Annotated in this window: 54 protein-coding genes (2 of these 54 only partly in view); 35 read left to right on the top strand and 19 right to left on the bottom strand. The window is 66.1% G+C overall.

The window, feature by feature from the left end:
* Positions 1–106 carry the final stretch of a cupin domain-containing protein gene (locus H7J93_RS13030; protein WP_267306686.1) on the top strand. 236 nt of this gene lie to the left of the window's left edge, so the window shows 106 of its 342 coding nt (coding positions 237–342); its start codon lies beyond the left edge, outside the window; the stop codon is at positions 104–106.
* 20 nt (positions 107–126) lie between these two features.
* Here H7J93_RS13030 and H7J93_RS13025 read toward each other — a convergent pair whose 3' ends face one another.
* Positions 127–420, bottom strand: a complete 294-nt coding sequence (locus H7J93_RS13025) for a hypothetical protein (RefSeq protein WP_267306685.1) — start codon at positions 418–420, stop codon at positions 127–129.
* Between the two features lie 625 nt (positions 421–1,045).
* Here H7J93_RS13025 and H7J93_RS13020 point away from each other — a divergent pair.
* Together H7J93_RS13020 and H7J93_RS13015 are read left to right on the top strand one after the other, a co-directional pair.
* Positions 1,046–5,242 (top strand): nSTAND1 domain-containing NTPase, encoded by a 4,197-nt coding sequence (locus tag H7J93_RS13020; RefSeq protein ID WP_267306684.1) that lies wholly within the window; start codon positions 1,046–1,048, stop codon positions 5,240–5,242.
* A gap of 18 nt (positions 5,243–5,260) precedes the next feature.
* A complete protein-coding gene (locus tag H7J93_RS13015) occupies positions 5,261–6,412 on the top strand; it encodes a patatin-like phospholipase family protein (protein WP_267306683.1) in 1,152 nt (383 codons plus the stop codon).
* On the opposite strand, the gene H7J93_RS13010 is transcribed toward H7J93_RS13015, so the two are convergent.
* Both H7J93_RS13010 and H7J93_RS13005 read right to left on the bottom strand, forming a co-directional pair.
* Positions 6,409–8,385 carry a RyR domain-containing protein gene (locus tag H7J93_RS13010; RefSeq protein ID WP_267306682.1) on the bottom strand — a complete coding sequence of 659 codons (1,977 nt, stop codon included), beginning with the start codon at positions 8,383–8,385 and terminating at the stop codon, positions 6,409–6,411. The genes H7J93_RS13015 and H7J93_RS13010 overlap by 4 nt on opposite strands.
* 7 nt (positions 8,386–8,392) lie before the next feature.
* On the bottom strand, positions 8,393–9,574 hold the full coding sequence (locus H7J93_RS13005) for an NAD(P)/FAD-dependent oxidoreductase (protein WP_267306681.1): 1,182 nt from the start codon (positions 9,572–9,574) through the stop codon (positions 8,393–8,395).
* Positions 9,575–9,725: 151 nt separating this feature from the next.
* On the opposite strand from H7J93_RS13005, the gene H7J93_RS13000 reads away from it, so the two are divergent.
* The 4 genes from H7J93_RS13000 to nrdF all read left to right on the top strand — a co-directional run bounded on the left by H7J93_RS13000 (position 9,726) and on the right by nrdF (position 14,018).
* On the top strand, positions 9,726–10,466 hold the full coding sequence (locus H7J93_RS13000) for a TetR/AcrR family transcriptional regulator (RefSeq protein ID WP_267306680.1): 741 nt from the start codon (positions 9,726–9,728) through the stop codon (positions 10,464–10,466).
* A 75-nt stretch (positions 10,467–10,541) separates the two neighbouring features.
* Positions 10,542–11,288, top strand: a complete 747-nt coding sequence (locus H7J93_RS12995; protein WP_267306679.1) for a hypothetical protein — start codon at positions 10,542–10,544, stop codon at positions 11,286–11,288.
* A gap of 107 nt (positions 11,289–11,395) precedes the next feature.
* The gene (locus tag H7J93_RS12990) at positions 11,396–12,916 is read left to right on the top strand and encodes a flavin-containing monooxygenase (RefSeq protein WP_267306678.1); all 1,521 of its coding nucleotides are present in this window, start codon (positions 11,396–11,398) and stop codon (positions 12,914–12,916) included.
* Between the two features lie 139 nt (positions 12,917–13,055).
* Entirely contained in the window at positions 13,056–14,018 is a 963-nt protein-coding gene (gene nrdF / locus H7J93_RS12985) for a class 1b ribonucleoside-diphosphate reductase subunit beta (RefSeq protein WP_276021819.1), read from the top strand.
* Positions 14,019–14,027: 9 nt separating this feature from the next.
* On the opposite strand, the gene H7J93_RS12980 is transcribed toward nrdF, so the two are convergent.
* The 3 genes from H7J93_RS12980 to H7J93_RS12970 all read right to left on the bottom strand — a co-directional run bounded on the left by H7J93_RS12980 (position 14,028) and on the right by H7J93_RS12970 (position 17,075).
* Positions 14,028–14,672, bottom strand: a complete 645-nt coding sequence (locus H7J93_RS12980; protein ID WP_267306676.1) for a cutinase family protein — start codon at positions 14,670–14,672, stop codon at positions 14,028–14,030.
* 101 nt (positions 14,673–14,773) lie between these two features.
* Positions 14,774–16,234 (bottom strand): sugar transferase, encoded by a 1,461-nt coding sequence (locus H7J93_RS12975; protein WP_267306675.1) that lies wholly within the window; start codon positions 16,232–16,234, stop codon positions 14,774–14,776.
* 133 nt (positions 16,235–16,367) lie between these two features.
* Positions 16,368–17,075: a GAF domain-containing protein gene (locus H7J93_RS12970; protein WP_267306674.1), complete on the bottom strand. Its 708-nt coding sequence runs from the start codon at positions 17,073–17,075 to the stop codon at positions 16,368–16,370.
* Between the two features lie 145 nt (positions 17,076–17,220).
* Here H7J93_RS12970 and H7J93_RS12965 point away from each other — a divergent pair, with 145 nt between their 5' ends.
* Positions 17,221–17,664, top strand: coding sequence for a hypothetical protein (locus H7J93_RS12965; protein WP_267306673.1), 444 nt, complete (start codon positions 17,221–17,223; stop codon positions 17,662–17,664).
* Between the two features lie 6 nt (positions 17,665–17,670).
* On the opposite strand, the gene H7J93_RS12960 is transcribed toward H7J93_RS12965, so the two are convergent.
* The 3 genes from H7J93_RS12960 to H7J93_RS12950 all read right to left on the bottom strand — a co-directional run bounded on the left by H7J93_RS12960 (position 17,671) and on the right by H7J93_RS12950 (position 20,224).
* The gene (locus H7J93_RS12960; protein ID WP_267306672.1) at positions 17,671–18,720 is read right to left on the bottom strand and encodes an NAD(P)-dependent alcohol dehydrogenase; all 1,050 of its coding nucleotides are present in this window, start codon (positions 18,718–18,720) and stop codon (positions 17,671–17,673) included.
* Positions 18,721–18,834: 114 nt separating this feature from the next.
* Entirely contained in the window at positions 18,835–19,110 is a 276-nt protein-coding gene (locus tag H7J93_RS12955; RefSeq protein WP_267306671.1) for a YciI family protein, read from the bottom strand.
* A gap of 10 nt (positions 19,111–19,120) precedes the next feature.
* Positions 19,121–20,224, bottom strand: a complete 1,104-nt coding sequence (locus tag H7J93_RS12950; RefSeq protein ID WP_267306670.1) for an iron-siderophore ABC transporter substrate-binding protein — start codon at positions 20,222–20,224, stop codon at positions 19,121–19,123.
* 160 nt (positions 20,225–20,384) lie between these two features.
* On the opposite strand from H7J93_RS12950, the gene ctaD reads away from it, so the two are divergent.
* Complete coding sequence (ctaD, locus tag H7J93_RS12945; protein WP_267306995.1) at positions 20,385–22,130, top strand: aa3-type cytochrome oxidase subunit I; 1,746 nt, start codon at positions 20,385–20,387, stop codon at positions 22,128–22,130.
* A 35-nt stretch (positions 22,131–22,165) separates the two neighbouring features.
* Entirely contained in the window at positions 22,166–23,419 is a 1,254-nt protein-coding gene (serB, locus tag H7J93_RS12940; RefSeq protein ID WP_267306669.1) for a phosphoserine phosphatase SerB, read from the top strand.
* A 76-nt stretch (positions 23,420–23,495) separates the two neighbouring features.
* Here the strand turns inward: serB and yczR are convergent, their stop codons facing one another.
* Positions 23,496–24,938 (bottom strand): MocR-like transcription factor YczR, encoded by a 1,443-nt coding sequence (gene yczR, locus H7J93_RS12935; RefSeq protein ID WP_267306668.1) that lies wholly within the window; start codon positions 24,936–24,938, stop codon positions 23,496–23,498.
* A 64-nt stretch (positions 24,939–25,002) separates the two neighbouring features.
* Here yczR and H7J93_RS12930 point away from each other — a divergent pair, with 64 nt between their 5' ends.
* The 8 genes from H7J93_RS12930 to H7J93_RS12895 all read left to right on the top strand — a co-directional run bounded on the left by H7J93_RS12930 (position 25,003) and on the right by H7J93_RS12895 (position 31,071).
* A complete protein-coding gene (locus tag H7J93_RS12930) occupies positions 25,003–25,158 on the top strand; it encodes a hypothetical protein (protein ID WP_267306667.1) in 156 nt (51 codons plus the stop codon).
* A gap of 8 nt (positions 25,159–25,166) precedes the next feature.
* The gene (yczE, locus tag H7J93_RS12925; RefSeq protein WP_267306994.1) at positions 25,167–25,895 is read left to right on the top strand and encodes a membrane protein YczE; all 729 of its coding nucleotides are present in this window, start codon (positions 25,167–25,169) and stop codon (positions 25,893–25,895) included.
* Positions 25,853–26,695 (top strand): ABC transporter ATP-binding protein, encoded by an 843-nt coding sequence (locus tag H7J93_RS12920; RefSeq protein WP_267306666.1) that lies wholly within the window; start codon positions 25,853–25,855, stop codon positions 26,693–26,695. Before yczE ends, H7J93_RS12920 begins: the two co-directional genes overlap by 43 nt.
* Entirely contained in the window at positions 26,692–27,504 is an 813-nt protein-coding gene (locus tag H7J93_RS12915) for an NUDIX hydrolase (RefSeq protein WP_267306665.1), read from the top strand. The genes H7J93_RS12920 and H7J93_RS12915 overlap by 4 nt, the downstream gene beginning before the upstream one ends.
* Entirely contained in the window at positions 27,501–28,148 is a 648-nt protein-coding gene (locus H7J93_RS12910) for an enoyl-CoA hydratase (RefSeq protein WP_267306664.1), read from the top strand. Before H7J93_RS12915 ends, H7J93_RS12910 begins: the two co-directional genes overlap by 4 nt.
* 11 nt (positions 28,149–28,159) lie before the next feature.
* Positions 28,160–29,125 carry a class I SAM-dependent methyltransferase gene (locus H7J93_RS12905; protein WP_267306663.1) on the top strand — a complete coding sequence of 322 codons (966 nt, stop codon included), beginning with the start codon at positions 28,160–28,162 and terminating at the stop codon, positions 29,123–29,125.
* Positions 29,083–30,285 carry a THUMP-like domain-containing protein gene (locus H7J93_RS12900; protein WP_276021943.1) on the top strand — a complete coding sequence of 401 codons (1,203 nt, stop codon included), beginning with the start codon at positions 29,083–29,085 and terminating at the stop codon, positions 30,283–30,285. Before H7J93_RS12905 ends, H7J93_RS12900 begins: the two co-directional genes overlap by 43 nt.
* A gap of 87 nt (positions 30,286–30,372) precedes the next feature.
* Positions 30,373–31,071 (top strand): esterase, encoded by a 699-nt coding sequence (locus tag H7J93_RS12895; RefSeq protein WP_267306661.1) that lies wholly within the window; start codon positions 30,373–30,375, stop codon positions 31,069–31,071.
* Here H7J93_RS12895 and H7J93_RS12890 read toward each other — a convergent pair.
* Positions 31,068–32,354: an outer membrane protein assembly factor BamB family protein gene (locus H7J93_RS12890; RefSeq protein ID WP_267306660.1), complete on the bottom strand. Its 1,287-nt coding sequence runs from the start codon at positions 32,352–32,354 to the stop codon at positions 31,068–31,070. The genes H7J93_RS12895 and H7J93_RS12890 overlap by 4 nt on opposite strands.
* A gap of 89 nt (positions 32,355–32,443) precedes the next feature.
* Here H7J93_RS12890 and H7J93_RS12885 point away from each other — a divergent pair, with 89 nt between their 5' ends.
* Positions 32,444–33,181 carry an acyltransferase gene (locus H7J93_RS12885; protein WP_267306659.1) on the top strand — a complete coding sequence of 246 codons (738 nt, stop codon included), beginning with the start codon at positions 32,444–32,446 and terminating at the stop codon, positions 33,179–33,181.
* Between the two features lie 9 nt (positions 33,182–33,190).
* Here the strand turns inward: H7J93_RS12885 and H7J93_RS12880 are convergent, their stop codons facing one another.
* The 3 genes from H7J93_RS12880 to H7J93_RS12870 all read right to left on the bottom strand — a co-directional run bounded on the left by H7J93_RS12880 (position 33,191) and on the right by H7J93_RS12870 (position 36,850).
* Positions 33,191–34,432, bottom strand: a complete 1,242-nt coding sequence (locus tag H7J93_RS12880; RefSeq protein WP_267306658.1) for a glycosyltransferase family 4 protein — start codon at positions 34,430–34,432, stop codon at positions 33,191–33,193.
* A 106-nt stretch (positions 34,433–34,538) separates the two neighbouring features.
* Positions 34,539–36,083: a 1,4-alpha-glucan branching protein domain-containing protein gene (locus H7J93_RS12875; protein WP_267306657.1), complete on the bottom strand. Its 1,545-nt coding sequence runs from the start codon at positions 36,081–36,083 to the stop codon at positions 34,539–34,541.
* Positions 36,080–36,850: a class I SAM-dependent methyltransferase gene (locus tag H7J93_RS12870; protein ID WP_267306656.1), complete on the bottom strand. Its 771-nt coding sequence runs from the start codon at positions 36,848–36,850 to the stop codon at positions 36,080–36,082. The genes H7J93_RS12875 and H7J93_RS12870 overlap by 4 nt, the downstream gene beginning before the upstream one ends.
* A gap of 195 nt (positions 36,851–37,045) precedes the next feature.
* Between H7J93_RS12870 and H7J93_RS12865 the strand changes: the two genes are divergently transcribed.
* The 6 genes from H7J93_RS12865 (at position 37,046) to mnmA (ending at position 43,008) form a co-directional block, all read left to right on the top strand.
* Complete coding sequence (locus H7J93_RS12865) at positions 37,046–37,840, top strand: electron transfer flavoprotein subunit beta/FixA family protein (protein WP_267306655.1); 795 nt, start codon at positions 37,046–37,048, stop codon at positions 37,838–37,840.
* A 41-nt stretch (positions 37,841–37,881) separates the two neighbouring features.
* Complete coding sequence (locus H7J93_RS12860) at positions 37,882–38,838, top strand: electron transfer flavoprotein subunit alpha/FixB family protein (protein ID WP_267306654.1); 957 nt, start codon at positions 37,882–37,884, stop codon at positions 38,836–38,838.
* Positions 38,839–39,021: 183 nt separating this feature from the next.
* Positions 39,022–39,846 carry a GNAT family N-acetyltransferase gene (locus tag H7J93_RS12855; RefSeq protein ID WP_267306653.1) on the top strand — a complete coding sequence of 275 codons (825 nt, stop codon included), beginning with the start codon at positions 39,022–39,024 and terminating at the stop codon, positions 39,844–39,846.
* Positions 39,843–40,673 carry a lysophospholipid acyltransferase family protein gene (locus H7J93_RS12850; protein WP_267306652.1) on the top strand — a complete coding sequence of 277 codons (831 nt, stop codon included), beginning with the start codon at positions 39,843–39,845 and terminating at the stop codon, positions 40,671–40,673. Before H7J93_RS12855 ends, H7J93_RS12850 begins: the two co-directional genes overlap by 4 nt.
* Before the next feature lie 47 nt (positions 40,674–40,720).
* Positions 40,721–41,941: a cysteine desulfurase family protein gene (locus H7J93_RS12845; protein WP_267306651.1), complete on the top strand. Its 1,221-nt coding sequence runs from the start codon at positions 40,721–40,723 to the stop codon at positions 41,939–41,941.
* Positions 41,941–43,008 (top strand): tRNA 2-thiouridine(34) synthase MnmA, encoded by a 1,068-nt coding sequence (mnmA, locus tag H7J93_RS12840; RefSeq protein WP_267306650.1) that lies wholly within the window; start codon positions 41,941–41,943, stop codon positions 43,006–43,008. The genes H7J93_RS12845 and mnmA overlap by 1 nt, the downstream gene beginning before the upstream one ends.
* A gap of 6 nt (positions 43,009–43,014) precedes the next feature.
* On the opposite strand, the gene H7J93_RS12835 is transcribed toward mnmA, so the two are convergent.
* Positions 43,015–43,656 carry a sensor domain-containing protein gene (locus H7J93_RS12835; protein WP_267306993.1) on the bottom strand — a complete coding sequence of 214 codons (642 nt, stop codon included), beginning with the start codon at positions 43,654–43,656 and terminating at the stop codon, positions 43,015–43,017.
* Positions 43,657–43,711: 55 nt separating this feature from the next.
* Here H7J93_RS12835 and H7J93_RS12830 point away from each other — a divergent pair, with 55 nt between their 5' ends.
* The 4 genes from H7J93_RS12830 to H7J93_RS12815 all read left to right on the top strand — a co-directional run bounded on the left by H7J93_RS12830 (position 43,712) and on the right by H7J93_RS12815 (position 46,509).
* On the top strand, positions 43,712–44,722 hold the full coding sequence (locus H7J93_RS12830) for a uroporphyrinogen decarboxylase/cobalamine-independent methonine synthase family protein (RefSeq protein WP_267306649.1): 1,011 nt from the start codon (positions 43,712–43,714) through the stop codon (positions 44,720–44,722).
* An 82-nt stretch (positions 44,723–44,804) separates the two neighbouring features.
* The gene (locus H7J93_RS12825) at positions 44,805–45,299 is read left to right on the top strand and encodes an SRPBCC family protein (RefSeq protein ID WP_267306648.1); all 495 of its coding nucleotides are present in this window, start codon (positions 44,805–44,807) and stop codon (positions 45,297–45,299) included.
* A complete protein-coding gene (locus H7J93_RS12820) occupies positions 45,296–45,622 on the top strand; it encodes an ArsR/SmtB family transcription factor (protein WP_267306647.1) in 327 nt (108 codons plus the stop codon). Before H7J93_RS12825 ends, H7J93_RS12820 begins: the two co-directional genes overlap by 4 nt.
* Positions 45,623–45,816: 194 nt before the next feature.
* A complete protein-coding gene (locus H7J93_RS12815) occupies positions 45,817–46,509 on the top strand; it encodes a hypothetical protein (RefSeq protein WP_267306646.1) in 693 nt (230 codons plus the stop codon).
* A 36-nt stretch (positions 46,510–46,545) separates the two neighbouring features.
* On the opposite strand, the gene H7J93_RS12810 is transcribed toward H7J93_RS12815, so the two are convergent.
* Positions 46,546–48,153 carry a 4-coumarate--CoA ligase family protein gene (locus H7J93_RS12810; RefSeq protein WP_267306645.1) on the bottom strand — a complete coding sequence of 536 codons (1,608 nt, stop codon included), beginning with the start codon at positions 48,151–48,153 and terminating at the stop codon, positions 46,546–46,548.
* A 34-nt stretch (positions 48,154–48,187) separates the two neighbouring features.
* A complete protein-coding gene (locus H7J93_RS12805; protein WP_267306644.1) occupies positions 48,188–48,595 on the bottom strand; it encodes an MmcQ/YjbR family DNA-binding protein in 408 nt (135 codons plus the stop codon).
* Between the two features lie 92 nt (positions 48,596–48,687).
* On the opposite strand from H7J93_RS12805, the gene ligA reads away from it, so the two are divergent.
* Together ligA and H7J93_RS12795 are read left to right on the top strand one after the other, a co-directional pair.
* The gene (gene ligA, locus H7J93_RS12800; RefSeq protein WP_267306992.1) at positions 48,688–50,760 is read left to right on the top strand and encodes an NAD-dependent DNA ligase LigA; all 2,073 of its coding nucleotides are present in this window, start codon (positions 48,688–48,690) and stop codon (positions 50,758–50,760) included.
* A gap of 76 nt (positions 50,761–50,836) precedes the next feature.
* Positions 50,837–51,091 (top strand): metallothionein, encoded by a 255-nt coding sequence (locus tag H7J93_RS12795; protein WP_267306643.1) that lies wholly within the window; start codon positions 50,837–50,839, stop codon positions 51,089–51,091.
* Between the two features lies 1 nt (position 51,092).
* On the opposite strand, the gene H7J93_RS12790 is transcribed toward H7J93_RS12795, so the two are convergent.
* On the bottom strand, positions 51,093–51,749 hold the full coding sequence (locus H7J93_RS12790; protein ID WP_267306642.1) for an ACT domain-containing protein: 657 nt from the start codon (positions 51,747–51,749) through the stop codon (positions 51,093–51,095).
* Between the two features lie 112 nt (positions 51,750–51,861).
* Between H7J93_RS12790 and gatC the strand changes: the two genes are divergently transcribed.
* From gatC to gatB, 4 genes are all read left to right on the top strand, one after another.
* Positions 51,862–52,161, top strand: a complete 300-nt coding sequence (gene gatC / locus H7J93_RS12785; RefSeq protein WP_267306641.1) for an Asp-tRNA(Asn)/Glu-tRNA(Gln) amidotransferase subunit GatC — start codon at positions 51,862–51,864, stop codon at positions 52,159–52,161.
* Positions 52,158–53,642, top strand: coding sequence for an Asp-tRNA(Asn)/Glu-tRNA(Gln) amidotransferase subunit GatA (gatA, locus tag H7J93_RS12780; protein ID WP_267306640.1), 1,485 nt, complete (start codon positions 52,158–52,160; stop codon positions 53,640–53,642). Before gatC ends, gatA begins: the two co-directional genes overlap by 4 nt.
* Before the next feature lie 17 nt (positions 53,643–53,659).
* A complete protein-coding gene (locus H7J93_RS12775) occupies positions 53,660–54,691 on the top strand; it encodes an ATP-dependent 6-phosphofructokinase (RefSeq protein ID WP_267306639.1) in 1,032 nt (343 codons plus the stop codon).
* Positions 54,692–54,811: 120 nt separating this feature from the next.
* On the top strand, positions 54,812–56,314 hold the full coding sequence (gene gatB / locus H7J93_RS12770; protein WP_267306638.1) for an Asp-tRNA(Asn)/Glu-tRNA(Gln) amidotransferase subunit GatB: 1,503 nt from the start codon (positions 54,812–54,814) through the stop codon (positions 56,312–56,314).
* A gap of 100 nt (positions 56,315–56,414) precedes the next feature.
* Here the strand turns inward: gatB and H7J93_RS12765 are convergent, their stop codons facing one another.
* Positions 56,415–56,599, bottom strand: partial view of a PQQ-dependent sugar dehydrogenase gene (locus H7J93_RS12765; protein WP_267306637.1) — the 3' end only. Its footprint extends 937 nt past the window's final position; 185 of the gene's 1,122 nt are visible here — the last part of the coding sequence; its start codon lies off the right edge, out of view — the gene reads right to left on this strand; the stop codon is at positions 56,415–56,417.

Raw genomic sequence — 56,599 nt, 5'->3', positions numbered from 1 at the left:
AGTAGAGGGCGCAACGGGCGACTATCTCGTGATTCCCGAGGAACGCCACAACGTTGCGGCGCTGGAGGATTCGGTCCTCCTGCTCACCGTCGTCCCGCGGTCCTGACGGCTCACGTCACGGCGTCATCAACTCGGCTGAATCGGCCCTTCGTGCCGTCTGGTGAACTCCTCGGCGGGAACAGGCCACTGATCCCCGTGCTCACCCCGCACCACCCAGTCGCCTGCGGATGCGGTCACGCGTCCTTCCAGCGTTCCGACGACCTCGCCGTCGCGCGCGGGCCGCGCTGTAACTGTGCCGTGGCGACGCCAGTACGGGCCCTCGACATGTTCGTAACGGGCGCGGAAGATGTCGTCGCGAACCGACCATCGGTCCCCGTTGGTGACGTCCTCGACGTCCCAGTCGCCTGCGTTGGCCTGCATGGTTTGGCCGTCGCGGCTTTTCCAGGTCCATGCTTCGGCTCGCTGTTCAGCGATAACTGTGCCGGTTCGACGAAACTGTCGCCACCGGTCGCAATTCGCGTCGTCAGACGAGGTCGAGCCGGAATTGGTCACTGGTCATGACCGTAGCTCAGTTCGCGCGATCTCGACAGCATGGCCGCGAGGTCGCTCGGTACGTGTCGATGGCCCGGCTTGCACCTCTCGAGGTGTGGGTCTCGAATCCTGTGACGCGCAGGGGTTCCAGCAATTCGGATCACCAGGCTCACCATCGATAACGAATCCGGTTCAATACCAAGATGTTCCATGTTCGGAAACCCAAAAACACCCCAGTGCTGCAGAGCGATTGACAGTAGGTAGATCCGGTGTCCTACACCAGGAGTGGGGCAGCGGTCGCGGTGCGGAATTCGGCGGTCGAATGTCAGCGGGAAAGCAAGCAGGCCACCGTTTTCGGTGGACAGTGCCAATGGGCTGAGCTTTGGCATAGCGGCAGTGTCAAACTCATTCGACGAAAAGCGCCCACATGCTGCCAATTCGTGGCATACCGTGACAGCGACGTAAATTTGCCAATCTCGCCGGCATCGGGATTGCAGCAGGTGGGAGTGCCGACATGTCTCGCATCTTCCTCAGTCACGCGACTGCAGACAGCCGCGCGGCAATTGCGTTGAAGCAGTGGCTGGTCGAGCAGGATGCGTCATTGGCCAACGAGATCTTCCTTGACGTCGACCCACACACCGGATTGGAAACCGGCACACGCTGGAAGGACGCACTGCGTCGTGCGAATGCGCGCTGCGAAGCCGTTGTCTGCCTCCTGTCCGAAAATTGGGAAGCTAGCCATGAGTGCAAGGTGGAATATCGCACCGCGGAAAACCTGAACAAACAGATCTTCTGCGCTCGATTGGAACCGTCGACAGGCGACGAACTAACTTCGGAATGGCAGCGTTGCGATCTGTTCGGCGACGGTCCAGTCACCTTGATCGACACCGGAAACGGACCCGCGGTGTCCTTCGCGACAGACGGTCTCTATCGATTACGCGAAGGGATCCGCAGTGCGGGTATCGGTGCCGACTCCTTTCGGTGGCCTCCGACGGATGACCCGCAGCGCGCACCGTATCGGGGCTGGGAGCCGTTGGACGCCGCCGACGCAGCGGTGTTCTTCGGTCGCGATGCGCAGATCGTGCGGGCGCTGGATGCGATTCGCGGAATGCGGCGCTCCGGGACGAATGCGTTGTTCGTTGTGCTGGGACCGTCGGGCACGGGGAAGTCCTCGTTCTTGCGGGCTGGGTTGCTACCCCGGCTGGGGCGAGAGGATCGTCGCTTCGCGCTGCTCGACATCGTGCGACCTGAGCGCAGCGCGCTGACCGGCCAATCGGGCTTGGCGGCCGCGATATTCGCCGCCAGAAAAGCGCTCGGCCTTTCCAGGCCGAGTCTGGGCGACGTCAAGGCGGCGTGCGCGGCCGGCGATGTCGACCAGGTGACGGCCTGGCTCACCGAGATGCGGAACGAGGCCGCAGAACGCTTGTTGGACCGGGAGAATGACGACCAGGACGCGCCGGTGGCGCCCACATTGGTGCTGCCCTTGGACCAGGCCGAGGAATTGTTCTCTGCCGACGCGGGAGAGCAGGCCGACACGTTTCTGCGGCTGCTGGCCGGCGTCACGCGGCGGTTGAACGCCCTGCAAGCCGGCCTTGTGGTGGCCGCCACCATCCGCACCGACCGATACGAGCTGATGCAGACGCATCCGGCATTGACCGGCGTTGGTGCTGTGCTTTTCGATGAACTGAAACCCATGCCTCCCACCGAGTTCAAGGAGGTGATCGTCGGTCCGGCCCACCGCGCGACTGATGCCGGTCAGCCCCTGCGGGTCGCTCCGGAACTGGTGGAGCGGTTGTTGATCGACTCCGCTGAGGGCGCGGACACGCTGCCGATGCTTGCTTTGACGCTGTCGCGTCTCTACACCGATTATGGCGATTCCGGAGAACTCAGCCTTGCGCACTATGAAGCGCTGGGCGGCATGCGTCGAGTAGTGCAAACCGAGATCGATGAAGTCCTCGCCGTCGACCCTCGGCAGCGAGCAACCGAATTGGCCGCGCTCAGGGCTGCATTCATCCCATGGCTGGCCACGATCAACCCCGACAACGACCAGCCGATGCGAAGAGTCGCGCGCTGGTCCAATCTGCCTGACGCAAGCCGACCACTGATCGATGCGCTGGTGGCTAAACGCTTGATGGTCAAAGACAACCGCGACGGGCAGACCGTGGTTGAGGTGGCACTGGAAAGTCTGTTGCGCCAATGGGATCAGCTGGCCGGCTGGTTGCGCGACGAGCGCAAGGATCTCAAGGAAGCCGACGACATCGAGCACTGTGCCGATGCGTGGGAGGCGAACGACCGCAATCCGGCCTGGCTGCTGCAGGGGAGTCGGCTGGCCGAAGCGGTTGTGCTGCTGGAGAAACCCGGGTTTCACGAGCGACTTGCTCGTACCGCCGAGTTTCTCGCCGCCTCTCGGGAGAGTGAAGAAGAGCGCCGCGCGGCCGAGGAACAACAACGCCAGGCAGAACTTCGCGCAGCCCAGGAGCGGGCTAATCACGCGCAAGAGAAGCAAGCCACCGCCGAAGCTCACTCGGCCATACTGCGCAAGAGGTCGCAGGTGCTACGCCGAGTCGTGGCCGGCACCGCGGCAGTCGCCGTACTCGCGATCGTTGCCTCGCTGCTCGCCACCTCGGCGCACAGTCAGGCGCAGACTCGATTTCGGCAGGCGACGGCGGCCAGGCTGGAATCGGAGGCCCAGGGCATGCTCGACTCTGTTCGGCCAGGCGGTGATGCGCGGGCGTTGCAACAGGTGCTCGCCGCTCACCTGATCGACGGTGAGAATGACGACGCCATCTACAGCGCCGCCGTCAGCAGGCACAACCTCGTCAAGATCATCCCCGCCGAATCTCCGGTCTACGGCGTGGCATTCAGCCCGGACGGTAGCCGCGTCGCAAGTGCGAGCGAGGATCACATGGTGCGGGTCTGGGACAGGGTGACCGGCAATATCGTCGGTGAACCCTTGTCCGGCTTACCGAACGCCGCATTCAGCGTCGCCTTCAGTCCCGACGGCCGGCGGTTGGCCGCAGCGAGCGACGACTCCGTTCAGCTGTGGAGCGCCGAAGTCGGTGCTGCAAGCCGAAGCACCCTGCGGCTCAACGCGACCAAGGTGAAGCAGGTTGTCTTCAGTCCCGACGGTCGGCGACTTGCCACCGCATCCTCGGACGGGACGATTCGGCTGTGGGATGCGAACACGGGCGATCCGCTGCCGCAGAAATTTGTTGGGCACCGCGACGCCGTCAATTCGATCGCGTTCAGCCCTGACGGCCGCCGACTCGCCTCGGGGTCCAACGACAAGACGGTGCGGCTTTGGGACGCCGAGACCGCGACGCCCATCGGGGAACCGCTGAGCGGACACAAGGACGCGGTGACAGCCGTGGACTTCAGTCCCGACGGACATCGGGTGGCTTCGGGCTCGAAAGACCGAACCGTCTACCTCTGGGACCCCGACACTCAACGGCCGGTCGCAGGCCCGATGATCGGCCACAACGACATCGTGCATGAAATCGCGTTCAGCCCCGACGGACGCATGCTTGCCTCAGCGGGTGGCGACAACGTTGTGTGGCTGTGGGACACCGCGACCGGTTCGGCCATCGGTAGGCCGTTGACCGGCCACGACTTCGAGGTGTACAGCCTCGCATTCAGCCCCGACGCCCGGTACGTCGTCACGGGAAGCTACGACCAGACCGTGCGGCTGTGGGATGTCGGGGACATGATTCTCGCCGATCAGGGCGAGTTATGGACGGTGGCGTTAAGTCCCGACGGTAACCGGGTCGCCAGCGCTGGCGACGACGGGTCGGTACGCCTGTGGGACACCACAACCGGCAAGCCAGTCGGGCCGAGGCTGGTCGGCGGTCACCAAGCAATCGAGGTGGTCACCTTCAGCCCTGACGGTCGGTGGGTGGCGGCAGGCGGCGATGACAAGACCATCCGTATCTGGGACGTCGAAACCGGAAAGCCGGTGGGACGTCCGCTCACGGGCCACACCGATCTCATCTGGACGTTGGCGTTCAGCCCGGACGGCTCGCGCCTGGTGTCTGGCAGCGCGGATCGCACGATTCGGATCTGGGATACCAGCACGGGCGAGGCGATCGGTAAGCCGATCACCGGTCACACCAGCGACGTCTACGGCGTCGCGTTCAGTCCTAACGGGTCGCGCGTCGTATCAGCCAGCGTCGATCGCACAATCCGGTTGTGGGATGCAGCCACGGGTCAGGAGATCGGCAAACCGATTACCGGCCATACGAACACAGTGGACAGTGTCGCGTTCAGTCCAGACGGAAAACGAATCGTCTCGGGTGCCAGCGACGGCCTGGTGCGGCTGTGGGACGCCGACACCGGTGGACCGATCGGCAAGCCCCTCATCGGACACAACGACACGGTGGGCTCGGTCGCGTACGGGCGTGACGGCCAGATGATCGTGTCCGGCGGCTATTCGGGCGAGGTGCGGTTGTGGGACGCCGACTCGGGCCGAACGATCGGCGGACCGATGCGGGGTCACGCCGACCTTGTGGTTGGGGTCGCCATCAACTCCGACCGTCATCTCGTCGTATCAGCTGGTGATGATGGGATTCTGCGCCTGTGGTCCACCCAGGCCACCGAGGGAGACCTGTGCGCCAAGCTCACCTCAAACATGAGCCGTGCTCAGTGGAACGAGTGGATCTCGCCGGACATCGATTACATCCCGACCTGTCCAGATCTCCCGATCGCACCAGACTGATAGGGCGCAAGCAAAGCAATGGCGTACAAGACTCTGGAAGGACATCTGTTCGGCGACGGGCCAAAGCGCATGCTGTCGCTCGACGGCGGTGGTGTTCGCGGCGCGCTGAGCCTTGGTTATCTGGCCAAGATCGAAGAAATTCTCCGCGAACGTGTCGGAGGTGATCCGGATTTCCGGCTTTGCGATTACTTTGACCTGATCGGTGGGACGTCCACCGGATCGATCATCGCCACCGGCCTGGCCATGGGGATGTCCGTAGACGAACTCATTGAGGTCTACCACACAGTCGGGGTGGAGGTCTTCGAGGAGAGCTTCTTGCATTTCGGACTGCTCGGCGCGAAGTTCCCCAAAGAGCCTCTGATGCGGGCGCTTTACACATTCTTCGGAAACGAGACGCTGGGCAGCGACAAACTGCGGACCGGCTTAGTGGTCATGACCAAGCGTCTGGACACCGGGAGCCCCTGGCTGCTGCACAACAACCCGCGCGGCAAGTTCTACCGGGGACAAGATGGTGAGCACGGAATCGGTAACCGAGACCTGCTACTGCGCAACATCATTCGCGCGAGTACCGCCGCACCACATTACTTCGAACCGGAAATGTTGCAGGTGGCTCCCCATGTCACGGGCGCCTTTGTCGATGGTGGGATCAGCCCCTACAACAATCCATCGATGCAGCTGTTGATGATGAGTACCTGTAGCGGCTACGGATTGAACTGGCCGTTCGGACACGACCGGTTGCTTCTGGTTTCGGTAGGTACGGGATTTCGTCAGGTCTCGGTCCCGGCGACGACCGTGATGAAGATGCCGGCTCTGCGGCTGGCAGCGGAGTCGGTCGTCTCCATCATGGAGGATGCCAACTGGCTGGGTCAGGCTGTGTTGCAGTGGATGTCACGAAGCCCGACCGCGTGGACCATCGACGGTGAGGTCGGTGATCTGGAGGCTGATGTGCTGGGGGGTGGGCCCGCTTTGATGTCCTACCTGCGCTATGAGCTCGCCTTGGAGCCGCGGTGGCTGAAGGACACCGTGGGCCTACACGTCAGCGATGCGCAATGCGCCGCCCTCTACGCGATGGACGATGCCAAGAATCTGCCGGAGTTGACCAGATTGGGTCGATCCGCCGCAAAGGTTCAGATCCTTCCGGCGCACTTTCCGTCGAGTTTCGACGTCTAGACGGTTGACGGATCGCCCGCAGGACGGGAGATATATCCGAGTTCGCGCAGCTTCGAAAGCGTGTCCGCGAGGCTGGCCAACGCGGTGGACAGCAGATGATTATCGGCCGCAATGGCTTCCCATCCCACGAGTTTGTCGTGAACTTTGTGGGTGTCATCTCGCACCGGACCGTACTTCCATCCTGCGGCGCGGTAGTAACGGCACCACTCCTCGTGCTCGCAGCGCGCCATCGCCAGCGCGGTGTCCTCGTCGAATCCCATCACTCGCAGCCGCTCCAGAGGCGCGAGATCGTGAAGCGTCGCCGTCGACACCGAAATCGGCTCATGGCCAAAGGTGTTCCACGTGTGGCCGCCGATCTTCTCGACCATCCAGAGCGCGTTGCGGACCTGGCGTCTGTTGGAGCCGCGGTAGAACTCGCTGAGCTGATCCCACGGCAGTGTTGCGGCGGAATGGCTGTCGATCTCGGCGACGTAGCGGTCGTGAATCAGCCGGGCCGCCCGCTCCCACGCGTCGTGTGCCTTACCTGCGGGCATATGCATGCTCAGCCGGTAGGAGAACAGTTGTCCCACAACGGGAGTCCGGTCGTCGGTCTCCTGGGCGGCGGGATTCCAGGCATAGATGGGGGTCGTCGGATACCGGGCGGCCAGCCGCGTTCCGGTGTTGGCATCCACGCGTGCATCGTCGACCAGGATGACTGCGGTCTCGGCTGGAGCCGCTTCGACCAGTGAAATCAGCAGGGGCACAGAGGGCCGCTCGGCCTGCGCGGTGACCTGCGGACGGTCCGGCGGTTGGCCCATCCGTTGTCGGGCGAATTGATGGTCCTGTTTGTATTCCTCGGCGTTCTCGGCGACCAGCGTCAGGCACGGCAGCGGCTGGCGGTCCGGCGCGGCGTAGTAGTCCCACTCCAGTTGCCGCTGGGCGATTTCGGCGCACAACGCAAGCGTCAACTCCGATGCGCCGCACACCAGAATGCGTTCGACGGCGGTGTCTGAGTCGAGGATGTCGTCCAACAACCGTCGGGCGGTGACCTCGTACTTGCCTACGGTGTCGGCTGCCCAGCGGGTCTCTGCTCCGCCGAAGTGCTGCGCCCGCCACGCCGCGGCCTGCCAGGGGTCGTCGATTCGCACGATCAGTGGCAGGCGTTGCCTGCCCGCGTCTTTCGGCAGCCGCTCTGTGATGAGTGCCAGCCGCTGCAAGTTCGCGGCGGCATCCGGTGAGAGCAGGTAGAGCCGATCCAGCTTGCGCCACAAGGGCAATGCCGTCCACGCCGGCTTGGCGAAGTCAGCAGCCACCACGCGCGCACCCACACTGCGTGCGTCGCGTACGCATTGCCGATCGGGGGAGGCGGCGATCACGACCAGGGCGCTCCGGCGGCCCAGCGTGGCCGCGATCGCGCCGACCATCGACGCCGCATCGTCGTCGATATCCACCACCGCCGTCACCGAAGGCGCCAGCGAGATCCTGAGCCGGTCGAGGTGGGATTGGAAGAGCGCCATCGCGACACCGATCACGCTGAGAAATATCGCGGCGATGGCCGTCAGCCGGGCTATGTCAAGGGCGACGGGGATGGGCAGCGGGCATACCTCGCCGTCCTCGAGCTCGTGGTCGCCGGTGCCGCCCTTCACCAAGTTGGCCGTCCAGATCACCGGGGTGAAGATCTTCGGGTTGTCCTCATCGAAGCATCGCCAGTACGAGGCCAGGCCCAGCGTGATGGTGATCAGCACCAGACCCACCACGGCGGTCACCGGTGAGCTCGTTCGCCCGACGCTCCGCGAGTTGAAGACGACCGCGCCCAGCATCAGGAGCAGCACCGTCACGATGGCCAACGTCTGCCAGGATCCCGGACTTCCGAACCACTGCCACGCCGGGGACAGCCCTTCGCGAAGCTGGGGGACCGCGGCAATCACCGCCAGATAGCCGAGGAGCAGCAACACGATCGCCGTGAGTGATACACGAGCGACCGCGCCGCGCATGGATACCTCAGTAGCTGTGTTGGGGCCCCTGGGCCTTCTTGTATAGCGCCTTGAGCATACGGTCGCGGAACGCCGCATTGTCCAAAAGCTTCAGGCCGGCATTCGCCAGCCGCGGATAGCCCAACAGTTTGTGGAAGTAGCGGCCACGCTTGTACTCCCGGCCCCACGCCGCTTCCATCCGCTGCGCGTAGTTCGTGAAGTCGTCGGGGCCGCCGTTCTGCAACGCCGCGACCGCGCATTCGCCTGCGGTGAGACCAGACTCCAAAGCCTTGGAGATGCCCGCCCCGGACGCCGGCTTGCCCGCACCCAGCGAGTCGCCGGCGAACAGCACACCCGGCCGCCACGGCGGCCACGCAGTGAAGCCCATCGGCAGTCGCCACGCGCGCACACTCTTGTTCTTCTTCAGCTCTTCGATCGACGGCAGCTCCCAGTCGGCGGGCAATGTGCGCAGGAACTCGCCGAGGAACTGGGTGGCATTGATCGCCTGCCAGTTCTTGTAGCTGTTCACGTAGCCGAGGCCGATGTTGAACACCCCGTTGCCCATCGGGAACACCCAGCCGTAGCCGGGCAGCTGATCGCCCTGGAACATCAGCTTGAGGTAGATGTCCAGGCTGTCGGAGTCGGGCCGGTTCGCGTGCATCTCGGAGCGGATCGCGATCGCCGAGTAACCGTTGTACTCCGAATCGATCTTCAGGGCGCGCTTGATTGGGGAGTAGGCGCCGTCGGCCGCGATGACCGCGTCGCCGTAGACCTTCTCGCCGCTCTTCAGCGTCACCCCGATCACTCGGCCGCTCGGATCGAGTTCGGGGCCCGCCACCTCGGCACCCTGGCGAACTTCGGCGCCGGCGGACTCCGCGTGCTTGAGCAGCAGCGTGTCGAGATGCTCGCGACTCACCGTGTGGCCGTGATCGGGCATCCCGGGGCGCTTGGGAAACGACAGCTCCCACGCGCTGGGGCTGAAGGCCGTCACCCGGTTGACCCGGTGGAAGGTGGCGACCTCGTCGGCCAGCCCCATCTTCTGCAGGTAGCTCACGGCCCGTGCGGTGAGCCCGTCACCGCAGGGTTTCGCGCGGGGGAACTGGGCTTTGTCCAGGACCACTACCTTGGCGCCGGTCTGCGCGGCCTGCCACGCGGCCGCCGAGCCCGAGGGCCCGCCACCTGCGATGACCAGGTCGTATCGCTGCGTCATGAATCTCGTCTCGTCGATCGGCTGTCGTAGAAATAGTACCCAAGGCGGCGCAACCCATCTCTGCGAGAGAAACGGATTGCTACGCCGATGGTCTTTGCGGGCGTGGGCAGGTCTGAGCAGGTCAGCGGTGTCTGGGCGGTACAGTGATCGGGTGCGACGAGGGTCCAGGCCACGTTCCAGTGGTGAACCGGGTGTCAAGGTGGACGCCCGCAGCGAGCGCTGGCGTGAGCACCGCAAGAAGGTGCGCTCGGAGATCGTCGACGCGGCCTTCCGTGCGATCGACCGCCTCGGTCCAAACGTCAGCGTGCGCGAGATCGCCGAGGAGGCGGGTACCGCCAAGCCCAAGATCTACCGGCACTTCACCGACAAGTCCGACATGTTCGCCGAGATCGGCCAGCGGATGCGCGACATGTTGTGGGCGGCGATCATCCCGTCGATCAACGTCGAGACCGATTCCACCCGCGAGATCGTGGCGCGTGGGGTCGAGCACTATGTGCAACTCGTCGATCAACACCCGAACGTGGTGCGGTTCCTGCTGCAGGGCCGGTTCGCCGATCAGTCGGCGGCTGCGATGACGACGGTCAACAAGGGCAGCGAAATCACTCTCGCCATCGCGGACATGATCAGCACCGAGCTCGAGGAACTCGCGCCGGAACCAGAGGCGTTCGAACTGGCGGCGTTCGCGATCTTCGGCACCGCCGCGTCGGCGACGGACTGGTGGCTGGGCGTTGACGACGACACCCCCCGGCGGATGCCGGCCGACAAGTTCATCGCGCATATGACGACGATCATGGTGGGCGCCATCAACGGCACCGCCGAACTGCTGGGCATCAAGATCGACCCCGACCAGCCGATCCACACCGCCGTCCGGCGACAACAACCGGTCGCCTGATATTTGATTTCGAGGCACCGTTTTTGAGGCAGTCGCCTCAGGTGCTGAGGTCGTGTTTCGCACGACCATCGGCGTATGACAAAACAACACACCCCCCAAGAAACTGTTGCGGCCGTGCTGGCCAACCCGACCCTGCCTTCCGGTGACGACGAGCGATTCGTCGGATTCGGAATCATGGGACTGCCCTTCGCCAACGGGCACTATCTGGCGATGCGGCATTTCCCCGCAACGACATTCGCGCCGCCGTACGTCTCGGTGTGGCACCGCGACCCATCGTGCAACTGGACGTTCTACGCGACGACTCCCGGACAGCAGAGCTGCGCACGGTATTTCAGCTCGGCCACTCCGAATGACGCGGTGCAGTGCGACATCCGCATCTCCTGGACCGGGCCCTGGTCGCTGGCCGTCGAGATTCCCGACGTGCTGCACTGGAGTCTCGAGCTGGAGTCCACTCGGGCCACCCGGACGATGAACAGGATCGGTGGCCGGGTGTCCGAGTCGGCGTGGAACGAGCCCGCGATGCTGAAGCGGCTGGGCTGGGTGGCGCGGCGCACGCTCGGTGTCGGCGACGTGCGGCTCACCGGGCGGGCGCCCAACGGGCAGTGCTACTCGATGGCCCCGAAGCAGATGTGGTTCGTTGCTGATTCGCGTGCTGTGCTGCACGGGCGGGACCTGGGCCCGAGCGGGCCGTTGCTGCGGCAGGCTCGGCTCGGCGACTTCCGGATGCCTCAGCGCGGCATCGGCATGGTCGGATCGGGTCACTTCGAGACCTTCGATCCGGATCGGCATCTGAGCAGCCAGCGGGCCCTTTCCTTCGCCTGAGCTGCGACTCGGCACCGTCATGCACGATGTACCCTGGGCGTGGAAAGTATCCGGTACCGGCGTTCCCAGGATGGGGGCGCGGGGCCGGCTCCCAGGGAGGTCCGAACATGACGGTTGCCGAGTACTCGGGCGAGGCTACGGCTGCAACGCCGGTGCACACACGCGCGCTGATCATCGGTTCGGGCTTCTCCGGTCTGGGAATGGCGATCGCGCTGCAGAAGCAGAACGTCGACTTCGTGATCTTGGAGAAGGCCGATGACATCGGCGGCACGTGGCGCGACAACACCTATCCCGGCTGTGCGTGCGACATCCCGTCGCACATGTACTCGTTCTCGTTCGAGCCCAAGCCCGACTGGACACACATGTGGTCGTTTCAGCCGGAGATCCAGGAGTACCTGCAGGGCGTGACGAACAAGTACGGGTTGCGGCGCTACATCCAATTCAACTCGCACGTCGACCGGGCGCACTGGGATGACGACGAAATGCGTTGGCACGCCTTCACTAAGGACGGTCGCGAGTTCGTCGCGCAGTTCCTGATTTCCGGCGCCGGGGGGCTGCACATCCCGCTGATCCCGGACTTCGAGGGGCTCGACGACTTCGAGGGCGCGCTCTTCCACTCCGCGCAGTGGGACCACAGCGTCGATCTGACCGGCAAGCGCGTCGCGGTGATCGGCACCGGGGCCAGCGCCATTCAGATCGTGCCCGAGATCGTCAAGGACGTTGCGGCGCTTCATCTTTACCAGCGCACCCCGGCTTGGGTGATGCCGCGGCCCAACAACCCGATCCCGCGGTGGATGCGGCAGGTGTTCACCTACGTCCCTGGCACCCGCGCGGCGATGCGGGCGGGGATCTATTGGATTCACGAAGCCGTCGGCTTCGCGATGACCAAGCAACCGCGGCTGCTCAAGATCGGTGAACTGATGGGCAAGGCCAACATTCGCCGCGCCATCAAGGATCCGGAGGTGCGTAGGAAGCTGACCCCGAACTACCGGGCCGGTTGCAAGCGAATCCTCAACTCCGACACGTACTACCAGGGCATCGCGAACCCGAAGACGGAAGTCATCACCGACGGCATCGCACGGTTCACCAAGACCGGCATCGTCGCGGCCGACGGGACCGAACGTGAGGTCGACGTCGTGGTGGCCGCCACCGGCTTCCACGTCACCGACTCCTACACCTATGTCGACATCAAGGGTCCCGGCGGCGAGGACCTCGTCGACCGGTGGAACCGCGAGGGCATCACCGCACTGCGCGGTATCACGGTCGCTGACATGCCCAACCTGTTCTTCCTGCTCGGCCCCAACACCGCGCTGGGGCACAACTCGGTGGTGTTCATGATCGAGTCTCAGATCCGCTACGTCGCCGACGCGATCGCGGCCGTCGACAAGGCGGGCGCCCAGGCGCTGGCGCCGACACGGGCCGCCCAGGATGCCTATAACGCCGAGCTGCAGCACGACCTGGCCGGCACGGTCTGGAGCACCGGCGGCTGCCGCAGCTGGTACCTCGACGAGCACGGCGTCAACCGCACACTGTGGAGCGGGATGACGTGGCAGTACTGGCTTGCGACCCGCAGATTCGACCCGTCGGAGTACGAATTCCTGACCGCTGAGAGGCGCATCGCGGCCTAGTTCGTGCGACACGCCCAGACACAACATCTCGTATAGCGGCGGTTCGTCAGACCCCAGTTGTAGTGTTGAAGGCGCTATAGCTGCCCTATAGCTTCCACCAACAAAGACCAGGTGAAACGGGGTACTCGTGAGTGATGGCATGAAACTGATCGACCGTGTCTCGGCCATCAACTGGAACCGTGTGCAGGACGAGAAAGACGCCGAGGTCTGGGATCGGCTGACCGGCAATTTCTGGCTGCCGGAGAAGGTCCCGGTGTCCAACGACATCCCTTCTTGGGGCACGTTGAACGAGCACGAGAAGCAGCTGACGATGCGGGTCTTCACCGGCTTGACGCTGCTTGACACGATCCAGGGGACCGTCGGTGCGGTCAGCCTGATTCCCGACGCGCTGACGCCGCACGAAGAAGCGGTCTACACCAACATCGCGTTCATGGAGTCGGTGCACGCACGCAGCTACAGCAACATTTTCTCGACGCTGTGCTCGACGGCCGAGATCGACGACGCGTTTCGCTGGTCGGAGGAGAACCCGAACCTGCAGCGCAAGGCTGAGATCGTCATGCAGTACTACAAGGGTGACGAGCCGCTGAAGCGCAAGGTCGCATCCACTCTGCTGGAGAGCTTCCTGTTCTATTCAGGCTTCTATCTTCCGATGTACTGGAGCAGCCGGGCCAAGCTGACCAACACCGCCGACATGATCCGGCTGATCATCCGCGACGAGGCCGTGCACGGCTACTACATCGGCTACAAGTACCAGAAGGGGTTGGCGCAGCAGGACGCCGCCGTGCAGGCCGAGCTCAAGGACTACACGTACGAGCTGCTGTTCGAGCTCTACGACAATGAGGTCGAGTACACCCAGGATCTGTACGACGAGGTCGGGCTGACCGAGGACGTCAAGAAGTTCCTGCGCTACAACGCCAACAAGGCGCTGATGAACCTCGGCTACGAAGCGCTGTTCCCGCGCGACGAGACCGACGTCAACCCGGCGATCCTCTCGGCGTTGAGCCCCAACGCCGACGAGAACCACGACTTCTTCTCCGGGTCGGGGTCGAGTTACGTCATCGGCAAGGCCGTCGTCACCGAAGACGAGGACTGGGACTTCTAAGGCGTAGGGCTACAGCTTGCCGGCGACGATGCTGGCGGCTTGATCAACCAGTCCCGAGCCGAGGTATGAGGGCTGCAGGTGCGAATCCCAATTGAGGCCTCGGCCGCAAATGGGGTCGCCGTCAGCGCACTGGTCGATCGTCCTGCCGGCATAGGCCGGGGCCGGGCCGAGCCGCCTGGTGCCGTTGCCGAACAACACGATCGCTGCGACGTGCCGGTTGATATCCGGCGGAAGTGAATTCGCCCTCGCGAACAGATCGGCGGCCGTTGCTCCGATGGAATAGCCGCCGACCACCATTCGGGTGTTCGGGCAGTCTCTCGCCATCGATCGGATGTGGGAGCCGATATCCCTGGCACCGTTGGCGGCGTCGAGGTCGGCGACGTAATTGACCCCGTAGACACCGACCGACCTCGCCGTCTTGGAGCGCAACGCGTTGACGAACGCATCACCGATGGCGCCGACCCCGGGTGGTTCGAACCGGCCGCGGGCGAAAACCACCTCGGCATCCGGGCACGCCGCCGACGCCACGGGAATCAGGGAAACGGGGACCGTCGCCGAGGCGATCATCAATATCGCGGCAATGGCGGCGCCGACCGCCAAATTGGAAACTAGTGGGGTTCGTGAGACGCGTGTGATCGAGAAAAGAGACCTCATGAATGATTGTCGGTCCAGCGGCGGAGTGTGTTACGTCGCCCACGAATCTCTGAACGTCGCCGCATCGCCGCGACGAGAACCAAATCGCCTGTGGCGGCTCGCTATTCGGCGTGCTTGAACACCGCGATGACCGTCAGCAGCAGGATCTTGATGTCCAGCCAGAACGACCTGTTCTCGATGTAGTAGTTGTCCCATTCCGCCCGGTCGGCGATCGACGTCTGCCCTCGCAGACCGTGCACCTGCGCCCAGCCGGTCAGCCCCGCCTTGACCCGGTGTCGTTGACCGTAGCGGTGGATCTGCATTTCGAAGAGCTCGACGAATTCCGGTCGTTCGGGCCGCGGGCCCACGAGGCTCATGTCGCCGCGTAGAACGTTGATCAGCTGTGGCAGTTCGTCCAGCGACAACCTGCGCATCACCTTCCCCACGAGGGTGCGCCGGTCGTCGCCCTCCACGCCACCAGGGGCCGCACCGGGCGTCAGCTCGAACGGGGTGTCGGAGTCGCTGGGATCGCGCATCGAGCGGAATTTCAGGCAGTCGAACGGGACGCCGTCGCGCCCTACTCGCTTCTGGCGGTAAAAGATCGGACCGGGCGAACTCAGCTTCACGAGTAGTGCCAACGTCAGGAACAGGGGCGAGATGAGCAGCAGTGCCAGTGCGGCACCGATGCGGTCCGTCGCGTACTTGATTGCGAACTGCCACCCTGAGGGATTGACCGGGGGCAGAACCAACAGGGGTATCCCGCCGAGATGATCGATCCGAGCCCGTTTGCCTACGGCGTCATGCAGCCGCGGCACCACCCACACGCGGATGTCGTGCCGATGGGCCTTGCCGATCAGCTCGACCAGTTCGTCGTCGGAGGTAGCGCCCTTGGAGATGACGACCTCTTCGACGCCCATGGACGTCGCGATCTCACCGAACAGTGCGGGCGGGCCGAGGTAGGGGACCGGCGGGTCAGCCGTCGTTAGCTCGGACAGCTTCGGCGCCTCGGATGCCAGAATGCCGACCGGGCGCAGCCCGTACTCGGGCAGAGCGCACATGTGCTTGACCAGCCGGCCGACCATCACGGTGTCCCCGACCAGCAGTGTGGGCGCGGCCGATTTGCGCGATCGCCGAAAATGGCGTTGAAGGGTATTGCGGGTCAGTCGGACCAGCAGAATCAGGATGGCGGCGCATAGCCCGGTCCAGGCCACGTGGTAGCCCGGGTGCACGTGGCCGACCAAGAGAAGTATGCCCAGCACGACGAAGGACGCGATCGCGATGGAATTCACGATCGGGTTCACCTCGTCGAGGAAATTGCGTGTCAGGTTGCGTCGATACAACCCGTCGTGCGTAAACGCGATGAGCACCACCGGAATGAACAGCCAGATCAGCCGGTCGTCGTGCCCGGGGTCAGCCGTGTCCCACGATTCCGGTAAGACCACCGCGACGGCGACGGCTACTACATCGAGAAAGACGGTGAGCGTGATACTCCCGACCCTGCTGCGGGTGACGTCGAAAAAGGTAAGGCGCCGTGGCGTCGCCGGCGCCTCAATTCCTCGACGGGGGTCAGCGTCAACGCTCATGAATGCAGATCGTCTTTCCACACAGGTCCATCGCGATACGAACCGATTCTGGCGGTTACGATCGGCCCCCCGGCCGCCGTTTTGACGACCACGTTAGCGCAGGTCGTGCCGACTTTGCTGTCCGGACATCTGCTCAGTCCGGCGCGATGCCGAATATACGCGCGCGGATCATCATGACGAAATCTTCCATCAGCTGGATGTGTCCAGGCGACCAGCGCCGCGGTCGGGTGTCCCAGGCGCCCAGTGTGCCGATGGTGTGATCCTGACCGTCTTTGAGCGGGAAGCCCGCGTAGGCCACGATGTAGCCGTTTCGCACCGCGAAATAATCGATCAAATGCGGTTCCTTGCGTACGTCCTCGAGGATCAGAGGTTTGCCGGAGGCGACGATCTCGCGGCCTAGTGAACCCTCGGACGGTCCCTGGCGGGTGCGCACGACTTCTCCGCGGAGGCCGATCGCGCTGCACATGTACTGGGTGTCACGGTCGACCAGCGACACGGCGGCACTCGGCACGCCCAGCGCCCCCACCACCATGCCGACCACCCGGTCGAGGCTGCGGGCCCGTTCGGCGTTGAGCAGTCCACTGTCGTACAGCGCGCGGAGTCGGTCCGGATTGGACACGACGGAATCGCCGGTGATCGGACCGGGCACGTCCAGATTGGCCGCGCGGACGCGCGCCAGCAGTTCCTGTATGTCGGCGTCAACGCGGCGGGCCCGCTCGATGACCATCCTCCCGGCGGCAGCACGGGCGATGTACGTTTCGACGGTTTCGCCGGCCATGGCCGCTTCCTCGACCAGAGCGTTGTTCAACCACTCGTCGAATTCGGGCAACATGGGCGTCATCGCTGTCACGCTAGCCCGTCGCGACGCGCGGCGCGGCACGTCTGCGCAGCAAGTCTGAGGGGTTACGGACTAAACCACGCCCCGTCGTGAGAGCATCACCCCTGGCAAGGATTCCGCGCGCGTTGGGACAGAGATGATTCGGAAAGTGATCGCCGTGTCCGTGGCGATGTTCGCCGCCATTGCGTTGCCCCTGGCGCCACCCGCGGCGGCCGACGACGGCACGATGGTCGTCACCCCGGACGGAAAGATCCGCTGCTTGGTCAGCGCCGACAACGTGCCCCAGGGCGGTGGCCCGATGGTGATATGCCAACAGACGGACGGCCAGCCGTTCGCGCTGTCACCGTGGGCCTCGACGAAGTTCTTCCAGCGGCTGAACCTCGCGGTGAAGCGGGGCGCAGGGCAGTTCTACTGGGCCAAGGTTCCCATCCTGGGCGCCGGCCCGGGAACACAGAACGTCTCCCTGAGCCTTGGCCAGACCTACCACATCAACGGCTGGACCATCGAACCCTTAGAGACCCAGACCAAGTTCACCAACGACGCCTCCGGCACAGGCATGTTTCTGGGCGTGGCCACCCTGCGCCATTTCTGACCCCTTCTACTGGCGCAACGTCGCGGTATCGATCACAAACCGGTAGCGCACGTCGCTGGCAAGCACCCGCTGATACGCCTCGTTGATGTAATCCGGTGTGATGACCTCGATTTCGGGACGGACGTCGTGCGCGGCGCAGAAGTCGAGCATCTCCTGCGTCTCTGCGATGCCGCCGATCAACGAGCCAGCCAAGCTGCGCCGTCCGGACACCAGTACCGGGGCCCCAACGGTCATGGGGTGTTCGGGCATCCCGAGCTCAACCAGCGTGCCGTCGAGCTTCAACAGCCTCAGATAAGCATTCAGGTCCAGGTTGGCCGACACCGTGTTCAGAATGAGATCGAATGAGTTGGAGAGGGTTTCGAACGTCGCCGGGTCGGAGGTGGCGTAGTACTCGTCGGCGCCCAACCGCAGGCCGTCCTCCATCTTCTTCAGTGACTGGCTCAGCACGGTGACCGTCGCACCCATCGCATGGGCGAGCTTGACCGCCATGTGTCCCAGTCCGCCGAGTCCGATCACCGCCACCTGTGTGCCCGGGCCCGCATTCCAGTGGCGCAGAGGCGAATACATGGTGATGCCCGCGCACAGCAGAGGTGCAGCGGCATCGAGCGGAATGCTGTCGGGGATGTGCAACACATAGTTCTCGTCGACGACGATCGCGCCGCTGTAGCCGCCCTGAGTGCGCTCGCCGTCGCGGCCGATGCCGTTGTAGGTGCCGACCATTCCCGGATTGGTGCAGTACTGCTCCTCGCCGGCTCGGCACTGAGCGCACTCCCGACAGCTGTCGACGAAGCAGCCGACGCCGACCCGATCGCCCACCTTGAACTTGGTGACCTCGGAGCCGATTTCGGTGACGACGCCGGCGATCTCGTGGCCCGGCACCAACGGATAGACGACATCGCCCCACTCGCCCTTGACGGTGTGGATATCGGAGTGACAGATGCCTGCGAAATGGATGTCGAACGCCACGTCATGGGGGCCGACCTCGCGACGGGTGATGGTGGTCTCAGTCAGCGGTTCGGTCGCCGACGTGGCGGCATACGCGGAAACGGTGGTCATAGCGGCCTTCTACCTCGGGTATTCACTAAAAGGAAATTCGCCGCGACAACGCGGCTACTCAAGTAAAACGACTGAGGCTGCCGCGCGCTTCCCCGCGAAGCTGTGAGTTAGCCCCTAAAGTCCCGGCGCGCGGAAGGCGCCGTTGAACGACAGTCGCTCGTAACGGGCCACCTCGGCAGCGGTGTAGGGGTCGTTGTCGACGATGGCCTGCGCCTCATCTGCGCTGATGTCGCCGGTCAACAGAATTGCGCCCGACTCGTCCTCCAGGCGGCCCGCCAGCACGATTCGACCGGCGGCGACCTCGCCCTTCAGCCACTCCAGATGAGCGGGCCGGGTCTCGTTCACGACGTCGGGTGGCTGCAGGTAGGTGGATTTCAAGACGTGGAACATCTACGCCAGGCTAGTTGATCGGCGCGTTGATCCATGGAAGGTCGGCGAGTATGCCGCGTGCCGCGACGATGCCTTCGCCGGTCTGCCACACCTCGTCGTTCACCGCGAACACTCGGTTGTCGCGATTGGCGGACAGCTTCTTCCACGCGTCGCTTTCCAGCACACGGGGTGCACGGTCTTTGGCCGCGGGCGAGTCGAACGAGATGTAGACGATGTCGCCGTCGGCGGCGGAGAAGTCAGGCGAGTCATCCAGATCCGCGTCGGAGATACCGATCTCGATATACGGCTTGTCGGTAAACCGTTGCGACGCAGGACGATCGACGCCCGCTGCGGCCAATACGCTGCCGGGGAAGTTGTCGAGCCCATAGACCCGCATCACGCTGTCGGTGAACTGCACGATCGACGCCTGAAAGTGAGTGGCGTCGTTTTCGGCGCCGGTCTTGTCGGCGGCCCGCTCGAACCCGTCGATCATTTCGTTGGCCGCATCGAGCCGACCGGTCGCCGCGCCGACGGTTCGCATGTTGTCCTGCCACTTGGCGCCGGGAGGGCCGGTGAACACCGTCGGCGCGATCGCCGAGAGCTCACCGAAACCGCCGGGCGTCAGTGCCTCCGACCCCAGGATCAGGTCGGGGGTCGCGGCCTTGATCGCCTCGATATCGGGTGCGGTGCGGGTACCGGCCGGCGGCACATCGTGGATGACCTGGCCGAGGTAGGAGGGTTGGCTCGTGGAGCCGTCGGGCAGAGCGGCGGCCACCACGCGGGATTGCAGACCGAGCGCACACAGCGTGTCGAGCTGATCGCCGGAGAGCACCACGATGCGTTGCGGATCCGCACGCACCTCGGTTTCGCCCGCGGCATGTTGGACCAGCCGATCGGGCGGACCGGGGTCGACCGGGGCCGGTTCGGAGGCGCAGGACTCGTCTGGCCTGCGCTGATTGCCCAGGACGCCGGCACTGGCGATCTTCGTGGTGCTGGTGATGACGGACGACTCGCCGGCGGTGGCAGGCTCATCGCCGCCCAGCGATCCGCAGCCGCTGACGATCGTGATGGCCAGCGCTGCCGCGATCGCAGCCGACGAGGCCAGCAGGCCGGCACGAGGTCCGCTGATCAGCACGTCGCTGACGTTAACATCCAGCCAGGTTGCAGCAGGTCAGCCCGCGTCGTGAATCATTTACGACAGTTTGTAGGACCACCACGACTTCCGGGTACACCGGGAGTTAGGATTCATCAGTGAAGACCGCCGGGATTTCCCGACTGGATGTTTGGAGGATCTGTTGGTAGCCGAAGCGCCCCCAATCGGAGAACTCGAGGCTCGCCGTCCGTTCCCGGCCCGGCTCGGCCCGAAGGGCAACCTGGTCTACAAGCTGATCACCACGACCGATCACAAGATGATCGGCATCATGTACTGCGTCGCCTGCTTCATCTTCTTCTTCATCGGCGGGCTGATGGCGTTGTTCATGCGCACCGAGTTGGCGATGCCAGGGCTGCAGTTCCTGTCGAACGAGCAGTTCAACCAGCTGTTCACCATGCACGGCACGGTGATGCTGCTGTTCTACGCGACGCCGATCGTGTTCGGGTTCGCCAACCTGGTCCTTCCGTTGCAGATCGGGGCGCCCGACGTGGCGTTCCCGCGGCTCAACGCGTTCTCCTTCTGGCTGTTCCTGTTCGGCGCGCTGATCGCGACCGCCGGCTTCATCACCCCCGGTGGTGCCGCCGACTTCGGCTGGACCGCGTACTCGCCGCTGACCGACGCGATTCACTCGCCCGGCGCCGGCGGTGACCTGTGGATCATGGGCCTGGCCGTCGGTGGTCTCGGCACCATCCTCGGTGGCGTCAACATGATCACCACGGTGGTCTGCATGCGCGCCCCGGGCATGACCATGTTCCGCATGCCGGTCTTCACCTGGAACATCATGGTCACGTCGATCCTGGTGCTGATCGCATTCCCGATCCTGACCGCCGCACTGTTCGGTCTGGCCGCCGACCGCCACCTCGGTGCACACATCTACGACCCGGCCAACGGCGGCGTGCTGTTGTGGCAGCACCTGTTCTGGTTCTTCGGCCACCCCGAGGTGTACATCATCGCGTTGCCGTTCTTCGGCATCGTGTCGGAGATCTTCCCGGTGTTCAGCCGCAAGCCGATCTTCGGTTACACCACCCTGATCTACGCGACGCTGTCGATCGCCGCGCTGTCCGTGGCGGTGTGGGCGCACCACATGTACGCGACGGGCGCGGTCCTGCTGCCGTTCTTCAGCTTCATGACGTTCCTGATCGCCGTGCCGACCGGTATCAAGTTCTTCAACTGGATCGGCACGATGTGGAAGGGCCAGTTGACGTTCGAAACACCGATGTTGTTCTCGGTGGGCTTCCTCGTCACGTTCCTGCTCGGTGGTCTCTCGGGTGTGCTGCTGGCCAGCCCGCCGCTGGACTTCCACGTCACGGATTCCTACTTCGTGATCGCGCACTTCCACTACGTGCTCTTCGGCACCATCGTGTTCGCGACCTACGCGGGCATCTACTTCTGGTTCCCGAAGATGACGGGCCGCCTGCTCGACGAACGGCTCGGCAAGCTGCACTTCTGGCTGACGTTCATCGGCTTCCACACCACCTTCCTGGTGCAGCATTGGCTCGGTGACGAAGGCATGCCGCGTCGCTACGCCGACTATCTGCCCAGCGACGGCTTCACCACGCTGAACGTCGTCTCGACGATCGGTGCCTTCATCCTGGGCATCTCGACGATTCCGTTCGTGTGGAACGTCTTCAAGAGCTGGCGCTACGGCGAGCCGGTCACCGTCGACGATCCGTGGGGTTACGGCAACTCGCTGGAGTGGGCCACCAGTTGCCCGCCGCCGCGGCACAACTTCACCGAGCTGCCCCGAATCCGTTCGGAACGGCCCGCATTCGAGCTGCACTACCCGCACATGGTGGATCGGATGCGTGCCGAGGCGCACGTCGGCCGGGCGCACGGGCCTGACGATGGCGACGTGACGCGGCTGGACAACGAGAACGTCCGCACCTAACGGGCCGAAAGGCTAGTTGGGCACATGGTCGCAAGGTGACTTCACCTACCGGCTCTTCGCGCAAGCGCTCGTCGCTGCTGATCACAGTCACCGGCCCCGACCAACCGGGCGTCACCTCGGCTCTTTTCGAGGTGCTGTCCCGGCACAAGGTCGAGCTCCTCAACGTCGAACAGGTCGTCATCCGGCGTCAACTGACGCTGGGCGTCCTGGTCGCGGGCAGCGACGAGGTCACCGCAGGGGCTGGACTGCGTGACGAGGTGCGCGCCGCCATCGAGGGCTTCGGATTGGACGTCTCGATCGAGCCCAGCGACGACCTGCCCGTACTCCGCGAGCCGTCCACCCACACCATCGTCGTGCTGGGCCGTCCGATCAGCGCGGAAGCTTTTGGCGTCGTGGCCCGCGAGGTCGCTGCGCTCGGCGTCAACATCGATTTCATCCGCGGCGTCTCCGACTACCCGGTGACCGGGCTCGAACTGCGGGTGTCGGTGCCGGAGGACGGAACGTACGGCCCGCTGCAGGCGGCGTTGGCACGCGTCGCCGTCGAGGAGGGCATCGACATCGCCCTCGAGGACTACAGCCTTTCCCGACGGGCCAAGCGGCTCATCGTCTTTGACGTCGACTCGACGTTGATCCAGGGCGAGGTCATCGAGATGCTCGCCGACCGCGTCGGGGCGCACGCGGCGGTCGCCGAAATCACCGAAGCAGCGATGCGCGGCGAGTTGGACTTCGCGGAGTCGCTGAACCGCCGCGTCGCGACGTTGGCGGGCCTGCCCGCCAACGTGCTCGAGGAGGTCGGCGAGCAGATCGAGCTGACACCTGGTGCGCGGACGACGATACGGACGTTGCGGCGCTTGGGTTTTTACTGCGGCATCGTGTCCGGTGGCTTCCGTCAGGTCATCGAACCGCTGGCGCACGAGCTCGAGATGGACTTCGTCGCGGCCAACGAACTCGAGATCGTCGACGGGAAACTGACGGGCCGCGTGGTGGGCCAGATCGTCGACCGGCCAGGAAAAGCCAAGGCGCTGCGCGACTTTGCGAACCAGGCCGGGGTGCCGATGGAGCAGACGGTCGCCGTCGGCGACGGCGCCAACGATATCGACATGCTCAGCGCCGCCGGTCTGGGTGTGGCTTTCAACGCCAAGCCGGCATTGCGTGAAGTCGCCGACGCCTCGCTCAGCCACCCGTATCTCGACACCGTGTTGTTCATCCTGGGTATCACGCGTGCGGAGATCGAGGCCGCCGACGCGCGTGACGGCGTGGTGCGTCGCGTCGACATCCCCGACGACTAGCCACTGTTGCGCGAGCAGACACAAACGGCACCGACACGCCGCGAGTTCGGTGCACTTTGCGACTGCTCAGGCTGGATTAGACGACGACGGTCGTCGGCTCCGGCGCCGTCGCGCCCGTGATGCTGTGCCACGCGCGAGCGAGCAGCTCGATGGCCTCGGTGAGTTGTTCTTCGGGTAGCGCGTAGGGGATGCGCACAAACCGCTCCAGCGTCCCGTCGACACCGAATCGCGGTCCGGCGGGCAGGTCGAGTCCGAGGCGCGAGGCCGCCGCCGACAGCGCGGTGCTCATCGGCGCCGGCAGCCGCACCCACAGCGACATCCCCCCGACTCCCGGTCCCGGTTCCCAATCGGGCAGCTGGCGACTCAACAACGACTGCAACAGGGCGCGACGGGTCCGCAGGATTTCGCGGCGTTCGGGCAGTACCTCGTCGCGGCGGCCGAGAAGCCTTGCGGCGGCGAATTGTTCGAGCACCGGGGTGCCCATGTCAATCGACGGCCGCAGCGCGGCGATGGTCGCGATCGTGGCGCGCTCGGCCCGGATCCAGCCGATGCGCAGTCCACCCCAGAACGACTTGGACATCGAACCCACGGTGAGAAGCAGATCGCGAGGTGTCATCATCGCGGCCGCCAGGGGAGCGGGTATCGGCCCGTCCAGCCACATGTCGAGGATTGTCTCATCGATGATCGTGCGGGTGCGTGACTCGGCGATGATGCGCGCCAAGCGCTTTCGGTCGCCCTCGGGCATCGTGAGCCCCGTGGGGTTCTGGTTGTCGGGAATGAAGTAGGCAAGGTTAGGGGCCAGCTGGTTGATCGCGGCCTGTACCGCGTCGAGTTCCCAGCCCGCCTCGGTCATCGCGACGGGGACCGGACGTGCACCTGTGGTGTTGATGGCCGACAGCGCCCCGTGATAAGTGGGTTGTTCCACAAGCACGCGGTCGCCGGGCTGCACATACGTCGTCAGGATCAATGAGATCGCGTGGAGTGCACCGGTAGTCACCAACACTTCATCGGGATCGGTGGGAAGTCCACGCTCACAGTATCTTTCGGCGATGGCCTCGCGCAGTGCGCTCACACCGACGAGTTCGTGGCCGGGCTCGTGCAGATACGGCGTGACGTCACGCGTGGCGTCGACGAACGACTCCATCACCGCCGCGGCCGGAGCCGACAGCGCGGCGGCGGCCAGGCTCACCGTCGCCGGCAGCGCATCGGTCCGCACGGGAGGCGTCACTGGCAGCGCGGTGGTGCTGCGCGCCCCGCGCCGTGCGTGGAGGTAGCCGTCCTCGCGCAGCTGGTTGAAGGCGGCGGTGACTGTCGTGCGCGATACGCGCAGCGCGTCGGCGAGCGTGCGCTCGCTCGGCAGCCGCGAGCCGACCGGGAGACGGCCGTCGATGATCAGCAGGCGGATCGCGTCGGCCAGCCCCTGATACGCCGGTCCACTTTGACTGGACGTGCGCCAGTTGCCCAATTCGCGGGCCAATAGGTCCACGTCGAGGGCTCGACCCGCCAGTTCTACCGTCATTTGCAAGCCAGTATGCGCTAACTGGCTATTGATGAGCAAGCCAGATCACCTCAATTATCGGGTTATGAGTACGAAGTGGATATCGAAACTGGGTCGCGGACTGGCGCGGGCCTTCAGCTGGGAGGTGCCGGTCGGTTGCGTGGATTATCAAGATCGCGACGCCGAGCGCATGGCCCGCGAAGTGGAGCTCATCCGGATGCGCTTCCCTCATCACGCGTGAGGGGGATGATGCGAGGGTCCCTGCGTGGCACGGCGCTGCTCGTCGGGTTGACCGGTTACGGCCTCTCGATGGCGATGATGGTGCGCGCCGGGCTGGGCCTCGATCCGTGGGACGTTTTTCACCAGGGTCTGGCCCGGCATACACCGATGACGATCGGTATCGCGTCGGCAGTGGTCGGCGCCGTCGTGCTGCTCGCGTGGATTCCGCTGCGCAACCGGCCCGGCATCGGCACCGTCGCCAACGTCGTCGTCATCGCGATCACCGTCGACGTCGGAATGCTGCTGATGGAGCAACCGTCGTCGATGGCCGCCCGCGTCGCGATGATGGTCGGTGCGGTGGTGCTCAACGCGTTCAGCACCGTGCTCTACGTCGGTGCCGGACTCGGTCCAGGTCCCCGCGACGGTCTTATGACGGGACTTGTGGTGCGCACGGGGCTGTCGGTGCGGCTGGTCCGCACGTCGATCGAGGCGACTGTGCTGGCCCTTGGATGGCTGCTCGGCGGGACCGTCGGCGTCGGCACCGTGCTCTACGCGTTCGGCATCGGCCCGCTGGTTCAGTTCTTCGTCCGGATCACCCCGAAGCGCGTCCTCGCCGTCAGCGGCTGGGCCTCGGTCGCCGACGCCAGCGATTTGGGCGTGCGCAGTCATGCTGAGCGCGACCGAGCACGCCGAAATCGCTTCATTACGATGGGCGGGTGCCAGTCGACGAAGGAGATACAGCCGACCCCGACCTGCTGATCGACTTCGCCAAGGTGTCGCTGCGCCGCGGCGGCCAGGTTCTCGTCGGTCCGATCACGTGGTCGGTCGAACTCGACGAACGCTGGGTGGTCATCGGACCCAACGGCGCAGGCAAGACCTCATTGCTTCGCATCGCGGCAGCGATGGAGTATCCGTCGACCGGAACGGCGTACGTCCTGGGTGAGCGCCTGGGTCGCACCGACATGTCCGAGCTGCGCGCACGCGTCGGCCTGAGCAGTTCGGCGCTGTCGCAGCGCGTCCCCGACGATGAAGTGGTTCGCGACCTGGTGGTGTCGGCCGGCTACTCGGTGCTGGGCCGCTGGCGGGAGCGCTACGACGACGTCGACTACGAGCAGGCGATCGACATGCTCGAAAGCGTGGGTGCCGAACACCTCGCCGAACGCGCCTACGGAACCCTCTCGGAAGGCGAGCGCAAGCGCGTGCTCATCGCGCGGTCGATGATGACCGACCCCGAGTTGCTGCTGCTCGACGAGCCCGCCGCCGGCCTCGATCTCGGCGGACGCGAGGACCTCCTGGCGCGGCTCGAGGATCTGGCGCTGGATCCGGATTCCCCCGCACTGGTGTTGGTCACCCACCACGTCGAGGAGATTCCGCGTGGCTTCTCCCACGGTCTGATCCTGTCCGAGGGCAAGGTCATAGACTCCGGCCTACTTCCCGACGTACTGACCGCCGAGAACCTGTCGAAGGCGTTCGGGCAGTCGATCGTCCTCGAATACTCCGACGGTCGTTACTTCGCGCGCCGGGCCAGGAGCCGGGCTGCGCACAGGAGGCGAGCATGACTGAAGACCCAGTGGTAGACCCATTGACCCCGAGACCGGCCGCGACGGTGATGCTGATCCGCGACAAGACGCCCGGCCAGATCGAAGTGTTCCTGATGCGACGGCACCGCAAGATGGACTTCGTCGGTGGCGTGATGGTCTTCCCGGGCGGCGGCGTCGACGACCGCGACCGCAACGCCGACATCGACTGGCACGGCCCCGACAAGCACTGGTGGGCTGACCGGCTCAACACCGACGCCGACCTCGCCGAGGCGTTGGTGTGCGCGGCGGCGCGGGAGACCTTCGAAGAGTGCGGCGTACTTTTCGCAGGCGCCGCCGACGACCCGGACCTGCTCGTCGACGATGCGTCGAGCTACCGCGACGCCCGCGCCGCACTGGTCAGCAAGGAGCTGTCGTTCGGCGAGTTCCTGAGCACCGAGAAGCTGATGCTGCGCGCCGATCTCCTTCGGCCATGGGCGAATTGGGTGACCCCGAAAGAGGAGCGCACCCGCCGCTACGACACCTACTTCTTCGTCGGCGCGCTTCCGGACGGCCAGCGTGCCGACGGCGACAACACTGAATCCGACAAAGCCGACTGGACCACACCCGAAGCGGCGCTCGACGATTTCGCCGCGCACCGCACCTTCCTGCTGCCGCCGACGTGGACGCAGCTCGATGCGCTGGCGGGCCACACCGTCGCCGAAATCCTCGCCGTCGAACGAAAGATCGAGCCGATCTCGCCGAACATGAACATGACCGACGGGAACCTGGAGTTCGAGTTCTTCGACGGCGAGCGCTACAACCAGGCGCTCGGGGGACGCACCCCGTGAGGGAGTTCGTCTCCATCCACACCAGCGACGACCAGCCCGGCGTCGCCACCCTGCTGCTGTCGCGGCCACCCACCAACGCGCTGACCCGTCAGGTGTACCGCGAGCTGGGGATCGCGGCGGCGGAGATCGGCGGGCGTGACGACGTGCGCGCCGTCATCCTCTTCGGCGGCCACGAGATCTTCTCCGCCGGTGACGACGTGCGGGAGCGGTCGCTGCTCAACAACGCCGAAGCCGCGACGGCCGCACAGGTCTGCCGGCAGGCCGTCGACGCGCTGGCCGCGATCCCCAAACCCACCGTCGCCGCGATCACGGGATACGCGCTCGGTGGCGGGCTCAACCTGTCGCTGGCCGCGGACTGGCGCGTCGCCGGCGACAACGTCAGGTTCGGCGTGACCGAGATCCTGGCCGGGCTGGTGCCTGCGGGCGGCACCTCGCGGCTGGCGAGCACCGTCGGCCTCTCAAAGGCCAAGGACATGGTGTTCAGCGGCCGCTTCCTCGATGCCAAGGAGGCGCTCGCGCTGGGCCTGATCGACGAGATGGTCGCCCCCGACAGCGTCTATGACGCGGCGCTGGCCTGGGCGCGGCGGTTCGTCGAACATCCTGCTCAGGTACTGGCTGCCGCCAAGGCGTCGTTCGACCTTTAGGCTGCCCTGTTATGACCGTTGACCCGAAACCTAATCCGCACGCCACCGCGGAGCAGGTCGAGGCGGCCCGCCACGACTCCAAGCTCGCCCAGGTGCTCTACCACGACTGGGAGGCCGAGTCGTACGACGACAAGTGGTCGATCTCCTACGACAAGCGCTGTGTCGACTACGCCCGCGACCTGTTCGACGCGACGGTGCCGGAGGACGAACTGCGCAATCTGCCCTACGATCGCGCCCTCGAGCTCGGCTGCGGTAGCGGGTTCTTCCTGCTCAACCTGATCCAGGCCGGGGTGGCGCGTCGCGGGTCGGTGACGGACCTGTCGCCAGGGATGGTCAAGGTGGCCGTGCGCAACGGCGAGAACCTGGGCCTCGAGATCGACGGCCGCGTCGCCGACGCCGAAGGCATCCCGTACGACGACAACACCTTCGACCTCGTCGTCGGGCACGCCGTCCTGCATCACATCCCCGATGTCGAGTTGTCGCTGCGCGAGGTCGTGCGCGTCCTCAAGCCCGGCGGCCGATTCGTGTTCGCCGGCGAACCGAGCAACGCCGGGGAGAACTACGCGCGACCGTTGTCGACCTTGACATGGCGCGTCGTGACGAACCTGACCAAGCTGCCGGGGCTGACCAGCTGGCGTCGCCCGCAGTCCGAACTCGACGAGTCGTCACGCGCGGCCGCGCTGGAGGCGATCGTCGACCTGCACACGTTCTCGCCCGGCGATCTGGAGCGCATGGCACGCAGCGCCGGCGCGGTCGACATCTCGACCAGCACCACGGAGTTCACCGCGGCGATGCTCGGGTGGCCGCTGCGCACCCTGGAGGCTGCGGTACCGCCCGGCCGATTGGGTTGGGGCTACGCGAAATTCGCGTTCAACAGCTGGATCACCCTGAGCTGGGTCGACGACAATCTGTGGCGTCGCGTCGTGCCGAAGGGCTGGTTCTACAACGTGATGGTCACCGGGGTCAAGCCGTCGTAGCTTTCCGCCTCGACGACGTCGCCTATCTACGCAGCGACGCCGGCAGGCAGGCGCTCGGCGAAGTCGGCGGCCTGCGCCTGGAGCCGGCCACTCTGGTCGCCGACATCGCTTCGGTCCGTGAGCGTTTCGGCGAGCGAGCGGCCGTCCTGGTGGAGACGACGGTGTTGCGCCGCAGGGCCGCGACGAAGTTCGACGACGCCGCGGACTGGCTGTTCACCGACGAGGCGCTCCAGCAGGCGACGACGCAGGCGGTCGCCGCGCATCGAGCCCGGCGGCTGACGGGTGCGGTCGTGCACGACGCCACCTGTTCGATCGGCACCGAGCTTGCCGCGCTACGGAATTCGACGACCACTCTCGTCGGCAGCGACGTGGACCCGGTTCGGCTGGCGATGGCACGGCACAACGTCGCCGACGTGGACCTGTGCCGGGCCGACGCGCTGCGGCCGATCACCCGTTCGGCCGTCGTCCTGCTCGACCCTGCGCGCCGACGCGGTGGTCGGCGGCGCTTCGATCCGCGTGATTACACCCCGGGCCTCGACCTCCTGCTCGAGGTGTACGGGGGTCGCGACATCGTCGTAAAGTGCGCGCCCGGAATCGATTTCGATGCTTTGACCGGCTTGGGCTTCAGCGGCGAAGTCGAGGTGACCTCAGCCGCCGGTGGCGTACGTGAGGCGTGTCTGTGGTCGGCGGGGCTGGCCACGCCGGGCGTGACTCGGCGCGCCAGCATGCTCGACACGGGGGAGGAGATCACGGACGCCGAACCCGACGAGTGCGCCGTGGCGCCGGTCGGCCGATGGATCGTCGACCCCGACGGCGCGGTCGTCCGCGCGGGACTGGTGCGCCACTACGCGGCCAGGCACGGCCTGTGGCAACTCGACCCCGACATCGCCTACCTGTCCGGCGATCGCGTGCCTTCCGGGGTGCGTGGTTTCGAGGTGCTCGAGGAGCTCGCCTACAGCGAACGCCGACTGCGCCAGGCGCTTTCGGGCCGCAACGTCGGTGCGGCCGAGATCCTGGTGCGCGGTGTGGACGTCGATCCCGACGCGCTGCGGCACCGGCTGCGGCTACGCGGAACGCAGTCGGTCTCGGTGGTCATCACCCGGATCGGGACCGGGGCGTCAAGCCAGGCAAGGGCGTTCATCTGCCGTCCGTCGCGCTGAGCTTCCGCGCCCCCTCTGAAACGACACGTACCCTGGCAGTGATGCGTCGGCGGCGGAGCCGACGCCCCGCTTCGAGGACGTCCAACGATGCGCATTCTGAAGACGGCAGCCGCTGTGCTGGGTGCCTGTGTCATCGCCGGCACGATCGGCGCTCCGGTGGCGTCGGCGCAGTCGGCGTGCGCCGAGTTGGGCGGCACGGTGGACGCCGACCAGATCTGTCGGGTGCACGCCCAGAACGACACGTATCTCCTTGACTTCGCCTTTCCCGCGCAATATCCCGATCAGCAGGCGGTGGTCGACTACCTGACCCAGACCCGCGACGGGTTCGTCAACGTCTCGGATATGCCCGGCTCGCGCGGGCTGCCCTACGTGCTCGACGCCAAGGGCACCGGCTACCGCTCGGGTCTGCCGCTGCTCGGCACCGAGAGTCTGGTGTTCGAGGTGTATCAGAACGTGGGCGGTGCGCACCCGGTGACCTGGTATCAGGCGTTCAACTGGAATCATGCCAACCGCTCACCCATCACCTTCGGGTCGTTGTTCAAGCAGGGCACCAAACCGCTAGACGTGATCTACCCCGAGGTGAACAACTACCTGTCGAGAGAGCAGGGTCTGGCAGACGCGATCCCTGCAAGCGCGGGCCTGGATCCGGCCAACTACCAGAACTTCGCGCTGACCGACGATTCGTTGATCTTCTTCTTCAGCCAGGGCGAGATGTTCCCGGAGTCGGCAGGTCCGGTCCAGGCGTCGGTGCCGCGCGCCTCCGTCGCACCGATGCTGGCGCTTTAAGCCGGCGCGAACCCGTAGACCCGGCCCTCGCTCGTCGCCGTGACGACGCGGCGGTCTTGGCCGATCGAGACGCCGACCGGCCACCCTCCCGCATTGGGCAGGGGATAGCTGTTCACGGTGCGGCCGTCGGCGGGATCGAAGACCACCAACGCCTGAGCGTCCTCACCGTCGCGCGCCACCGCGTACGCGACGTGAGTACCGGACTGACTCGACGTGGTCAGCGGTTCGACATCGTCACGGGTCCAGGTCACCTCGCCCTTGTCGCCGGCGTCCTTGATGCCGACGAGCTTGGCCCCTGGGCCGCCGCCGGCCACGATCAGGCCGTCAGGCGACACCGACGGCGGCGTCTGCGCCAGATAGTCCAGCGGGACCGACCATTTCGGTGTGCCGTCGGCGGTGTCGATCGCCCACAGATGCTCGTCGCGCCCGTTGACGTAGGCGGTCGAACCGTCCGCCGACAGCACCGGACTGGCCAGGGGTCCGCCGCTGACGGCATCGCTGGTCCACTCGCGGGTCAGCACCGGGTTCTGACCCGGGCGGTAGCGCAACCCGACGAGCACCGGAGCGTCGGTGTCCGGTTCCCACAGACTGAGCACGATGATCCCCGTCTGCTCGGCGAATGCCGGCGCCGCCGCCACGGGGCAGCGGGCATGTGCGGGCTGGCAGTCCGCGAGGCCGCGCTCGGGGTCTTTGGGATCGACGCCGTCGATCAGGTCGAGCGGGGATCCGTCGACGACGCCCTTGTGCGCGTCGAACACCAGGACCTGCCCCAGGTGAGTGACCACCAACAGGTGGCCGGGCGTCAGAATTCGCGGCGTGGTCGGCATCCCGATCACCGGTTGACGCCAGCGGATCCACTGCGTGGGCGGAAACGAGATGATGGCCCCGGGTTGGCCGACGTAGAGGTTGTCGAATCCATCGAAAAGTGGACTGGAGAAGCCGCCGCCCTGTACCAGGCGGGTGCACCAGCGTTGCCGGGCGCGGTTGTCGGCCTCCCACACCATCAGCGAGCAGCCGGCCGGGGTCTGCGCGTTGACGGCCAGATAGCTGCCGGAGCCCAGCGCCACCTGCGCCGCGAGCTCACCCTTGACCGAGCGGACCCACTCCAGACGCAGCGAGTCGGCGCCGTCGTTCGGCTGGTAGCTGCTGTTGCGGGCGTCGCCGTACTGGGCGGCCCACCCCGAGGACGCATGCGCCTCGACCCAGGAGTCGGTGTTTCCGCAACCGGCCAGCGCGGCCGTGATCAGCGCTGTTGCCGCCAGCACGATCGATCGCCGGAACACTGCGCCCTTTCTTTCGTGTTCTGCCCGCCTTGGAAGTCCCAGTGAGGGTAACCGTTCGGCACCCGATGGCTCGCGTAGGCTTTCCGGCCATGACAACGATGTGGGGCGCGCCGCTGCACAAGCGGTGGCGAGGTTCGCGTCTGCGCGATCCGCGCCAAGCCAAGTTCCTCACCATGGCCTCGTTGAGGTGGGTCATCGCGAATCGGGCCTACACCCCGTGGTACCTCGTGCGTTACTGGCGGTTGCTGAAGTTCAAGCTCGCCAACCCGCACATCATCACCCGCGGCATGGTCTTCCTCGGCAAGGGCGTGGAAATCCAGGCAACGCCGGAGTTGTCCACGATGGAGATCGGTCGCTGGGTGCACATCGGCGACAAGAACACGATCCGCTGTCACGAGGGGTCGTTGCGCTTCGGCGACAAGGTGGTCCTCGGGCGGGACAACGTGATCAACACGTATCTCGACATCGAGTTGGGCGATTCCGTGCTGATGGCGGACTGGGTGTACGTGTGCGACTTCGACCACCGGATGGACAGCATCGAGCTGCCGATCAAGGACCAGGGCATCGTGAAGGGCCCGGTGCGGATCGGTCCCGACACCTGGATCGCCACCAAGGTGACGATTCTGCGCAACACGACGATCGGCCGTGGCTGCGTGCTCGGCTCGCACGCGGTGGTCAAAGGTGAGATCCCGGACTTCTCGATCGCCGTCGGCGCACCGGCGAAGGTCGTCAAGAACCGCAAGCTGTCGTGGGAGACGTCGGCGGCTCAGCGTGCCGAGCTCGCCGCGGCGCTGGCGGACATCGAACGCAAGAAGGCCGCGCGCTAAACCTGGTGGTCAGCGATCGGGCAGCGCATGCTCGACGATGGGGCGCCGCCGATGCGGTTCGCGCTCACGCCGTTTGGCGGCCAGGTAGACCTGCGCGGTCTCGCCTGCGATGGTGTGCCATTCGAAATCGGAGTTGAGGCGCTCGCGGGCGGCGATCGCGCGCTGTTGTGACGCGTCGGGGTCGTCGAGGACTTTGCGGACGGCAGCCGCGATCCCGGCGATGTCGCGCGGGGGGAAGGAGACGCCGGTCTGCCCGTCGATCACCGCCTCGCCGAGGCCACCGACATTCGAGGTAGCCAACGGGATTCCGGTGGCGGCGGCTTCGAGTGCGACGATGCCGAACGGCTCGTAGTGGCTGGGTAGGACGGCGACGTCCGCGGTGTGCAGCATGCTCACGAGTTCCTCGTGGTGCAGATGCCCCGCGAACGTGACGGCCTTGAGCACCTTGTGCTTACGCGCCTGTTCGATCAGAAACTGCTGCTGGGTGCCGGTTCCGGCGATCGTCAACGTCGTGCCGGGATGGGTACGACGAATCCGGGGGAGCGCGGCGATGAGATCGTGGACGCCTTTCTCGTACTCCAGGCGACCCAGATACATCAGCTGGGCGGGCCCCGTGCGCGGACGACGCTTCGCGAACGGCCAACGCGCGGTCTCGATTCCGTTGCGGATCACCCGGGTCTCCGCCAGCCCCGGCCCGAAGAGCTCGACGATCTCGTCGCTCATCGACGCCGAACATGTGATCAGCGAATCGGATTCGTGAACCAGCCACGACTCGATCGCGTGCACCTGCCTGCTGATGGCACCCGACACCCAGCCTGAGTGTCGGCCCGCTTCGCTCGCATGGATCGTGGAAACCAGTGGCACATCGAAGTATTCGGCGAGTGCGATCGCCGGGTGCGCGACCAGCCAGTCATGGGCGTGCACGACGTCCGGTTGCCACGGTTTGCCGCGGCGGCCCTTGATGGCGAGTCCGGCGCGGATCATCGAATGACCCATCGCCAGCGTCCACGCCATCATGTCGCTGCCGAAGTCGAACTCGTGCGGGTCCTGGGCGGCGGCGACGACGCGCACACCTTCGACGATCTCGTCGGTCGACGGATGCGTGCTGGGATCGGTACCGCTGGGCCGACGGCTCAGTACCACCACTTCGTGGCCCGCATCGGCCAGCGCCGTCGCGAGGTGATGAACGTGCCGCCCGAGCCCGCCGATCACAACCGGCGGGTACTCCCACGACACCATGAGGATCTTCACGATCGTGCTCCAGGCATGCGCCGAAACTGCTGACAGATCGCCAATTTGCCCGGATCGGGCGATCTGTGCGCAGTCTCGGCGGAGGAGGGGGCGGGGGTGTGGGGTTTCACGGTCGGGGGAGTCTCCGTGCGTCGAGCGCGCCGAACAGGCCGTCGGCGCGATTCCAGCCCTCGGCGAGGCGCTGTGCGTGGTCGTGGCGACCCGACGCCATCGCTCCGGCGATCTCGCGGGTGGCGTGGGCGTGCAGGTGTGCGCGATACCGCGCATAGTCCGCTGCCGAATCCTTGCTGACCATGAACGGCCAGTCGCTGGACACCGTCAACAGGGTTTCCCGCAGGATCTGGTCGGCGACGAAGTTTCTGGCCGGTGCCGTGTCGGTCTCACCCAGTGTCTTGTCGACGGTCGTGAGTGCGGTGTCGACGACTTCACTGTTCAACTGGACCAGGTCGGCAACCTGCTCGCCCGCCCACACCTGCCAGTCCTTACCGGAACCCCAAGAGCTGGGCGGCAATTCGACGGGTGAGCCGACAAACCCCTCCGTGATCGCATCGGACAGGGTGCCGACGCGAATCCCGGCCTCCGGCAGCGCGCGCAACACGCGTTCCAACCAGACCGGACCTTCGTACCACCAATGCCCGAACAGTTCGGTGTCGAAGGCCGCGATCACGTGCGCGGGCCGACCGATTCGTGCGCTCTCGTCGATGAGGCGCTGACGCACATGGGAGACGAAATCAGTGACGTGGCCGTCGATCGCGGCGTCGGCGCGCTGGGGGTCATACGGCGCCTTGTCGTCAGAGGCGACGTTGCGGCCGGTCACTCTCGCCGGCTTGAGGCCCGTCGTGTGGTCGTAGGTGTGGAAGTCGCGGTAGGCGGCGTGGCCGGGATAGCCGGATTTCGGTGACCACACCCGGTAGCTGACCTGCAGATCACGCCCGAACGCGATGACATCCGACGCTGCGACGGGCCGCCCGAGCGCGGTGTCGCCGTGAAGCGACGGACCGTCGACCATGAAGTGGCCGATACCCGCTGCGGCGTAATCGATTTCCATGCCCGGGGCGTATGCGCACTCGGGCGCCCAGATCCCGGTGGGTGTGTGCGCGAACCGAAGTTGCGCGTCGGCCAGTCCTTCCCGCAGAGCGAACTCGCGCAACCGCGGATTGAGCAGCGGCTGGAAGGGATGCGAAAGCGGTCCGCCGAGCAGTTCGATCGCCTCGGCGTCGATCAGCTGACGCAGCAGTGGGCTGCCCCCGTGCGCCCACAAGGTCGCGAAATCCTCGAGGGCCCGCTCGGCTTCGGCGTGTTCGCGAATGCCGAACTCTCGCAACGGATCACCGAGCGTCGTCGCTTCCAGGGCACGCAACCCCCAGTTGGCGAGCCAGTGGTGCATCCCGGTCAGGCAGTACGGGTCGTCGAGTTGGGCGGTGACCACCGGCGTCATGCCCAACGTCAGGAGATGACTGCGGTTCTCGGCAGCCAGCGTGCGCAGGACGCGCATCAGCGGGATGTAGGCCGCCGACCACGACTGGTAGAGCCACTCCTCGCCGACCGGCCAGCGTCCATGATGCGCCAGCCAAGGGAGGTGGGTGTGGAGGACGAGTGTGAACATGCCCGGAGTGCCGGCGGCATCGGAGCGGGGAGTCGGCTGCGTCATGGCCGCACCGCGATCGCGACAAGGTCGAGGCTTTCGTCGATGTTTCGCTCGGCGGCGTCCAGTAGGTCGAAGTCATCGGTGGTCACCGATGCGACATCGTCGAGCAGATCGGTGGGCCATGGCTTATCGGCCAAGGCGCGCGCGATCTGTGCGTCGATGATGGAGCCCCCATGGCGCGCGTCGAGCTCGGCCAACCGCGCACCGTGGAATACGCCCAGCATCGATTCCACTGAAAAGCCCTCCCCGGACAGCAGTTCGGACAGCTCGGCGGCGTTCAGTTCCCGGGTGTGGAACGGGTTGATCGGGGTGTCGCGACCGGGGCTGAAGGTGATCCGGTTCGGTGTCGACATCAGCAGCAGACCGCTGGGGCGCAGCACGCGAAGACACTCGGCGACGAATTGCCCTTGATCCCACAGGTGTTCGATCACCTGGAAGTTCACCACGACATCGACGGAGCCGTCGGCGAGCGGAAGCTCGGCCAGGTTGCCCTGACGCATGTCGACCCGCGGGTAGCGGGCGCGCACGTGGGCGACCGCGGAGTCGTCGTAATCCAGCCCGATGACACTGTTGGCCACGTCGGCGATCAGGTCCGCTCCGTACCCCTCGCCGCACCCTGCTTCGAGCACGTCGCGATCCGCACAGAGAGCGGCCAGCCGCTCGTAGACAACCTCATGGCGACGGAACCAGTAGTTCTCCTCCGCAAGGCCGGGAACCGTGCGTTCTCCGGTCAAAGGCAGGTCCGGACCGTCGGTAACGAATGCGCTCATTGCAAGGCAGGCTAACGTGAAACAGCTCACTGGCGAACAGTTCACCGCCTACGTGCTGCTAGAACGCAAACTTCGACCAGCTATGGTGTTCCTGCGATCCATCTTAAGTTACCCGCGAGTAACATGATGGTGGTTGCTTGAAACGTGGTATTGCGGGCCGGTCATCGGCCCCTTCGAGGAGGACGAACCAGACTCATGACGAACATCGTGGTCCTGATCAAACAGGTCCCTGACACCTGGTCGGAGCGCAAGCTGTCCGACGGCGATTTCACCCTCGACCGGGAGGCCGCCGACGCCGTGCTCGACGAAATCAACGAGCGCGCCGTCGAAGAGGCACTCCTGATCAAGGAGCGCGAGGGCGACGCCGCCGGCACTGTGACAGTGCTCACAGCCGGACCGGAGCGTGCGACCGAGGCCATCCGCAAGGCGCTCTCGATGGGCGCCGACAAGGCGGTGCACCTCGTCGACGAGGGCGTGCACGGGTCGGACATGGTCCAGACGGGTTGGGCGCTGGCCCGCGCGCTGGGCACCATCGAGGGCACGGAGCTGGTCATCGCCGGTAACGAGGCCACCGACGGCGTCGGCGGCGCGGTCCCCGCGATCGTGGCCGAGTACCTGGGCCTGCCCCAGCTCACGCACCTGCGCAAGGTGACGGTCGAGGGCGGCAAGGTCGTCGGCGAGCGCGAGACCGACGAGGGTGTGTTCACCGTCGAGGCGTCGCTGCCCGCCGTGATCAGCGTCAACGAGAAGATCAACGAGCCGCGCTTCCCCTCCTTCAAGGGCATCATGGCCGCGAAGAAGAAGGAAGTCACGACGCTGACGCTGGCTGAGATCGGTGTCGAGGCCGATGAGGTGGGTGTCGCGAACGCCGGTACGAAGGTGACCGCGTCGACCCCGAAGCCGCCCAAGACCGCGGGCGAGAAGGTCACCGATGAAGGTGACGGTGGCACCAAGGTTGCCGAGTACCTCGTGGCCCAGAAGATCATCTAGCCCCAGACGCTGAACAGAACCCAGAAAGATAACGAAGACACATGGCTGAAGTACTTGTGCTCGTTGAGCACGCAGAAGGTGCCCCTAAGAAGGTCACCGCCGAACTCATCACTGCCGCACGCAAATTGGGTGAGCCCTCCGCCGTCGTGGTGGGCAAGCCGGGCACGTCCGAAGGACTGATCGACGGGCTCAAGGCGGCCGGTGCCGCCAAGATCTACGTGGCCGAGTCCGACGACGCCGAGAACTATCTCATCACTCCGTTTGTGGACGTGCTTGCCTCGCTGGTCGAGTCCGCAAGCCCCGCCGGTGTGGTGCTGGCCGCGTCGGCGGACGGCAAGGAGATCGCCGGCCGGCTGGCCGCGCGTATCGGCTCCGGTGTGCTGACCGACGTGGTCGAGGTCAAGGATGGCGGCAAGGCCGTTCACTCCATCTTCGGTGGCGCGTTCACCGTCGAGGCCGAGGCGACCACCGAGGTGCCCGTGATCACCGTGCGTCCCGGCGCCGTGGAGGCCGAACCCGCCGACGGTGCAGGCGAAGTGGTCACCGTCGAGGTGCCCGCGCAGGCCGAGAACGCGACCAAGATCACCAAGCGTGAGCCCGCGGTTGCCGGTGACCGTCCCGAGCTCACCGAGGCCACCGTTGTGGTGTCGGGCGGCCGTGGTGTCGGCAGCGCTGAGAACTTCAGCGTCGTCGAGGAATTGGCCGACTCGCTCGGAGCCGCTGTCGGTGCGTCGCGCGCGGCCGTCGACTCCGGCTACTACCCGGGCCAGTTCCAGGTGGGCCAGACCGGCAAGACCGTGTCGCCGCAGCTGTACATCGCGCTGGGCATCTCGGGTGCGATCCAGCACCGCGCCGGTATGCAGACGTCCAAGACGATCATCGCGGTGAACAAGGACGAAGAGGCGCCGATCTTCGAGATCGCCGACCTCGGTATCGTCGGCGACCTGTTCAAGGTCGCGCCGCAGCTCACCGAGGCGATCAAGGCTCGCAAGGGCTAGTTCGCAGGACTCGCAAAGTCGCACGTTCCGCTCGGCGGAACGTGCGATTTTGCATTCCGGGCCTGATGCGCGTGTGAATTTGCACACGTGAGCAGGTAAAAAAGGCCAACTCGTCACCCAGCGCTCACGGACACGTCACACTCCCGACGCCATCCGGAGATGCTGCTGGGCGACCGTGCAGCCATGAGCACTGCTTCTGTCCTCATCGCCCCCGACAGGTCCGCCCAAGCATCGAAGACCCCGCGCTACACCCTGCTGCTGTCCACCGACCCAGCGCTCATCGACGCGGCGCAGCGGCTTCGCCACGACGTGTTCACCTCGGAACCGGGCTTCGCGCTGCCCCCAGCCGCCGACGGCAGGGACGCCGACCGCTTCGACGAGTACTGCGATCATTTGCTCGTCCGAGAGGACAACTCGGGTGAACTCGTCGGCTGCTATCGGATGCTGCCGCCGCCCGGCGCCATCGCCGCCGGAGGCCTTTACACCGCAACAGAATTCGACGTTCGAGGACTCGACGCATTGCGGCCTTCGCTCGTCGAAATGGGCCGTGCGGTAGTTCGTCAGGATCACCGCAACGGTGGTGTGGTGCTGCTGGTGTGGGCCGGCATCCTGGCCTACCTGGACCGCTGCGGCTACGAGTACGCGACCGGTTGTGTGTCGGTGCCTGTCGCTGGTGCTGACGGCGCCGCACCCGGCAGCCAGATCCGAGGTGTGCGTGACTTCGTCCGCCGCCGCCACGCGGCCCCCGCCGAGCACACGGTGTATCCGTACCAGCCGGTGACGGTCGACGGGAGGGGCCTCGACGCCATCGCCGCGCCGGCACGGGTGACTGTGCCGCCGCTGATGCGGGGCTACCTGCGACTCGGCGCGCGGGTATGCGGCGATCCGGCCCATGATCCCGAGTTCGGGGTGGGTGATTTCCCCGCGCTGCTGGATAAAAGACAGGCCGACATGCGGTACCTCAACCGGCTGAGGTCGGTGGGCGCGGTGAGCGCGATGGCGTCATGACCGTCGACAGTCCCTGGCTTCCACGCGCCACATGCGACACCAGTTGCGTCAGTGCGACCGAGGAGCCGGCCGGTCAGCGGGTGGTCGTCGCGTGGCGCGTCGCGATTCGTGCCACATTCGCCTTCCTGTTGCTCTCTGCGGTGCCCCTGTTGGCGATTCCCGTGCCGGGCCGCTCTCACGTGCAGCGCCGCTATTGCCGCCTGATGCTGCGATGCCTCGGTGTGCGAATCACGGTGTCCGGAGGGCCGATTCGCAACCTGCGGGGCGTCCTGGTGGTGAGTGGCCACGTGTCGTGGGTGGACGTCTTCGCGATCGGTTCCGTCCTGCCGGGTCGGTTCGTCGCCAAGTCCGAGATGGTCAACTGGCCGGGCCTGGGGCTCCTGGCGCGGCTGATGAAGGTCATCCCGATCGAGCGAGGCGATCTGCGGAGGCTGCCCGACGTGGTGTCCCTGATCGCGGGTCGGCTGCGGGCGGGCCAGACGGTTGTGGCCTTCCCCGAGGGCACGACGTGGTGTGGCCTGGCGTACGGGCAGTTCCGGCCCGCGATGTTCCAGGCCGCGGTGGACGCCGGCAGGCCGGTGCAACCGCTGCAGCTGAGCTACCACGGGCGCGACGGCCGCCCGTCGACCATCGCCGCCTATGTCGGAACGGACACGCTGCTCGCGTCGATCCGGCGGCTGATCACCGCCCAGCGCACGATCGTGCGCGTGCACGTCGAGTCGCTGCAGCTGCCGGGCACCGACCGCCGTGACCTCGCCGCCCGCTGCGAATCCGCGGTACGCGGGGACGGGTCGCGCCGAGGACACGGTCACGCGCTGGTGGCCTGACCACGGGATCTGGGCGGCCGGTCCGGGGCGGCTACCATGGAACGGCTATGACCTCGTCAGATGTTCTGCGTGTTAGCGGCTCCTCGCCGGTCTATCTGGATCACGCCGCCACCACCCCGATGCACCCTGCTGCCATCGAGGCGATGACGTCTGTCCTGGCGACGGTCGGCAACGCGTCCTCACTGCACGGCACCGGGCGCGCTGCGCGCCGCCGCATGGAGGAAGCGCGCGAGACGCTTGCCCAGCTGCTCGGCGCGCGGCCGTCCGAGGTGGTGTTCACCGCCGGCGGAACCGAGAGTGACAACCTCGCGGTCAAGGGCATCTACTGGGCGCGCCGCGACGGCGATCCACGCCGCAGGCGCATCGTCACCACCGGCGTCGAGCACCACGCGGTGCTCGATGCCGTCGAGTGGCTGGTCGAGCACGAAGGCGCCGAGGTGACCTGGTTGCCTGTCGACTCAGAGGGTTCGGTCTCACCGGCGGCACTCCGCGATGCACTGCAGGACCCCGACGACGTCGCATTGGTGACGGTCATGTGGGCCAACAACGAGGTCGGCACCATCATGCCGATCGCGGAACTCGCCGCCATCGCAGCCGAATTCGACATCCCGATGCACAGTGACGCCGTACAGGCTGTAGGTCAGATTCCCATCGACTTCGGCGCGAGCGGACTCTCGGCGATGAGCATCACCGCGCACAAGTTCGGCGGACCCACCGGTGTCGGCGCCTTGCTGTTGCGTCGCGATACGGCGTGTGTGCCGTTGCTGCACGGAGGCGGTCAGGAACGCGACGTCCGTTCGGGCACACCGGATGTCGCGGGCGCCGTCGCGATGGCCACCGCCGCGAAGATCGCGGTCGAAGGTCTGGAAGCCAACAGTGCGCGCGTCGCCGAACTGCGCGACCGCCTGATCGACGGTGTGATGTCGAGCATCGACGATGTGCGTCTCAACGGCGCGGCCGGTGCGGATCGACTTCCCGGCAACACCCACTTCACGTTCCGCGGCTGCGAGGGCGACTCGCTGCTGATGCTGCTGGACGCCAAGGGTGTCGAGTGCTCGACGGGTTCGGCGTGCACCGCAGGCGTGGCGCAGCCCTCCCACGTGTTGATCGCGATGGGCGCCGATCCGGCGAGTGCGCGCGGCTCGCTGCGACTTTCTTTGGGGCACACCAGCACCGAGGCCGACGTCGACGCGGCGCTGGCCGTCCTGCCTGCTGCGGTCGAGCGGGCGCGCCAGGCGGCGCTGGCCAGTTCGGGAGTGGTCGACTAGTGCGCGTACTCGTAGCGATGAGCGGCGGGGTGGACTCGTCGGTGGCAGCGGCCCGCATGGTCGACGCCGGTCATGACGTGGTCGGCGTGCACCTGGCGCTCTCGTCTGCACCCGGCACACTGCGCACCGGATCACGGGGGTGCTGCTCGAAGGAAGATGCCGGAGATGCCCGCCGCGTCGCCGATGTGCTCGACATCCCCTTCTATGTCTGGGATTTCGCGGACCGGTTCGCTGAGGACGTGGTGGACGACTTCGTATCGTCCTACGCCCGCGGTGAGACCCCGAACCCGTGCGTCCGATGCAATGAGCGAATCAAGTTCTCCGCGTTGGCGGCTCGCGCGCTGGCGCTCGGATTCGACGCGGTGGCAACCGGACACTATGCCCGGCTGTCGGACGGGCGGCTACGTCGCGCTGTCGATGCCGACAAGGACCAGTCCTACGTCCTCGGTGTACTCACCGCCGAGCAGTTGCGCCACGCCGTGTTTCCCGTCGGCGACACCCCCAAGCCCCAGATCCGCGAGGAAGCGGCCCGGCGGGGGCTTGCGGTCGCCGAAAAGCCGGACAGCCACGACATCTGCTTCATCCCCTCGGGTGACACGCGTGCGTTTCTCGGCGCCCGGATCGGTGTGCGCCGTGGTGCCGTGGTCGATGCGGGCGGAACGGTGCTCGCCGAGCACGAGGGCGTGCACGGATTCACCATCGGCCAGCGCAAGGGCCTCGGCATCGCCGGACCGGGACCGGACGGTCAGCCGCGATACGTCACCGGCATCGACGCCGACACCGGCACGGTGCACGTCGGGACCGCCGCGGATCTCGACGTGTGGACGCTGACCGGCGAACGACCGGTGTTCACTTCTGGTGTCGCGCCCGCAGGCCCGACCGAATGCCATGTGCAGGTGCGTGCGCACGGCGGGATCGGCGATGGTGTCGCCGAGGTGCGGGACGGTCGCATCGTCGTCGAACTGCGTGCCCCGATCCGCGGGGTGGCCGCGGGGCAGACCATGGTGCTCTACCGTCCCGATCCCGACGGCGACGAGGTGCTGGGCAGCGCGACGATCACGCGCTAACGGCGATCACTCCGGCACATTCGCGAGGATGTTCGTCATGACGATGTCGGGCACCGATCCGGGGAAGCGGCAGAACGTGACCTCAACCAGCACCACCGATTTCACGCGATAGTCGCGACCGCAGGCGCCAGGACGCGTCCGCACCATGTCGTCCGCGACCGTCCATTGGCCGACGAGATCCGGCCCCAAAGTGCTTGAGCCACAGCCGTCGACCAGTCCCGCGAGACTGTCGAACGCGGCACGGGCGACCTCGGGGGAGCGGTAGGCGGCGACGGCTTCCGAGATGAGTCCGCCGTCGGGAGGATTCTGAAACGTGGTCTTGCGGAATTCCTCGACCTCGCGGCCGAACGTCTGCGTCTCGGCGAACAGCCATTCGCATTGCGGGGGAGCCCCTTTGACGAGCGGTTCGATGTCGACCGGAAACTTTCCGTCCATGCTCGGGATGATCGAGAGGTCCTCGCCCGCCCCGGTGATCGCCCGCATCTGTGACTGATCCAGCACGACGGTCTCGACGTCGACCGGCGACAGTGAGTCGTCGTCGATGCCAGGGATCGCCCGCACCGCCGTACCCGTGATGGATTGCGTACACCCCACAGCCAGTAGCGCCGCGGCACCCCAGACAGTCATCAGTCTGGCCGCTGCGGGCATGGCCACCTCCCAACCCTTTGGGTCGAGCCTAGTCCCATCGAATACTGTTCAACGAGTGAGTGTTTTCGCCGCCGCCACCGGCATCGGATCGTGGCCGGGTACCTCGCCTCGTGAGGCAGCGGAGATCGTCGTCGGCGAATTGCATACGCTGCCGCATCTGGTCGAGTTGCCGGCCCGTGGCGTCGGCGCGGACATGATCGGCCGTGGCGGCGCCCTGCTCGTCGACATCGGGATCGACACGGTGCCCCGCGGGTACCGGATCGGCTCGGGCCGCAGCGCGGTGCTGCGGCGGGCCGTCAGTCTGCTCAACGAGGATCTCGACGCGCTCGAGGAGGCGTGGGAGAACGCCGGGCTGCGTGGCGCGACCCGCACGGTCAAGGTGCAAAGCCCGGGCCCGATCACCCTGGCCGCGCAGTTGGAGCTGCCCGGCGGGCATCGCGCCATCACCGATGCAGGCGCCGTGCGGGATCTGGCCGCCTCGCTCGCCGAGGGGGTGGCGGTGCACCGGGCGGAGGTCGCCAGGAGGCTGGACACCACAGTCGTGGTGCAGTTCGACGAGCCGCTGTTGGCTGCCGCACTCGAAGGCCGGCTGTCGGGAGTCACCAGTCTCACGCCGGTGCACCCGGTGGACGAGCCGGTGGCGATCGGACTGATCGACGACTGCATCGCGACGGTGGGCGCCGATGTGGTGCTGCACAGCTGCGCCGCCGCCCTGCCATGGAACATGTTGCAGCGCAGTTCGATTCATGCGTTGTCCGTCGATGCGTCGACGCTCGTCGCCGCTGATCTGGACGGCATCGGCGAGTTCGTCGAAACCGGGCGGACCGTACTGCTCGGGGTTGTCCCAACGTCTGCTCCTGCCGCACGCCCCTCGTTCGAGGAGATCGCGACGTCGGCGGCGGCCGTGACCGATCGTCTCGGCTTTCCGCGAGCGGTCCTGCGTGAGCGGATCGGCGTCACCCCCGCCTGCGGGCTCGCGGGGGCCACCCCTGAGTGGGCCCGCATTGCCGTCGAACTGGCGCAGAAGGCCGCCGACGTGTTCGCCGACGATCCCGACGCGGTGTAGCGTCCGCACGAACAAAGCGCAACTAAAAGGTTGCGCATTACCTGCATCGGGGCTAGCGTGAAAAGCAACCAGGAGGTTGCATATGAATTCAGATCGGATCGAGAAGGAAGTCGTTTTGAAGGCGCCGCTGGACCGTGTCTGGCGGGCGATCAGCGATAGCGAGGAGTTCGGCCGGTGGTTCGGAGTGCGCTTCGACGGGCCGTTCGTCGCGGGGAAGTCAGTCACCGGCACCATGGCGCCAACGGAGGTGGATGACGACGTCGCAGCGACCCAGCAGCCTTATGAAGGTCAGGCCGATGCGTGGCACATCGTCGCGGTGGAGCCGCAGCGGCGGCTGGCGTTCCGCTGGCATCCATACGGAGTGGAGGCCGGCGTGGACGTCTCGCAGGAGCCCACGACGCTGGTGGAGTTCACTCTCGAAGACACCTCCGACGGCGTGCTGCTGCGCATTGTCGAATCCGGTTTCGACGCCATCCCGGCAAACCGTCGACGGACGGCGTTCGAGGCCAACAGCGAAGGCTGGGCCGCCCAGACCGAGCTAATCCGGAAGTATCTGGCCCTCAGCGAGAAGGTGTGAGCACGTCCGTCGTTGCCAGGGCGCCGCTGTTCGACGCTCTGGGCGATCCGAATCGCCTGCGCATCATCACGCGTCTGTGCGACGGCGGACCCTGCTCGACAACCAAGATCACCGAGGTCGTATCGGTTAGCCGACAGGCGGCGACCAAACACCTGTTGCTGTTGGAGGCGGTGGGGTTGGTGAGCAGTCAGCGCAATGGCAGGGAACGGATCTGGCGGGTGCGGCCGGAACCGCTGAATGAGGCGAGCGAATACCTCGACGCGCTGTCACGTCGGTGGGACAATGCAATTGGCCGACTGCGTACTTACGTTGAGGACAATTAAACCGCTCGACGATGACCTTTCCGCGCTCGTGGGACGGGTCGGCCAGGGGTCAGCGCCGCGTGCAACAATGCATCGACGACACCGTCGAATCAGCTTTGCCACCCGCAGGAGAAACTGTGGCCCGATTCAGTCCGCGCCTCATGGCAGGTGTGGGGGTTCTGTCGGTGTTTCTCCTGCTAGGCGGACCGGCTGCGATGGCAGTCGCTGATCCGGGTGGTTCGCATTCAAATCGGGGAAGCGGTTTCGACCGCGGCAGCGGCGGTGGCAACGGCCGAGGGGGGTCGGAGCGCCACGATCGCGACCGCGTCGGCAACATTGACGGCGGCAAACGTGGCGAAGTCGAAGACGGCCCGGGCATCGTCGAGAGCCCGACGGTTCGAGTCGGATCGGGCCGCGCCGACGTCGCAGAGGCGGCGCCGCGCACCGCGGCCGACTCGGGGGAAACGGTTTCGAGCGGCACAGGGCCGGGACTGTTCAACGGATCCGGGCCGACCCTGTCCAGCGGCGGCGGGTCCGGCTCAGCTCGCGCCGGCGTTCCCAGCGTCCGAGTCGGCCCTCCGCCTGTCACAGTGGGCAACGGGCGGGAGCCGGGCATCAAGAAGGGCACACCGGAACCGCAATGGCGGGCTCCTGCGCTACCAGAACCGGTGCCCGTCGCACCGCCGCCTCCGCCTCCGGCCGCGCCCGCTCCGCCGCCGCCCGCCGAAGTCAAGATGAACCCGATCCAGCCGGTGCAGACGCAGCGACTGGACGTCGCAGAGGTCGACGATTGGCAGAATCCGTGGTGGGGTCTCGCAGGTCTGCTGCTGATCCCTTGCGCGGGTGCGGCTCTCGGGTACCGGCAGGCACGCGCCGCCCATGCGGCGGAACGGCTGCGTCGTTTCTAAGGCACCGTCGTTTCTAACGCACCGTCGTTTGTAGTTCTACGCGGTTCGTAGATCCTTGCGCAGGATCTTGCCTGACGCCGACTTCGGGATCGCCTCGATGAACTGGACCTGGCGCACCTTCTTGTACGGCGCGACCTGTCCCGCGACGAAGTCCATCACCTCGTCTGCCGTTAGGTCGGCCTCGGATTGCTTGACCACGAACGCTTTTGGCACCTCTTCACCGTCGGCATCGACGACGCCGATGACCGCGGCGTCGGCAATCGCGGGATGGCTCAGCAGCACCGCCTCGAGTTCGGCGGGCGGCACCTGGTAGCCCTTGTACTTGATCAGCTCCTTGAGCCGGTCGACGATGTAGACGCAGCCGTTCGCGTCGACCTGAGCGAGATCGCCGGTGTGCAGCCACCCGTCGTCATCGATGGTTTCCCTGGTGGCTTCGTCGTTGTTCAGATAGCCCGCCATCACGTTGGGGCCCTTGTACCAGAGTTCGCCGGTTTCGCTGAGACCCACTGTCGGAACTTCGATCTCGACGCCGGTCTCAGGGTTGACGATCTTGGACGCGGCGTTGGAAACCGTCCAACCGACCGAGCTCAGCGGCGCGGCCGACTTCATGTCATGCGCACCCGCGTCGAACGGAGTGATGTGGCTGACCGGGCTCAGCTCGCTCATACCGTAGCCCTGCACAACGCGACACCCCAGTCGGTCGGCGACGGCCTGACCGAGGTCGGCGTCCAGCGGTGCGGCGCCGGACATGACGACTTTCAGCGACGTCAGGTCGTACTCGTCGATCAGTGGATGCTTGGCCAGCGCCACGGCGACGGGCGGCGCGATGAAGGCGATTGTGCACTTGTGGTCGGCGATGTTTGCGAGAAACTTGGTCAGATCGAAACCGCCCATGATCACCAGCCGCGCCCTGGCATGCAGGGCGGCGTTGAGCAGCACGGTCATTCCGTAGATGTGGAAGAAGGGCAGCACGGCGACGATCACGTCGTCGGCGACCATCCCGTGCAGCGGCCGGATCTGCGCGACGTTGGCCACCAGATTGCGGTGGGTCAGCATGACGCCCTTGGGGTTTCCGGTCGTGCCGGAGCTGTACGGCAACACCGCAAGATGTGACGACGGGGCGAAGCTGACATCTGGTGCGGGCAGCCCCGGCGCCATCAGGTCGGCGGCGTTGGGATGGCCGGCGATCTCATGGCCCTCGCCGTCGAGCACGACGAGGTCGCTGTCGGCGAGCCCGACAGCCGCGGCAGCCTCCTTGGCCTGCGCCAGCAGCGGCGCCACCGTCACCAGCATCTTGGCGTTGGAATCCGTCAGCTGCTTGGCGATGTCCTTCGCCGTGAACAACGCGTTGATGGTGGTGGCGGTCGCGCCCGAGCGCAGGATGCCGTGAAAGGCGACCGCGAAGCGCGAGCTGTTCGGCGCCAACAGTCCGACGACGTCGCCGACGCCGATGCCGCGACCGGTCAGCGCCCCGGCGAACGCGTCGACTCGGTCGACCATCTCGCGGTAGGTGGTCTCCCTGCCCGAATCTGCATCGACGAGCGCGACCCGGTCGAGATCGGCCTCGTCGATGTCGGCGAACAAATAGTCGTAGACGCTCGCCGATGGGATATCGACTTCGGGGAAGGGGCTCGCGAAGCTCATGGCCCTGATCGAACCATGGGCTGCCGACCGTCCGTCAAGCTTCGTTTAGCCGCGCGACGAGCTTCTTGGGTGCGACCAAGCGGTACGAGGCGTCGATCAGCTCGGTGACCTCTGTCCAGTCGACTTTCTTCGTCGCCGCGAGATCCAGCCCGAGCCAGCCCGATGGGCCCAGGTAGGCCGGGAAGAAGAACCTGCGATCCTGCTCGAGGGCCCGACGGTCGCTCTCGTCCACCTTGACCATGATCGACTGCGGGTAGTGGCGATATTCGGCGCCCTTGGTCTGCGGCTTCACGCTGCCGCCGTACATCACGAACATCTTCGTGACGAAGAAGGCCGGTCGGCCGTGGGAGACCTTTTCGAACGCCTCGGGAAACCCGAGGGCAATCGTGCGCACCCTGGCCAGCACCGGGTCGTCGTCACGGAACATGATCGGGTGCGGCATGCGGTCAGGCTATCTGCTCGTGACGACGTGTCCGGGGCCTCGGTTAGCCTGCGAGAGTGAGCCCGAAGGCGACCCCCGATCCGAAGACCGCGCTGGCCGAACAATCTGAAGACGACCTCGACGCCGACCTGCGCCGCCGGTGGCAGGAGCTGGCGGACGAGGTGCGGGATCACCAGTTCCGCTATTACGTCAGGGACTCGCCGATCATCTCCGATGCGGAGTTCGACAAGCTGCTGCGTGAACTGCAGGCACTCGAGGACGCTCACCCGGAGTTGCGCACGCCGGATTCGCCGACGCAGTTGGTCGGCGGCGCCGGCTTCGCCACCGATTTCACATCGGCCGAACACCTCGAGCGCATGCTGTCGCTCGACAACGTGTTCAACCCCGACGAGCTGGCGGCCTGGGCGGCACGCACGAAGGGTGAGATCGGAGACAACGCGCACTACCTCTGCGAGCTGAAGATCGACGGGGTCGCACTGTCGCTGGTCTATCGCGACGGACGGCTGGAGCGTGCGGCCACCCGCGGCGACGGCCGCACCGGCGAGGACGTCACGCTGAACGCGCGGACCATCGGCGACATCCCCGAAAAGCTGACTGGCACAAAGGAATTCCCGGTGCCGAAAGTTCTCGAGGTCCGTGGCGAGGTGTTCTTCCGCATCGCCGACTTCGAGGATCTCAACGCCGGTCTCGTCGCCGAGGGCAAGCCGCCGTTCGCCAATCCCCGCAACAGCGCGGCCGGGTCGCTGCGCCAGAAGAATCCGGCTGTCACCGCACGCCGCAAGCTGCGGATGATCTGCCACGGCATCGGACATACCGAGGGGTTCAAGCCGAAGACCCTGCATGACGCATATCGCGCACTTCACGCGTGGGGGCTGCCGGTATCCGACCACACCGCGAGGGTCCAGGGCATCGACGCCGTCACCGAGCACATCGCGTACTGGGGCGAGCACCGACACGATGTCGATCACGAAATCGACGGTGTGGTGGTCAAAGTCGACGAGATCGCGCTGCAGCGCCGTCTCGGCGCCACGTCGCGTGCCCCGCGATGGGCGATCGCCTACAAGTATCCGCCGGAAGAGGCGACCACCAAACTCCTCGACATCAAGGTCAACGTGGGCCGCACCGGCCGCGTCACCCCGTTCGCGTTCATGGAGCCCGTCAAGGTCGCGGGTTCGACCGTCAGCCAGGCGACGCTGCACAACGCCTCGGAGGTCAAACGCAAGGGCGTGCTGATCGGCGACACCGTGGTGATCCGCAAGGCAGGCGACGTGATTCCCGAGGTGCTCGGACCCGTCGTCGACCTGCGTGACGGCACCGAACGCGAATTCGTCATGTCCACAGAGTGTCCCGAGTGCGGCACGACGCTCGCCCCGGCCAAGGAGGGCGACGCCGACATCCGTTGTCCCAATTCGCGCTCATGCCCCGCGCAGTTGCGCGAGCGGGTGTTCCACGTCGCGGGGCGTGGAGCGTTCGACATCGAGGGCCTCGGGTACGAGGCGGCTGTTGCGCTCCTGCAAGCGGGTGTCATCACCGACGAGGGTGACCTGTTCACGATCGGCAGCGCCGACCTGCTGCGGACCGATCTGTTCAGGACCAAGGACGGCAACCTGTCGGCCAACGGCAAGCGGCTACTGGTGAACCTTCACGAGGCGAAGTCGAAACCGCTGTGGCGGGTGCTGGTCGCGTTGTCGATCCGGCATGTCGGTCCGACGGCGGCCCGCGCGCTGGCCACCGAGTACGGCTCGCTGGACGCGATCATGGCCGCATCGGAGGAGGAGCTTGCGGTCGTCGAAGGCGTGGGTCCGACGATCGCCGCGGCGGTCACCGAGTGGTTCACCGTCGACTGGCACCGCGCGATCGTCGACAAATGGCGGGCTGCCGGCGTGCGGATGGCAGACGAACGCGACACCAGCATCGAGCGGACGCTCGAGGGACTGTCGATCGTGGTGACCGGATCGCTGACGGGATATTCGCGCGACGACGCGAAGGAGGCCATTGTCGTGCGCGGCGGTAAGGCCGCCAGCTCCGTGTCGAAGAAGACGGCCTACGTCGTCGCGGGGGATGCCCCCGGCTCGAAATACGACAAGGCCGTCGAACTCGGCGTGCCGATCCTCGACGAGGACGCCTTCACCCGGCTGCTGGAGAACGGCCCCGACGCCGTCTAGGCAGCCCGCGTTTGTCGCCGCAGGGCACCGGGCACCCGTTCGGTGACGAACTTTCGGTGGCAAACGAGGAGCAAAGATGGCGATCTGCGATACCTGCGGAAACGACTACGACAAGGCGTTCACCGTGAGCTGGGGCGACGGCAAGACCGCGACGTTCGACAGCATCGAGTGCGCGGCAGCCCAGTTGGCGCCGGAGTGCGCGCACTGCGGGTGCCGGATCCTGGGCCACGGTATCGAGACACCCGACGCGATCTTCTGTTGCGCCCACTGCGCGCGGAAGGACAGCAACGCCGACGTCAACGACCGCTACCCGGTGCCCGCGGGAGCCTGAGTCAGCGCAGGATCGTCGCGACGATGCCGGCTAGGTAACCCAGCCGCGCGACCTCAGACGGCCGGAACAACGGACCACCGGGTCGGCCCAGCACCACAGCGGTGCGCGGGTCTCCCAGGGGTGCGGCGGCCAGCGTGGTGTTCATATCGCGCCACAGTTGCGGCACCCAATCCGCCTCGCCGTCAAGCGCTTCGGCGTGCTCCAGCGGAAGCCAGGGCGTCTCGGCGGCCTGCGTCTCGGGCGCACCGTGGCTCCCGACTATGCGCTCGGGACCGGCTTCGGTGAGGCGGACCACGGTGCACCAGCCGACGCGCAAAACACGCGGCGACTCCTCAGCGAGCACCTGCAGCTTGTCCTGTGCCGGCGCCGCGGCGATGTGATCGATGAGCTCGAGTTCGCGGTGCGCCTCCAGCAGGCCCATGTGCGGCCGGATGGTGTCGACGTAGACGCCCTTGATCTGTTCGGCCGCCGTGATGAGCATGTCGGGCATCGCGCCGGGAGGCAGATCGACGACCAGATCGTCGACGGCGAAGCCGGCGCCGCGTTCGACGACGTCGAGCGACAGGATGTCGGCGCCCACGGAGCCGAGCGCCACGGCCAAGGAGCCGAGGCTGCCCGGTCGGTCCTCGAGCTGGACCCGCAGCAGATACGAAGGCACGCGCAACACTGTTTCACAGCGCCTGAGGCTCAGCATTTCCGGCAACGGGCGCCGACGGGGTCCGGAGACGGCAGATTCAGCGCCGCAACAGCGGTGACTAGGCTTTGCAGTCGTGTCGCAGATCTCCCGAGACGAGGTAGCCCATCTGGCGCGCCTGGCCCGGCTCGCCCTGACCGAGGACGAGCTGGACAGCTTCGCAGGACAGCTGGACGCCATCCTCAGTCACGTCAGCCAGATTCAGGCCGTCGACGTCGCCGGAGTCGACCCGACCGGCAATCCCCTCAAGGACGTCAACGTGTTCCGGCCCGACCGCATCGAGCCGTGCCTGACCCAGGAGGAAGCGCTGGCCCAGGCGCCCAAGGCGGTCGACGGCCGGTTCGCCGTCCCGCGGATCCTGGGGGAGGCCGAATGAGCTCCGACCTGACCCGGCTCGACGCCGCCACGCTGGGCACCAAGATCGCGGCCAAGGAGGTGTCGGCGACCGAGGCGACCCGCGCCTGCCTGGATCAGATCGCTGCTACCGACGGCGAGTACCACGCGTTCCTGCACGTCGCGGACGAAAAGGCACTGGCCGCGGCGGCGCAGGTGGATGCGCTGATCGCCGCCGGTGAGACGCTGCCGTCACCGCTGGCCGGTGTGCCGCTGGCGCTCAAGGACGTGTTCACCACCACCGATATGCCCACCACCTGCGGTTCGAAGATTCTCGAGGGCTGGACGTCGCCGTACGACGCGACGGTGACGGCGCGGCTGCGGGCGGCGGGCATCCCGATTCTGGGCAAGACGAACATGGACGAGTTCGCGATGGGTTCGTCCACCGAGAACTCCGCGTACGGGCCGACCCGCAATCCCTGGGACACCGACCGCGTGCCCGGTGGCTCCGGCGGCGGCAGTGCCGCGGCGCTGGCGGCGTTCCAGGCGCCGCTGGCCATCGGCACCGACACCGGCGGTTCGATCCGGCAGCCGGCCGCGCTGACCTCGACAGTCGGGGTGAAACCGACCTACGGCACGGTGTCGCGCTACGGGCTGGTGGCCTGCGCCTCCTCACTGGACCAGGGCGGGCCGTGCGCGCGGACGGTGCTCGACACCGCGCTGCTGCACCAGGTGATCGCCGGACACGACCCGAAGGACTCGACCTCGGTCGACGCCGAGGTGCCCGACGTGGTGGGCGCAGCGCGCGCCGGTGCTGCGGGTGACCTGAAGGGTGTGCGGATCGGCGTGGTGAAGCAGTTGCGCGGCGACGGATACCAGGACGGCGTGCTGGCGTCGTTCAACGCCGCCGTCGAGCAGCTCACCGCGCTGGGCGCAGAGGTCAGCGAGGTCGACTGCCCGCACTTTGACTACTCGCTGCCTGCGTACTACCTGATCCTCCCGTCGGAGGTGTCGTCGAACCTCGCCCGGTTTGACGCCATGCGGTATGGGCTGCGGGTAGGCGACGACGGCACCCGCAGCGCCGAGGAGGTGATGGCGTTGACCCGCGCGGCGGGATTCGGTCCAGAAGTGAAGCGCCGCATCATGATCGGTACGTATGCGCTCTCGGCGGGCTATTACGACGCCTATTACAACCAGGCGCAGAAGGTCCGGACGCTGATCGCTCGCGATCTCGACGAGGCCTACCAGAAGGTCGATGTGCTGATCTCGCCGGCGACGCCGACCACGGCGTTCCCGCTGGGGGAGAAGGTCGACGATCCGCTGGCGATGTATCTGTTCGACCTGTGCACGCTGCCGCTGAACCTGGCCGGGCACTGCGGGATGTCGGTGCCGTCGGGACTGTCGGCCGACGACAACCTGCCGGTGGGGCTGCAGATCATGGCCCCTGCGCTGGCCGATGACCGGCTCTACCGGGTGGGTGCCGCCTATGAAGTTGCCCGAGGTCCGCTGCCAACAGCGCTCTGACGGGGGAGGATGGAGCTATGCGGATCGGAATACTGACCGGTGGGGGCGACTGTCCTGGGCTGAACGCGGTGATCCGGGCGGTCGTGCGGACATGTGACGTGCGCTATGGCTCGTCGGTCGTGGGTTTTCAGGACGGTTGGCGCGGGCTGCTGGAGAACCGCCGCATCCAACTGGCCAACGACGACCGTAACGACCGGTTGCTGGCCAAGGGCGGAACGATGTTGGGCACCGCGCGGGTGCATCCCGAGAAGCTGCGCGCCGGGCTCGATCAGATCAAGCAGACCCTCGACGACAACGGCATCGATGTGCTGATTCCTATCGGCGGCGAGGGCACGCTGACCGCCGCGCACTGGCTGTCGGAAGAGAACGTTCCTGTGGTCGGCGTACCCAAGACGATCGACAACGACATCGACTGCACCGATGTGACGTTCGGCCACGACACCGCGCTCGGCGTCGCCAGCGAGGCGATCGACCGGTTGCACAGCACCGCCGAGTCGCACCAGCGGGTGATGCTCGTCGAGGTGATGGGCCGGCACGCCGGCTGGATCGCGCTGAATGCCGGACTGGCGTCCGGGGCGCACATGACGTTGATTCCCGAGCAGCCCTTCGATGTCGAAGAGGTATGCCGACTGATCAAGGCGCGGTTTGTGCGCGGCGATGCCCACTTCATCTGTGTGGTCGCCGAAGGCGCAAAGCCCGCCGAGGGCTCAATGCAGTTGCGCGAGGGCGGAATCGACGAGTTCGGTCACGAGAGATTCACCGGTATCGCTCAGCAGCTCGCCGTCGAGGTCGAGAAGCGGATCAACAAAGAGGTGCGGGTCACCGTGCTCGGGCATGTGCAACGTGGTGGGACGCCGACACCGTATGACCGAATACTGGCCACCCGCTTCGGGGTGAACGCCGCCGACGCCGCGCATGCGGGGGAGTACGGCATGATGGTGTCGCTTCGCGGCCAGGAGATCGGTCGGGTGCCCCTCGCCGACGCCGTGCGGCAGCTCAAGCTGGTGCCGCAGAGCCGGTACGACGACGCGGCCGAGTTCTTCGGCTGAGTTCTTCTCGCGAACAGGGCCCACGCGAAGCTGGGGAACGCAAAAGGGCGTGTCGCATCGGCGCGTCGTGGCCGTTTGCGTCTGGTCGGCAGGAAAACGTGACCCACTAGGATCGGAATCATGACTGTCGCGGCTGCTGAGCTTCTCGACTACGACGAGGTTATCGCCAAATACGAACCGGTGATGGGCATGGAAGTCCACGTCGAGCTCTCCACTGCCACCAAGATGTTCTGCGGGTGCGCTAACGAATTCGGCGGCGAGCCCAACACGCAGGTGTGCCCCGTCTGCCTGGGTCTGCCCGGCTCGTTGCCGGTGCTCAACCAGTCCGCCGTCGAGTCGGCGATCCGGATCGGGCTGGCGCTGAACTGCGACATCGCGCCGTGGGGCAGGTTCGCGCGGAAGAACTACTTCTATCCGGACCAGCCGAAGAACTACCAGATCAGCCAGTACGACGAGCCGATCGCGGTCAACGGCTACCTCGATGTGCCGCTGGAAGACGGCACCACATGGCGTGTGGAGATCGAACGCGCGCACATGGAGGAGGACACCGGCAAGCTGACGCACCTCGGCAGCGAGACGGGCCGCATCGAGGGCGCGACGACGTCGCTGCTCGACTACAACCGGGCGGGTGTACCGCTGATCGAGATCGTCACCAAGCCGATCGAGGGCACCGGGGAGAGGGCGCCCGAGATCGCACGGGCATATGTGACCGCGCTGCGGGATCTGTTGCGAGCCTTGGGAGTTTCGGACGTCCGAATGGATCAGGGCTCGATGCGGTGCGACTCCAACCTCTCCCTGAAACCCAAGGGCGCCACTGAATTCGGTACACGCACCGAGACCAAGAACGTGAACTCGCTCAAGAGCGTCGAGGTCGCGGTGCGATACGAGATGCGCCGCCAGGCAGCCATTCTCGAGGCGGGCGGCACGATCACGCAGGAGACCCGGCACTTCCACGAGGACGGGTACACGACGGCGGGCCGCAGCAAGGAGACCGCACAGGACTACCGGTATTTCCCGGAGCCCGACCTCGAACCGGTGGCGCCGAGCAAGGAACTCATCGAGCAGCTGCGCGCCACCATCCCCGAGCTACCGTGGTTGACCCGCAAGCGGATTCAGCAGGAGTGGGGTATCTCCGACGAGGTGATGCGCGATCTGGTCAACAATGGCGCCACCGATCTGGTCGCCGCGACGGTCGAACACGGCGCATCAAGCGAGGCGGCTCGGGCCTGGTGGGGAAACTTCCTGGTGCAGAAGGCCAACGAGGCCGGCGTCGAACTCGACGCGCTTCCCATCACGCCGGCGCAGGTTGCCGCGGTGGTGAAGCTGATCGACGAGGGCAAGCTGTCGAACAAGCTGGCGCGTCAGGTCGTCGAGGGTGTGCTCGCCGGAGAAGGTGAGCCCGAACAGGTGATGACCGACCGCGGCCTTGCCGTCGTGCGCGACGACTCGCTGATTCAGTCCGCCGTCGACGAAGCACTTGCCGCCAACCCCGATGTCGCGGAGAAGATTCGCGGCGGCAAGGTGCAGGCGGCAGGCGCGATCGTCGGCGCCGTCATGAAGGCCACCAAGGGACAGGCCGACGCGGCACGCGTGCGCGAACTGGTACTGGCCGCCTGCAGCTAGGCGCCGACTTGGCGGTGTGCGTCGAACGTGCGCGTACTGCGAAGTGAGGCAGGATTTTTCGCAGTGGACGCACATTGGATCGGCCCGTGCCCACTGCGCGTCAGGTGTTGTCGGCGTTGCTGCGCGGGAAGCCGCCGCCCTGCGGGAACAGCGGGAAGACGACGTCGTCCAACTTCTCGGCGTCGCCGGCCGTCTTGTTGACGGTGGCGGCCCAGACGTTGCCGTCGGACGACACCTGCATCGCCCACGCGTGCCCGTGCAGGTCCTGGCGGACCACCTCGGGAT

The organism is Mycobacterium barrassiae, assembly GCF_025822765.1.
Taxonomy (GTDB): domain Bacteria; phylum Actinomycetota; class Actinomycetes; order Mycobacteriales; family Mycobacteriaceae; genus Mycobacterium; species Mycobacterium barrassiae.
The sequence above is the reverse complement of the archived record's forward strand: the minus strand, read 5'-3'. Positions and strand labels throughout refer to the sequence as shown.

What these genes read in the sequence shown, in the direction of transcription:
- H7J93_RS13025 (WP_267306685.1), bottom strand. Translation starts at nt 420, where the DNA reads ATGCAGGCCAACGCAGGCGACTGGGACGTCGAGGACGTCACCAACGGG.
- H7J93_RS13020 (WP_267306684.1), top strand. Translation starts at nt 1,046, where the DNA reads ATGTCTCGCATCTTCCTCAGTCACGCGACTGCAGACAGCCGCGCGGCA.
- H7J93_RS13015 (WP_267306683.1), top strand. Translation starts at nt 5,261, where the DNA reads ATGGCGTACAAGACTCTGGAAGGACATCTGTTCGGCGACGGGCCAAAG.
- H7J93_RS13010 (WP_267306682.1), bottom strand. Translation starts at nt 8,385, where the DNA reads ATGCGCGGCGCGGTCGCTCGTGTATCACTCACGGCGATCGTGTTGCTG.
- H7J93_RS13005 (WP_267306681.1), bottom strand. Translation starts at nt 9,574, where the DNA reads ATGACGCAGCGATACGACCTGGTCATCGCAGGTGGCGGGCCCTCGGGC.
- H7J93_RS12995 (WP_267306679.1), top strand. Translation starts at nt 10,542, where the DNA reads ATGACAAAACAACACACCCCCCAAGAAACTGTTGCGGCCGTGCTGGCC.
- H7J93_RS12990 (WP_267306678.1), top strand. Translation starts at nt 11,396, where the DNA reads ATGACGGTTGCCGAGTACTCGGGCGAGGCTACGGCTGCAACGCCGGTG.
- nrdF (WP_276021819.1), top strand. Translation starts at nt 13,056, where the DNA reads ATGAAACTGATCGACCGTGTCTCGGCCATCAACTGGAACCGTGTGCAG.
- H7J93_RS12980 (WP_267306676.1), bottom strand. Translation starts at nt 14,672, where the DNA reads ATGAGGTCTCTTTTCTCGATCACACGCGTCTCACGAACCCCACTAGTT.
- H7J93_RS12975 (WP_267306675.1), bottom strand. Translation starts at nt 16,234, where the DNA reads ATGAGCGTTGACGCTGACCCCCGTCGAGGAATTGAGGCGCCGGCGACG.
- H7J93_RS12970 (WP_267306674.1), bottom strand. Translation starts at nt 17,075, where the DNA reads ATGACGCCCATGTTGCCCGAATTCGACGAGTGGTTGAACAACGCTCTG.
- H7J93_RS12960 (WP_267306672.1), bottom strand. Translation starts at nt 18,720, where the DNA reads ATGACCACCGTTTCCGCGTATGCCGCCACGTCGGCGACCGAACCGCTG.
- H7J93_RS12955 (WP_267306671.1), bottom strand. Translation starts at nt 19,110, where the DNA reads ATGTTCCACGTCTTGAAATCCACCTACCTGCAGCCACCCGACGTCGTG.
- yczR (WP_267306668.1), bottom strand. Translation starts at nt 24,938, where the DNA reads ATGACGGTAGAACTGGCGGGTCGAGCCCTCGACGTGGACCTATTGGCC.
- H7J93_RS12930 (WP_267306667.1), top strand. Translation starts at nt 25,003, where the DNA reads ATGAGTACGAAGTGGATATCGAAACTGGGTCGCGGACTGGCGCGGGCC.
- yczE (WP_267306994.1), top strand. Translation starts at nt 25,167, where the DNA reads ATGCGAGGGTCCCTGCGTGGCACGGCGCTGCTCGTCGGGTTGACCGGT.
- H7J93_RS12915 (WP_267306665.1), top strand. Translation starts at nt 26,692, where the DNA reads ATGACTGAAGACCCAGTGGTAGACCCATTGACCCCGAGACCGGCCGCG.
- H7J93_RS12905 (WP_267306663.1), top strand. Translation starts at nt 28,160, where the DNA reads ATGACCGTTGACCCGAAACCTAATCCGCACGCCACCGCGGAGCAGGTC.
- H7J93_RS12895 (WP_267306661.1), top strand. Translation starts at nt 30,373, where the DNA reads ATGCGCATTCTGAAGACGGCAGCCGCTGTGCTGGGTGCCTGTGTCATC.
- H7J93_RS12885 (WP_267306659.1), top strand. Translation starts at nt 32,444, where the DNA reads ATGACAACGATGTGGGGCGCGCCGCTGCACAAGCGGTGGCGAGGTTCG.
- H7J93_RS12875 (WP_267306657.1), bottom strand. Translation starts at nt 36,083, where the DNA reads ATGACGCAGCCGACTCCCCGCTCCGATGCCGCCGGCACTCCGGGCATG.
- H7J93_RS12870 (WP_267306656.1), bottom strand. Translation starts at nt 36,850, where the DNA reads ATGAGCGCATTCGTTACCGACGGTCCGGACCTGCCTTTGACCGGAGAA.
- H7J93_RS12865 (WP_267306655.1), top strand. Translation starts at nt 37,046, where the DNA reads ATGACGAACATCGTGGTCCTGATCAAACAGGTCCCTGACACCTGGTCG.
- H7J93_RS12860 (WP_267306654.1), top strand. Translation starts at nt 37,882, where the DNA reads ATGGCTGAAGTACTTGTGCTCGTTGAGCACGCAGAAGGTGCCCCTAAG.
- H7J93_RS12855 (WP_267306653.1), top strand. Translation starts at nt 39,022, where the DNA reads ATGAGCACTGCTTCTGTCCTCATCGCCCCCGACAGGTCCGCCCAAGCA.
- H7J93_RS12850 (WP_267306652.1), top strand. Translation starts at nt 39,843, where the DNA reads ATGACCGTCGACAGTCCCTGGCTTCCACGCGCCACATGCGACACCAGT.
- H7J93_RS12845 (WP_267306651.1), top strand. Translation starts at nt 40,721, where the DNA reads ATGACCTCGTCAGATGTTCTGCGTGTTAGCGGCTCCTCGCCGGTCTAT.
- H7J93_RS12835 (WP_267306993.1), bottom strand. Translation starts at nt 43,656, where the DNA reads ATGCCCGCAGCGGCCAGACTGATGACTGTCTGGGGTGCCGCGGCGCTA.
- H7J93_RS12825 (WP_267306648.1), top strand. Translation starts at nt 44,805, where the DNA reads ATGAATTCAGATCGGATCGAGAAGGAAGTCGTTTTGAAGGCGCCGCTG.
- H7J93_RS12815 (WP_267306646.1), top strand. Translation starts at nt 45,817, where the DNA reads ATGGCAGTCGCTGATCCGGGTGGTTCGCATTCAAATCGGGGAAGCGGT.
- H7J93_RS12810 (WP_267306645.1), bottom strand. Translation starts at nt 48,153, where the DNA reads ATGAGCTTCGCGAGCCCCTTCCCCGAAGTCGATATCCCATCGGCGAGC.
- H7J93_RS12805 (WP_267306644.1), bottom strand. Translation starts at nt 48,595, where the DNA reads ATGCCGCACCCGATCATGTTCCGTGACGACGACCCGGTGCTGGCCAGG.
- H7J93_RS12795 (WP_267306643.1), top strand. Translation starts at nt 50,837, where the DNA reads ATGGCGATCTGCGATACCTGCGGAAACGACTACGACAAGGCGTTCACC.
- gatA (WP_267306640.1), top strand. Translation starts at nt 52,158, where the DNA reads ATGAGCTCCGACCTGACCCGGCTCGACGCCGCCACGCTGGGCACCAAG.
- H7J93_RS12775 (WP_267306639.1), top strand. Translation starts at nt 53,660, where the DNA reads ATGCGGATCGGAATACTGACCGGTGGGGGCGACTGTCCTGGGCTGAAC.
- gatB (WP_267306638.1), top strand. Translation starts at nt 54,812, where the DNA reads ATGACTGTCGCGGCTGCTGAGCTTCTCGACTACGACGAGGTTATCGCC.